The organism is Gracilibacillus oryzae (assembly GCF_009498735.1).
In the GTDB taxonomy this organism is placed as follows: Bacteria; Bacillota; Bacilli; order Bacillales; family Amphibacillaceae; genus Gracilibacillus; species Gracilibacillus oryzae.
In genome coordinates, this window is record NZ_ML762430.1 from 73,390 (window position 1) to 121,946 (window position 48,557).

Here is a 48,557-nt window from a genome sequence, read left to right on the forward strand (position 1 = left end):
GCATTTTTCGATCAACCAATCTTGAAAAAGAGAGGATGATGAGATTGTCGAAAGCAAGGTGGATACGGAAACAAAGGATGTTCTGTTGAGGGATTTTTTCCTTACTGTATACAAAAGTGTAACAAATAAAATTGCCGATGTTGTCATTAAATGAAGGAAGGAAAGTGGCATCCCTAATCACATGGAGATGCCACTTTTTATCCTTATCAATCTATCAATAGTTGATATGCCTTCCTTTCCCCATGGGTATAGCCAAAGTGAATCATTCCTCTGTAAGTAAACCCAGTCGCGAAAATTACTTTTTCCATTAGATGATTTTTAGGATAGGTATCAATGCGGATATCTTTGTAGTCAAGATTACGGGCAAGTACAATTAAGTCATGCAGCAGCATTTTTGATATGCCTTTGCCACGGTGATGCTGATCTACCGCAATACGGTGGATGGCCACGTAATGAGTGGACTCACCCTGCCACATACCATCTGTCATATTTTCGTAGGCATGATCTGGTCCTGGTATAAGCGTGCCATAACCTACAATCTTCTGATCATCCTTCAATACATAAGCAAAATCATTTTGGATATCGTTTTGGACAGTGTCAAGGTTAGGTCCATGCCCATTCTGCCACTGTGGTGATCCTTGCTCTTTTAGATAGGCAATGCCGTCATTTAATATTTTCATAATTGCTTCCGTGTCGGCTGCCCGTGCTTTTCGGGTGTATGTCGTCATTTTAATCCTCCACTAAGTGATGTGTTATTTTAGCATGCCAAACTTTGAATTATCTTGCAAGAGTTTTCATTTTAACTTGATGAGATGGTACAATTTAAAGAGCAAAACATCAAAAGCACCGCGAGTGAGAAAAGTTATGCATCCATGAAGGCATCATAACATCAAAAGTACCGTATTTATGCGAAGATATGCACTTATTAAAACAGCAAGCAGCACCAATAAAATCCTAGTCTGAGGAATAAAATTAGAATTTATTTACCTATCAAAAATCCCCCACCTCAGTCGAGATATGATAGTTAGAAGCAGTCAACCTAATAAATTCATCCATCCAACTCCATCTAAGCATAAAAAAAATCACCCACACCATCTTTTTACATTTTCCAGCCAAAAGAGCTCCGCCAAAGGTTTGATTCTTCACACTAAAGGATAAACAACCAATAAGAGAGGTGTTTAATATGACAGCAGAAGTTGTGATTATGAATAAACAAGGAATGGCGCTGGCGGCAGACAGTGCGATTACAAGTGGACGCGATGATATTAAAAAAGTGTATAACACAGCAAACAAGCTTTTCTCCTTATCAGAGGAACAGGCTGTCGGCATCATGGTATATGGTTCAGCTTCTTTTATGGAGATACCATGGGAAGTGATTATCAAAGCGTATCGCAAGTACTTAGGAACACGAACATTTTCAACACTTGATCAATATTTAAAGGACTTCCTCGATTTTCTTCGGCATGATGAGCGATTCAGCAATCCCCAAACAGAAGAAGTCATTATTTATCGGACTTTCTCCCAGTTATTAAAACAAATTGGCAGGGAAGTAGAGAGTAACATTGATCAGAAGGAAGAAGAAGTAACCGACAAAACCGTTGCCGACTTGATGGAAGACCACATTGACGAAAATCTAGCAGCTTTTCAAAAAAAAGATGGAATTATCGAAAATCTGAACTTCGATCAATTCAAAAAGAAATACTATCCAGTAGTCAATGAACTAATCGAAGAATTGATTTCTTTCCAAGTGTCGGAACATTTAGAAGAAAAAATGACCCAACTTGCCTACCATGCTGCCCGATCAGACCACTTCAGCACTGGAAGCACAGGCTTAGTGTTCGCAGGGTTTGGGGAAAATGATTTATTTCCTCGGTTATTAAATTATCGGCTGGAAGGTTTTATTCTCGGCAAATTGAAATATAAGAAAGAACTGGAAAAACAGATCAGTTATACTAATCAGCAGGCGGATGGAACAGCAGCAGTTGTCCCTTTCGCCCAAAGTGAAATGATCGATTCCTTTATGGGAGGAATTGAGCCAGATATGCAGGATGCTATTTTTAATATCATTCAAGAAGTTCTGACAGAATATCCTGCAGAGATACAAAAACATATAAAAGATGTCACATTTTCTGATAAACATGTTTCAGACATCGAGAAACTGGGTAAAGATGTATACCAGTCTATCCAAGAAGCTGTATGGGAATATAAGCAAAGTCATTATATTAACCCGCTTCTTGGTATCGTAAGATCTTTGCCAAAAGAAGACCTGGCAGATATGGCGGAAACACTGATTAATCTGACTTCATTCAAAAGAAGGGTGAGCAGAGCTACAGAATCAGTAGGCCCTCCTATTGATGTCGCCCTCATTTCTAAAGGGGACGGGTTTGTATGGAGAAAAAGGAAAAATTTTGTTAACCAGGAACTGAACGCCAGACTTTAATGGAGAAAGGGTGATATCAGTGGTGTTAAAAGAGCCAAGAGATAAAAAGCGATTTTTTAACTTATCGGAAGAAGACCAGATAGATTTTACCTTAGAAGAGAAGGAAAAAGCAGAAAAAGAAAAACTAGCAAAGAAAGTTTTTCAAGATGTTGCTAAAAAATATAATGGGAACAAAAAATAAATGTTTATCGTTAATCTATAGTGGTAAACAAGTAATGTAAGATAAATTTCCAAGGAGGTAGATTTAAATGGCTAAGAACAATAACCACAAAATGTCTCGATCTGAAGCAGGACAAAAAGGCGGCAACAAAACTGCACGTGAGCATGATCAGGAATTTTATGAAGAAATTGGACAAAAAGGCGGTAAAGCTACTTCCCGTAATCACGATCAGGAATTCTATGAAGAGATTGGCCGCAAAGGTGGAAAAAGAAGCAATGGTGGCCAAAGCAATAACAACTAAATTAAATATTAGGTCAGTTAACTGACTATGATAAAAAAGCTGCAGAGGCTAAAAAGTCTCTGCAGCTTTTTTTGTATCTACTTTGAAAATGTTTTTTTTTTGACACACATATTCGTTTTTGCTAATATGATAGCAATAAAACATATTAGTGAAAACGAATATATCAGGAGGATGAGTATGGTAACAATTGATCTGGACACAAAAGTGAAGTTTTTGCATGGATTATCGCATAAAACACGGAACCAAATCCTTGAATGTATAAAAGACAGAGAGAAAACAGTTTCTGAGATTGTAACTGATATGAAAGCAAGTCAATCTAATATCTCCCAACACCTGTCCTGTCTAAAAGATTGCGGACTTATTGTTGGCAGACAGGAAGGGAAATATATTTATTACAGTTTGCGTAACCAGCAAGTGCGTGACTTACTGTCAATGATTGATATCGTGCTGGCAGATGTTCAAAATGATATTGCTTCATGTAAAAACTTTGTCCAAGGCGGTGATTGCTGATGACAGAAAAAAGTTGTTGTTCCAATCAAAAAGAATCTCCGACTAAGAATTCACAATCTTGTTGCAGTTCACAACCTGCAGAACAGATAGCTCAATCGAGTGAAATAAGTTCATGCTGCAGCAGTACAGCAAGTAAAGAAAAAAACCAGCCTAGTGTTACTAGCTGTTGCAGTAATGAAGAGGATGATGAGGCTGCCGCCAGTAAACCAGTCCAAGGTGAAAAAAATGAATACCGCATTTATGGGAGGGACTGCCCATCTTGTGCTTTAACGATTGAAAAAGGACTAAATGGTCTCAAGGAAATACGTGAAGCAAAAGTGAGTTACAGTACAGCAAAGTTACAAGTAATTGGCGCAAATGACACTGCTTTTGACAAAGTGGAAGAAACCATCAACAAGCTTGGATTCACAGCAGAGCCATTACATCAAAGCAAAAATGTAAGAACATATCAAGTGGAAGGCATGGACTGTGGCAGCTGTGCTCAAAGTATTGAGAATCATTTTAATACACTTTCCACAGTGAAAAGTGCACATGTCAGTTTCGCTACAGGAAAAATGAAACTGGAACATGAGAATAGTGTGGAGGAGATCATCAGAGAAGTATCCAAAATAGGATATAAAGCATCATTAATTGGCGATAAAAACAAGTCTAATGAGATGGACCAGCCAAAAGGGGAATATCGCCCGATTATCTATTCTGGTATTTTAATCCTAATCGGTTTTATTGGCTCATATACCGTTTTATCACCAATTCTATCTACAATTCTTTATGCACTGGCTATTGCAATCAGTGGACACAAACCAGTAAAGAGTGCTTTTTATGCACTAAAAAGTCGTTCACTCGATATGAATGTATTGATGTCGGCCGCAGTGATTGGTGCAGCATTGATTGGTGAATGGTTTGAAGGAGCAACCGTTGTCTGGCTGTTTGCATTAGGAACAGCTCTGCAGAATCAGTCAATCGAACGAACGAGAAAATCAATTCGCAATTTAATGAATTTGGCGCCATCGGAAGCATGGATCCAAACTGGTGCAGAACTCGTGAAAAAATCTGTCGACGAAATAACCGTTGATGAAATTATTGTAGTAAAACCTGGTGACAGGATCCCGTTAGATGGTGAAATCCTGGAAGGTGAGTCAAGTGTGAATCAGGCGCCGATTACCGGTGAATCTATTCCTATTGATAAAGCAGCCGGAGATACAGTGTATGCTGGGACAATTAATGAAAGTGGTTCACTTGAGATCAAAGTTACTCATCTTGTTGAGGATACGACGATTGCCAAGATTATTCACTTAGTAGAAGAAGCACAGGAACAACGAGCTCCTACCCAGGCATTTATCGATAAATTTGCCAGCATTTACACACCGATCGTCTTTGCAGCAGCTTTAATTGTCATCATTTTCCCGCCATTAATTGGGATGGGCAGCTGGGGAGAATGGGTCTATAAAGGTCTCGCGCTGTTAGTTGTGGCATGTCCTTGTGCCCTGGTTATCTCCACACCTGTTGCGATCGTTTCTGCAATTGGAAATGCTGCGAAAAATGGTGTACTGATTAAAGGGGGTTCATTTTTAGAAAAAGCAGGTAAGATAAAAGCGATTGCGTTTGATAAAACCGGTACACTAACGGAAGGCAAACCGCAAGTAGCAGATATCAAGGCCTACACTACTTCAGAAGAAGAATTACTATCCATTGCCTTTACGCTGGAGGACTACTCGACACACCCAATCGGAAAAACGATTGTTCAGCGTGCAAAAGAAAAAGGGATTCAGGCTCAAACTGGTGACTTGTTTAAAAATATTGCTGGTAAAGGGGTTCAGGCAACAATAGCTGGACAGATCTATTATGCCGGAAATATTAAGCTTTTTGAAGAGTTGAAGGTTCCGTTGGATGATTGGAAGAAGGAATGGCTGGAGATGCAAAGCCAAGGAAAGACGATGGTCATTATTGGGACAAAATCAGAGATAATCGGTCATATTTCTGTTTCTGATTCAATCAGAAAAACAACGGTGGAAGCATTAGACGGATTAAAGCATGCAGGTATAGACCAGGTGGTTATGTTAACAGGTGATAATGAAGGCACTGCCAAAAGAATAGCGGATGAGGCAAATGTAAACCGCTATTTTGCTGAGTTATTGCCAGAAGATAAAGTGGATGCAATCAAACAGTTGCAGCAGGAAGGCTATAAAGTAGCGATGGTTGGTGACGGTATTAATGATGCTCCAGCTCTGGCAACATCAGATTTAGGAATTGCGATGGGGGGAGCTGGTACTGATACTGCAATGGAAACTGCTGATATTGTTTTAATGGCTGATAATCTGGAACAACTGCCACATACGATGAAATTAAGCAGAAAAGCCTTAGCGATAATAAAACAAAATATATGGTTCTCAATCATCATCAAACTTATTGCATTAGTTTTTATTTTTCCAGGTTGGCTGACACTATGGATGGCAGTATTAAGTGATACAGGTGCTGCAGTTCTTGTTATTTTAAATGCATTACGGCTTTTAAGAGTCAAGGGATAAAGGTGAAAAGCTGTTCATAATTATTTGGACAGCTTTTCTTTTGAAAAAAATACATAAGGGAATAAGCACATTTTATGAAAAATTCCACAAATATTTTCAAATATAAACTACTATCCCCATTGTACGACTCGATAAGTATATAGAGCTACACCAAATGAGATTGCCAGAGGAAGAATGGAGCTTTGAGAACCTAATACTAGCAGTGATAAGATCGCTAACCATCCGTAATACACTCACTTGATAAAATATGTCTAGAATATTTTGAGATTATATGATATAAAAAAGTTAAGCAATGAGCCATCAATCATCCAGAAAATTCACAGAGGTATTTAAATATATTATCTTTGGAGGAATTAAAAATGATCACAAAAGCTGTGGGAAATGAACTGGTTATGGAACGTGTTTTTGATGCACCAAAGGCTCTGTTATTTCAGGCATATTCTGATTCACAACATTTAAAGCATTGGTGGGGACCAAAAGGCTGGGACTTAACCAAATGTGAGATTGATTTCAGGAAAGATGGAATCTGGCATTATTGTATGAGATGTGTTGATGAGAGTCAGGGAGAGATGTTTGGATTCGAATCATGGGGAAAAGGCATTTATCAGGAGATTGTAGAAAATGAAAAGATTGTTTATATTGACTATTTTTCTGATGCGGAAGGTAATGAGAGTGATGAGATGCCTTCAACAAGTGGTTACTGTATTGCTCGAGGAGAACAATAGTAAGACTAAGCTAACCTCGCGCGCAATGTATGCTTCTCCAGAGGCGCTGAAAACCGTTTTGGATATGGGAGTGGAAGATGGAACAAAAGAAACATGGGATCGTTTAGAAGATTACCTTAACACGATAAAATAAAATTTTGCATAAATTCAAAAGCAATCTCTATGGGGGATTGCTTTTTTATTCTTTAAATGTACAATAATCACAGCGCCAACCGTCTGTAATACCCGAAACAAATAGGTTCTAGTAACACGGAAAAAGGAAGTGAGGGTTAAACAGACGCTAAGCATCCTGATAAGTTTCGCAAATAATCAATGGGCTACACACCTGACAATACAGATATTTTAGGGCTTTCATAAAAAAATTGTCTGAAAATATGGAACTTATGCCTGCTTTCTAACGTACAATTATTATACTGGTAAAAAGACAGGAGAATATAACTATGCAAAGAAATCAGTTCATTTTATATCTTATTGGAATATGCCTTTTTCTCATTATGTTCGGGGTAAGCACAGTATTTTCTAACCAATACCCTTTCATGATAGGTACAGGGATAATTGGATTAGTCGGCTTCTCCAGCTTGATTTTTACAACTATTTTGAATGGGAAAGGAAAGTCAGATTCTCCTGGGAGAGGCTAAACACCTAAATCTTTCACCATTTTCGAAATACTTTAAAAACGGGGGGAATGGAATGAGTAACAAGCTGTATTATATTGTAATTACTCCAATGATAATCATTGGGCTTCCCATAATATACTATTATCCCGGAAGCTATACCTATGTTTTGCTGGCATTGGTTACAGCAGCCACTTACTTTAGTGCGAAAGATACCAGGGAAAAGCTTAAGAAAGCAGAAGGGGAAGAGGAAATCAGGCAGGCGATTGTTCCCATGATTCTTATCGCCATAGTATTTATTCTGGCAATTGTTTCATTAGTCTTCTAAAAAAGTGTTGTTACATGCTTTTTAACGTTTTATTAATTAATTGATAAATCAGGTAAATCCCTAAGTACGAAGCTGTAATAAGGAAAAAAGGATTCAGGAAAAGTCCGTGAATATTTGTCATAAATACCGTGTTATTTTTGATAATCTGATAAATGTTGACAGAAGCCAGGTTTCCGAAGATTAAAAGCGATACAAGTGCTGCCAGATTGAAAACAAACGGCACCTTCTCCCACTTTTCTCCTGCCCAAAACATGATAGCAGGTAAAGCAATACTTCCGATAATAAGCAAATAACTCATAATATTCCTCCGTTTATTACTATGATCAGTCTAATAAAAGTTTACTGGAAAAAATTGGTGGATCAGGAAATCCTCACTGATCAAAATCTCACTTTTTCCGAAATACATATATCAATTTATATCCCTATTTGAATGTAATTAAACCTGTTAAAGTATAAGGGTTAAGATATGAACCAATAGTTTTGATAAGAGTCGAAAGGATGAATTCTAATGTACCTATTATTATGGATAGTTTTCGCAGGGATTGTTTTCTTTGCAACGATTCCGTTAGTTTCTAAGAAAAATAGAACAAGATGGAAGATTACACAAGCTATCATTACAACAGTATCGGTAATCCTTGCAATAATCATGATTGAATTTTTACATATAGTTCCATTGATCGGTATTGTATTCGTTGTCATTTTTAGTTTCCTCACAGATAGATCTACCTACACAAAAGTTGGACTGATCATAACAGGAGTTGTCGTCATCCTTATTGCTGCAGGAGCCTATTATGTATTCCACGATGATCCTGATTTTGTTCAAAATTATATAGACAATCACCCTGACCTTGCGTCCATCCATTTGACTGTAGATGGAGAAACAGTATTAAGCCAACAAGGTCAAGTAAAGCGGCCCCTCGCCAGTGTTGTAAAGACAATCATAGCAATAGAATATGCCAATCAGGCAGCAAAAGGTACGATCGATCCCGAGCAATCTGTACCATTAGCAGAACTGGATAAATTTTATTTAGAAAACACGGATGGTGGAGCGCACCCATCCTGGCTTGAGGAAATGAGAGCAGCAGGACATATTGTCAATGACAGTGTTCCTTTACATCAGGTTGCCAAGGGGATGATCCGTTACAGTTCCAACGCTAATACAGATTTTTTAATTGAAAAATTAGGTACTGAGTCGATTAATCTTGTAATTGAGCAATTAGAGTTAGAAAATCATGATCCCATCTATCCACTAGTATCTGCATTACTCGCATCTAATTATCTTAATGATCAACATGATGGGAATTATAGTAACTCAGAATTAGAGGAAATGCTCCGATCATTGTCGATGGACAAATACAGAGAACTAGTTTGGGAGATTCATGGCAAGTTGGAGCAAGGAGAAACTGATTTTTTCAGTCAGCCAGTTTCTGTTCCGATGGGCTTGCAGCAGGTTTGGTCTGATCGCTTACCAAATGCATCTGCAGAGGATTATGCGAAAGTAATGCAAGCCATTTCCAATAATACAGCAACTGTCCCAGGAGGAGAAGATATTCTCCGGGATGTGATGGAATGGCCAATGGAACTGCATGCTTCTAACCGGGAGAGATATGCTCATTTTGGTGCCAAGGGTGGTTCAACAGCATTTGTATTAAATCAAGCGCTTTATGTAGAAGATCACAACGGGAAAAAAATCGAGCTGATCATTTTTACAGAAGGTTTTAATTTTATTGAGCAAATTAAAATGAACAAGAATATGAATTCATTTATGAGTGAAGTAATTGATAGACATTTTTCAACTGATTGACAAAGTTAGCTAGGCATTGGAGCTGTTTTCAGGGAGTTAAATTAATGGTGGTTTATAAGGGGTATTTTTGATATTATATTGTATAAATGGAATATTGTACTAGTATAAGTTAAATTAGGTAAATGATCATTTATAAGGAGGTTCAAGATGAATAAACAGATTAAGCGATATTGGATCTTAATGGTGCCATATTGTGTAACCTTTGTTATTCTATTGTTCTATATTCCTAACAATCATACAGACCACTTTCCCCTTTTTGTCTTAATACCATTTTGGTCTATCTTACATAGTTGGAATTTCCTCGCAGAGAAGTTAAGTAATAAGGAAGAGTTGAAAAGTTAAATCAATCTAAAAAATGTCTTAACAGGAGGACTCCGTATGCAACTGCCTTATATTGTCAATAAAGTCTTAAATGAGTATCTTACTTTATTCCATCACCATTTCCCAAACACAATGGAAGGTTTCTACTTACACGGTTCCCTTGCGCTGGATGCCTATGTCGATAATGCAAGTGATATAGATTATATCATGATCACAAACCGTCCCCTTTCAGAAAAAGACGAAGCTGCATTATCAAACATCCATTCTACTATTACAGAAAAATACGAAAAGCCAGAATTGGATGGAGTATATATACAATGGAATGATTTAGGGAAACTCGACCAAAACAAAAATGATAAATATCTCTACTTTAATAGTGGAAAACTGCTTCATGGTGCCTACTTTAACTTTAATCCGATCACATGGTGGTTGATTAAAAACAAGGGCATAAACATTAGCGGAAAAGATATAAAAGCCTGTGCAATAAATATACAACAAGAGGAGTTAACTGCCTATGTCCTGGATAATATGAACACATATTGGGCAAGTTTAATTCAGAGGGCTGAGGACTCCCTCGATGAAATGGTTAAACTGCCGACAGAAAAAATTGATTTTCAAATTGAATGGACTGTTCTTGGCATCTTACGTCAGTACTATACACTGAATGAGCATGATATTATTTCTAAACTGGCTGCAGGTGAGTATGGTTTGCGGCATCTTCCAGCTGAGTGGCATCCGATTATTGAGGAAGCGATTAATATACGAAAAAGTGGTGTGAAAATCGGTTTTCGTTCAGAAAAGGAGCGGATTGAGCAGACGATAAGCTTCGCGAAATATTTAATGAAGAATTGTAATAGTTTAGTTGAGAAATAATCCATTATAGATTGTGTTAAAGAATCAAAACTACTGTGTGTCAGCAGGGTTTTGATGCTAAGAAAGCTTCATGGCGTCAAAACTCTCTTACATTAACAGAGTTATGATGCTAAGAAGGCCTCATAGCTTCAAAACTCCTTAGAGTCAACAGAGTTATGATGCTAAGACAGCCACATAGGCTCATAACTCCCGAACTTCAAGGAGGTTATAAAGTTATGGACACGTCCACAAATAAAACCAACTCCTGGAACTGAATCAAAAAAATGCAGTATCTTTTTATTCCTAGGTGGCCAATCCCAACGTTTTTTATTAAGGTGGTCTGTTATTAAAATGAGCCAATACTATGACTAAATCTCCATCCGCTCAACAAAACGAATCGGTTCATTTTCCATTTTGTGGAGGCAGTCTGCGATAATCTCAATTCCTTGCTGAATTTGTTCCTCTTCAACCTGTGAGATACACAAACGGATCATATTGCCTTTGCGAAATTCCGATAAAAACAGTCGATTCCCATCACTTACAGAAACCCCCCTGTGTTTCAGCATCGTGACTAATTGAGGAGCTTGAATTTTCTTGGGTAAATAAATAGAAAAATAAAAACCTGCAGCAGGCTCTGTAAACCGAACATTTGTAGGTAGACAGCGATTACATGCTATTCTCGCAATCTCCATCTTTCTTCGATATAATTCTTTTATTCTTTCCAAATGCCCATTAAACATCCTGCTTTTTAAGTAGATTTCCAATGCTCCTTGTGAGACCGTCGAACTGAAAAGATCGTTGCTGAATTTAAAACGCATAAATGTATTTTTCAATAACTCTGGTAAAACAACAGCTCCGATTCTTAAGCCAGGCAAGGTAATTTTGGAAAAACTCTTTACATAGATGACTTTTTCCTTCGAATCATAGGCATACATAGGGTCAGATTTGGCATTTAAATCAAGATCACTGAAAATATCATCTTCTACAATATAAACATCATATTTGTGCGCAAGTTCCACCATCTTCTTTTTTTGCGAATTTGTGTAAGTGTGACCAAGTGGATTATTCAGGGAAGGTACGGTGTAAAAGAATTTGATATCTTTATAGCGAAACATATACTCTAACTTCTCGAAATCTATGCCAGCCATCGTCCGTTCAATGCCGAATGTTTTGACATCATTTACTTTTAGTGATTCTATGACGCCAAAGTATGTCGGCTGTTCTATTAAAATGTTTGATTTCCCATTTGGAAAAGGCATGGATACCAGCAGGTTTATCACCTGTTGGGAACCTGATGTAATACATATTTTATCAGATGTAGTAAAAACTTGGCGGTCTTGCAAATGGTTTGTCAGTTCCATCCGTAATGAAGGTATACCTTGTGGATGGGAATAGGCAAAAAGCTCTCCTTTATGTAGATTGATTGCCTGATTTAAGCAATGCTGAAAATCTTCATAAGGCATTGCTGCTGGATCAGGCCCAGCTGAAAGAAAGTCAATGTGATCAATGTCTGATCCATTAACTAATGGATATCTGTCATTGACAACAAAATATCCACTTTTTGGTATTGAATAAATCAAGTGCTGTTTTTCCAGGTTTGTATATGCTTTAATGATTGTATTTTTACTACAAGCATGCTGTTCAGCGAGCTGCCTGATCGATGGCAACTTCGATCCGGATTTTAACTCACCACCAAGGATGCGCTGTTTAATTTCGTCATAAATCAAACTGTATTTTGTCTGTGTCATCCTAAATCTTCCTTTCTGTACCCATACAGATGCCTAAAATAAAGATTCCATTAGATAACTGTGATGACTATAATTCCATTATAACAAGTTTTCAGGAGGTTGATTAAATGGAATGGTACAGAGATGGATATACAATCAGTAATAATCAAGAAAGAATGGATACAGAAAGGATCTATGAGATGCTATCCCAAAGTTATTGGGCAAAAGAACGGTCAAAGGAAGTAATAATCCAAAGCATGAATCACTCGATTTGTTTTGCAGTGCTTGATGGAGAGAAACAAGTTGGCTTTGCCAGATTGATAACAGACAAAATTGTATTCTCATGGGTTTGTGATCTGATTATCCATCCAGATTATCGTGGGGAAGGGTTAGGCAAATGGCTTGTTAAGTGCATTATGGAGCACCCAGACAATCAAGTAAGAATGTTAGGTCTAGTAACAAAAGATGCTCATACCCTATATCAGAAATTTGGTTTTGCCAACAAAGAAATGATGCAGTGTAAAATCCAAAAACCTGCAAGCTGGCAAGAATGCTGAAAGACTTTTATTGTCTGTCCGAATTATATATACTAAAACTATAAACTGTGAGGAGGAAATGATCTTGCCAAAAGAAAAGTTATCACAAGAACAATTAGAAGAATTACTAACAACATTAAAAGTCCGTTTTGAAACAAACATGCATCGCCATGAAGACCTTGAGTGGGAGAAAGTCCAACATAAGCTTGAGGCAGAACCAGATAAATTATGGTCACTTAATGAAATGGAAATAACAGCTGGCGAGCCAGATGTTGTAGATTATGATCAAAGCAACGATGAATACATATTTTATGATTGTTCAGCAGAAAGTCCAAAAGGGCGCAGAAGTGTTTGTTATGATCGAGCAGCACTTGAGGCAAGAAAAAAACATAAGCCGGAAAACAGTGCAATGGATATGGCAGCTGAAATGGGCATTGAAATTTTAACAGAAGAACAATATCGCGCCTTGCAGGAACTTGAGAATTTTGACAAAAAAACATCAAGCTGGATTCAGACACCATCTGACATACGGGAACTCGGCGGAGCACTTTTCTGTGACTTTCGTTTTGGCCATGTTTTTGTCTACCACAATGGTGCGGATTCTTATTATGGTGCCAGAGGATTTCGCGGGTCGCTTAGAGTTTGATTGTTAGAAGGATTTGATTTTTTCATTCCATATTGTTTTCCCGAAGGTTTCACTGTAAAATATTCTAGTTAATATTACTCTTAAGGGATGATGGAATGAGAAAGACAGCACTTATTCTGCTGACTGTAGGAACAGTGATGACTTTACTAGTTTTTAACAATGTCATTGCAGAAAATAACAAGCATATATATGTATCAATAAACGGCAATGACCAAAATGATTGAACAAAAACAAAGCCGTTTCGCACACTAAAAAAAGCAGCATCTGAAGCAACTGCGGGAACTACTGTCTATATAAGAGAAGGCACATACAATGAAAAGTTGATTGTGGAACATAGCGGTACTGCAGCCAATCCAATTATTTTTCAGCCATATAAGGAAGAAAAAGCTGTTCTTAGCGGGACGGGCATTCAAGATGCTGAAGGAGATACCTCTCTTGTTTTGATTAATGGCAAAAATTATATAACAATAAGAGACCTTTATATAGAAGACCTGTCAACCGAATTAGCGGATGAAACAGTAGTGGGGATTTTCGTCACAGGCTCAAGCAGTTACATTACATTAGAAAATAACCATATTCAGCGCATTGCAACAAACCATCAGGAAGGCACTGCGCACGGGATCGCCATCTATGGAACAGAGCCGATGCATGAAATTAACATCTTGAATAATACTTTAGAGGATTTAAAACTAGGTTACAGTGAATCGCTTGTCTTAAATGGAAACATCGATGGATTTCTGGTGGAAGGGAATCTGGTTCGCCGTAATAACAATATCGGGATCGACCTGATCGGTTATGAAGGTATTGCCAATGACAAAAATGCGGATTATGTTCGCAATGGTGCAGTGAAAAATAATCAGGTGTATGAGATCTCCTCCTACGGCAATCTTGCTTACGGTGATGAGTACAGTGCCGGCGGAATATATGTAGATGGCGGCAAAAATATTATAATTGAGAACAATACGGTTCATAATAGTGATATAGGTATTGAAGCGACCTCTGAGCATGCAGGGAAATATGCAGAAAATATTTCCATTGTTAATAATACGATTTATAACAACCATTTTACAGGGATATCCATTGGCGGATATGATGAAGAACGTGGTGGCACGATAAATTCCACGATCGCCAACAATATTATTTATCGAAATGACACAGTAGGTTTAGATGGAGGACAATTGCTGCTGCAGCATGACACCATTGAAAATGTAATTGAGAAAAATATATTGACTGCATCAGACTCTCATATTTTTATTGCCAACTATTTTTCAACGAACCAAGACAACAGCTTAAGCAGAAATGTATTCCATCGAGAACAAGGGAAAGACGGGGTATGGGTTTGGAAAACGGAAACTTATGATTCTTTTCCTGAATTTAAAAAGGTTTCCAATAATAAGAGATCCAAATATATAGACCCAATGTTTGTGAATGAAAAAGCGTATGATTTCCGATTGAAAGAAAATTCAACTGCAAAGTTAATAGTGGAGTAGCATAAGAAAAGTTTTGCCAACAAGCTTGGTGAAACTTTTTTTACTAGCAGAGATATCAACTTGCATAACATCTTTTCCTATAAGTAATTTTCTGTACTATTTCACCAATTTCGGCACATAAAATAGAAAAAAGGGGTGAGAAAATGACTGTTCATGTTGTCCAATATGGAGAAACGCTATGGCAAATTTCCAATAATTACAGTGTTCCGATTTCTGCAATTGTCGAGGTGAATGGGTTGCTTTCATCAAGTGCTGTAATTCCAGGGCTCGCACTTTACATCCCAGACCCGGCAATTATTCAGAATAGACCTTACAGAGTGAAAGCAGGAGATACACTATGGCAGCTTGCCAATCGTTTTAACACAACAGTGAATGCCATTACAGCAGTTAATCCTGAGATAAACCCCAATCAATTATATCTTAACCAGGTACTCCAGATTCCAACACTTCTTAAGCCTCAAATAGAGACATTGGGTTTTCTGATCCCATACTCAACACAATCTGCTTTATCAGCTCTTCGGTCTTTAGCAGGCTCACTTACCTATGTGGCAATTGTTGCTTACTCTTTTACGACACAAGGCTATGCCTATGTTTTGTTAAATGATACAGAGGTCATTAGTGAAAGCAGTCGGTTAGGAGTAACCCCTCTATTAATGATTCGTAATTATACCTCGATTGGGTTTGATGCCGAATTAGCTGGGACTGTTTTTGCAAACCCCATTTACCGGAAAAATTTAATCGATAGTTTAATGCGGTTTGTGAATGAAAAAGGATATGGAGGTGTCTCGATTGATATTGAATTTATCCCTCCTGCACAAAGAAGAGAGTTTACAACATTTTTAAGTGAACTAAAAGCAGCACTTGGCCCACTGATTCTGCATGTCAATGTTCATGCCAAAACAGAAGATCTGCCAACAAACCGAATAGTAGGAGCCTACGATTATCAGGCAATTGGAGCGATCGCAGACAAGATCGCAGTTATGACAATGGATTATGGTTATCCAGGAGGACCACCAAATCCTGTGTCCCCATTATGGTGGATGTATCAAGTTGTCCGGTATGCAATAAGTCTGATTACTCCTCGGAAATTGCAGGTTGCTTTTCCTTTATACGGATATGACTGGAGAGTACGTGATAATTCCTCAACCGCTTTATCAGTTAATGGCGCCCAAAATCAGGCAATTGCTGCTAATACTGTCATTAACTTCGACCAGGCAGCAGCCTCACCATGGTATCAGTATCTATCAGGACAGGAAGAGCATATCGTGTGGTTTGAGGATATCAGAAGCTATCAGGAAAAATATTATTTAGTTGAACTTTACCAATTGTCAGGTGTAACATACTGGCAAATAAGCCTGCCAGCCCCTCAGAATTGGGCTTACTTAAATGATCGGTTTATTGTTTTATAAACCTGCAATTGTTTTTGAAAAGCTTTGTAAATCCAAAATATAAAAAAACAGAGTAACATACTTATAATAATTAATTCGTCTAATTTCTGGGTACGTGTAGCGAAAACACCTACTAACTCATAGGATATATTAATTAATTTTTAGATAGTAGGTGAAAAAAAGGTGAACCCAGAATTATGTGATTTATTAGAAAATGGAGGGGTTGTTTCTTGCTTTTTAGCTGACGAAAATGGTATCCCTCTTGACCCATTTGATCCCTCCTCAAACCTTTGTACTGAAGGAATACTGACACAAAGTAGAAAAGACGTTGACATTGTATTGCCTAATGGAGAAATAGCTGCACTCCAGAATATTAATATTCGCAAGGCTGGTTTTATTGTAGTTCAAGTAACAAATGGGATTGATACGTGTGTTTCTGAACCAATTCCTTTTTGTAAAGTAGAGAACGTGCTTTTATGTGCACCAGAAGGCACTGATATAAATTGCAGAATTACCGACTTTCGATGTTACGCTGTAGTCCACTGTCAAAATGGTTTCTATCAATCTGTTGAAATTTTCCTGGATATTTGCCAGGAGATTCAGTCAGTCACAGAAACAGTAATTGAAATTACAGGAAACTTCTGTTCCCCAAGAGAGCAGCTGATCCGTAATCGTTGCCCACTTCCAATCATGCCGCCTCAATGTGGGGAAGAGCAAGATCAAGTGGCAGATCAATTAGAGATAATAACAGAATGCGTGAAGGATAATGACTTGGTACAGCAAGAGATAATATGTGTGAATACTGAAAAAGTCTACGATTGGGTTGGCATCCAGTCCAAGCTTGAAATAAGAAGAAGTGCAGAGGATGCTCCTTTTATTTGTGATATTTGTACAATTGATTTATTTGTTTCTGCAGCAATTACTTGTGAAGGGACGATTAGCGGAACTGTTGAATGTGATGGAGAACCAGTAGAAGGAGCGACTGTTGTTCTAACCGCATCATCAGATATTGTTACTATCGTTCCAAACCCGGTAATTACAGATGCTTTTGGAAGCTTTGAAGCAACTGTAACCGTTCCAGAAGGCACAGATCCAACTGAAGTCATCATTACTGCAAGCAGTGTAGTCAATAACCAGGCTATTTCTAGCACAGCAGAAACAATTGTTAGTTGTCCTGAGGAGCCTTGTACCTTGGAATTATTCGCTGCTGGTCCTATTGAATGTAATGGCTTCATTTCTGGCAATATTACATGTGGAGATACGTCTATACCAGATGTTCCAGTTACACTTACTGCTGTTCCAGATATTATCGAATTCGATCCTAATCCTGCTATTACTGGGGAAGGCGGAAACTTCTTCTCAGGAATCACTGTTCCTGATGAAACACCATCGACACCTGTTGAAATTACAGCAACTGCAACGGTAGATGGTGAGGTTCTTTCAGATACCATTAGTGTTACAGTGTCCTGTGATCAAGCTTGTGTTTTAGTATTAGAGTCGGCAGCTGAAATCACGTGTGAAGGAGAGATTACGGGAACATTAACATGTGACGGAATACCTCAAGAAGGTGTTTTGATCAACTTCAGCAGTTTTCCTGATACGGGAACATTCGACCCTGATCCCGCAATAACGGAAGCTGACGGAACGTTTACGACGACTTTAACCATACCTGAAGGCACACCAGAAACAGCTATTTTTGTAACTGCTCAGGCAACTGTAGGTGATGAAACTGTAACAGATACAATCGGTATCCAAGTAGATTGCCCGGGAGAAGAATGTCCGTGTAAATTCCGGATAGGAATACAAGGTAACAGGGCTGAAGCAGAAGTTGATATCACAGCCAATGGTGTACCATCAACACTATCTGGTACTATTAATGTAACTGCAATTCAGTGTTTTACAGCTGCGCCAATGTGTAACCCTGCTGTAGATAACTTTAATGTTACCTTTGGAGATAATGGAAGCACAATAAACTTCACTCAAGGCCGAAGAATTGAAATCGAATGTATCGGTAACACTTTTGCAAGTGTTCGAGGAACTGCTAATGTATCAGGAAACGTTTTACCTGAAGGCGTTTATGAGGTAACCATAACATTAACAATTGGCCCGGATGATATTGGAACATGGACAGTTGATGCAACAGATACAGAAGGCAATACGTTTACTACAACATTTGAAGCAGAAATTTCACCACCGACCTTTATAGGAGAATGTGACGAAACACCTTAATTAATATATCGCTGAAAATTTACAGAAAACCAGTTTTCCTGATTTGAGGATAGCTGGTTTTTGTTTTCTTTTAATAAAATCGACTCTGAGGATATATTTTATCTACGGAGATATAAGACAAGTGTAGACTCTGCAAGTATTTAATAAAGAACATTTTCAGAAGATTATATCTCCATGGTCTGATAAAACCGACATAAACACAACATGAATAAAGTCGCTGGTAAATGTCCAATGGCGAATATAATTGCCATGAGAATAATGGCATCCTTTTTCGTTATTCGCGCCAGTAACCAGACAATCAGTGTCATACCAAATAATCGAAGCATCAATTCTTCTGTAATTCCCCCATAAAACATCGCCAGTAATCCTTGCCAACAAACACTAACAGTTGATTGGCCATCTGGAACTTCTATTAGAGGCGAAAAAACAAACAGATCAAGGAGAATAGTAATCAGGGAACCGATAAACGATAAGAGAATTCCTATTAGCATCCACTTTATCGAGATAGGGGGATTTCTTTTCATAAATCAGACCTTCCAATATTGGCACACTTAATCCTGTCAACTTTTGAAGTCGTACCCCTATTAATACCATAAAAAACAAAAAGACTGTCTGTATAATAGATTTGACAGCTCATTAATTATGTCATTTGGTAGGGAATAATCGCAACTATCCCAATACTCCCTAAAGCTATCAGAAGAAATACTAACTTTAATTTCCATTTTCTATTCATGTTAATCCTCCGTTCCTGTAATTCGCCAATAGATTAGTGAAATTATTACATGTTATTCTATATTTGCCTTATAATGTAATCATGAGAATTATTCGGGAGGAAAAAATATTGAATCATCATTTAACCACAAAACGATTACAACTACATAAAATATCTATAGCAGATGCACCAAAATTGTTTAGAATATGGTCTGATCCAGAAGTAACGCGATATATGAACATCACAAGATTCAACTCTGAAAAAGAAGCAGAGGATATGATTGCATTTTTGAATGAATTAGCAAAGCAAGAAAAAGCGATCAGATATTCTATTTTCCTGAAAGAATCAGATGAACTTATCGGTTCGTGTGGATTTAATTCTTTCGATAAAGAAAATAGCATAACTGAAATAGGTTATGACATTGCCAAAGAACATTGGGGCAATGGCTATGCACCTGAGGCTATTACTAGTTTGCTGGAGACTGCTTTTAATGTATTGGAGATCAATAGAGTAGAAGCGAAAGTAGAACCGGAAAATCTCCATTCTATCAAAGTATTAGAAAAATTAAACTTTACTTATGAAGGCAGGCTGAGACATGCAGAGAAATCGAAAGGTAGATTTGTTGATTTGAATGTATACTCTAGATTGAAATCGGACTAAACGAAAAAGAGGAAATTCAATTCCTAAAGGATCGGAGGAAATGATGAAGAACAATACGTTGACAGCTTACCATTTAGTTACAAAGCAAAAAATGACGCTTGGTCAGATTATTCACATCGATAAGAACCAACAAAACCAGTTATACCGTTTCTTTCTGGAAAAGGAACATTATAATTCTAATGGTGAAGATTTTATTCAAATCCTAAAGAACGGCTATACGAATAAAGGAATCTTTTTGGATAAGGAAAATAGTGAAGTAGCTTTGAAATATATGGATCAGACGATTCGCGCAATTAGAGAAGTGATTGTAGAAATGGTGAGACTTCAGGAATTTCCTCAATATCCGTCAAGACTCTCCTGTTTATTTGCTTCGAAAACCTATCAAGATGCTTTAAAATGGAAAGAACTATTTGATTCATATAATCGAAAGGTATTACAAATTGTTAAGCTTCAGGTGAAAGGCAGTTATTTTGAAGGTGATGCCAATCTATTGCCAAAGGAAGATGGTATTTCATTTGCTCAGAAGATGGAGCAGGCTAAAGAATATTGGAAAGGGAACAGGGAAAGTGGGTTGCTAGAGGTTTTAGTGAATGGTGAGATAAAAGTTATAGAGATTTTAGATAATGCGGATGAGTAATCTATCTCAATTTTTAATGGATTTCAGTTACACTTCAAAAAATAAAAGCATTTTAACCATCAACGTCACATGCAGGGAACCACGCTGTGAAGAATAAAAGCCGTTTAAATCTCAAATCCCCCTATAGGGAGCCATAATGTGAAGAATAAGAGCCGTTTAAACATCAAATCCCTGTACAGTTAGCCTGGGTGTGAAGAGTAAAAACTATCTAATCATCAAAACTACCCCAAACCCGCTCTCATGTGAAGATTAGGAGAATGGGAGGGTAGTATGTTCAAACTTTTCACCCTTTATCGGCGGTTCTTCCCTTCAATTGTAAGTAATGTCATTTGACTTTGATTAAATAAACGTATAGGCACAGTACTTGTTCCAAGTCCGCTGTCAATATACAAATGCTGATTTTCGGTTATTGAAAACAATCCTTTATCATACTCAGGAAACAAGCCCTGATCTGGTGCGATCATGGCTCCAACGAAAGGGATGCGAATCTGCCCGCCATGAGTATGGCCACTTAGGATTAAGTCAATATTGTCTGGATAATCTGTCTCCATCACATCTGGTGCATGGGATAGTAATATCGTATAATAACTGTCATTTAACCCTTCGGTCGCTAAATCCAGTTCATCATGTTCGGTTGATGGATCTGCCACTCCAGCTAGCTGCACATCAAACTCATGAGGCGTCTCAACTAATGTATTTTGATTATCTAGTATGTGTACATCTCGTTCTTTCAATCCATCCCAAAGCTGTTGTCTAAGCGGGTTTTCCCATTCATGATTACCAGTAACATAGTATGTATTCTCACACAATGCAACTAAGTCTTCTGCAAGCGTAAAAACATTATCAAATTTATCAGTAGTTCGACTAATCAAATCACCTGTAATTACAATAATATCAGGATTGATGTCAAAGACTTTTTCTATCAATTTATGGTCATATTCTTTATTGTGCACATCTGAAATTTGCAAGATGGTGAAAGATTGATTGTTTGCCAGTTTCTCTGTTTCTATATTCACTGTTTCCACTTTAAAAATATTAGTATCATAATATATTTTTCCAATACCTGTTATGGCGAACAATACAATTGCCATGACAATTATTTTCTTCCTCATCATTGTTCCCTCACTCATTTGTTTTCTTCTTATGCTACCATAAAATAGCATGATTGTATCAAAAAAAATTGTTCGCTAGAGGTGAAATATGAAGATAAATTATCTTGAATATGGCGATAAATCAGCTCCTGTCATCATATTTATTCATGGTGGCGGAGTGAGCGGCTGGATGTGGGATCAACAAGTTGCATATTTCAGCAGTTATCATTGTATAGTACCAGACTTGCCAGAACATGGACGAGCTGATAATAATGAGCCATTCTCGATCAGAACAAGTGCAGAAAACTTAATATCATTAATTAAGGAGAAAGCAAACGGGAAAAAAGTATATGTAATTGGATTTTCTTTAGGTGCTCAGGTACTGATTCAAATGTTAAGCATTAAACCTGATTTAGTGGAAGCTGCCATTATCAACAGCGCCTTAGTAAGACCGAACCGTGCGATGACTATGTGGATGACTCCTCTAATAAAATTGTCATATCCATTAATTAAATGGAGAAGCTTCTCCAAATTACAAGCGCGAACTTTATATATAAGTGATTCTTATTTCGAAAAATATTATAAGGAAAGCAGACAAATAAAACGGGAAACATTATTGCGCGTATTAATGGAAAATATGTCTTTTCCTATTCCAGATACCTTTTGCAAGGTCAGAGCCAGAATATTAATAACGGTAGGTCAAAAAGAAAATAACATGATGAAAAAGTCGGCAATTGATCTAGTGAAAGCAAATCCAAATTGTACTGGTATTGTTCTGGAAAACGCAGGGCATGGTGTTTCGCTTGCCAATCCCGTATTTTTCAACAATTTGGCAGAATCTTGGCTGGAAAAAAACTCCTTACCTGATGCAAAAGGACGTTTTAAGGAAATAATGCAATTATTCCATAAAAATATGGAACAAGCCGTTAGAAAGATGATGCACAATGGACAAAAGCCTAAACGACTACATTTTTACTCTTTTTGTTACATAATTAGGGCAAATGTACCTGTTTGTCCTTCACATAAATGCGCCTATCCTCATAAAATTAATTAAATAATACTACGAGGAGAGTAAATGTATGTCGAACCAGTGTATCGTATCATCTGTTGTATATGATTGGCTGACTTTTGATGAATGTATAAAAAAAACAAAATTAATTCCGGACGTAGCAAAAAAGTGTATTCTGGATGATTGTATCTGTATCAATTTCAATGTGAATTGTTTAAATAATGAACCTACCGTGATCTGGGAAGCTATTGGAATGGTAGTAAATACGGCGACTTTTTCTATTAAACATTGTGGTCCATGTGATAATCCTTATACTATACTGGTCAATGATGAAATTGTGGCATCTGTTACAAATGATTCAATCTATCAAACAGAAGTAACGAACTTGAGGAATATCTCAGTAATCCGGGAAGGGGAGTTTTACCACCTGACTAGCGCCATTAAAAAATCGGAATGTTACAAAAGCAAAATCACCTTCATCGTATGCAAGGTATCCTGATCCCACCACTGCCACTCCTGTTGCAACATAAATATCCTGCGAAGTGCCTTCTGGAACACTCCAGCCATAACATAATTGATCCATTACAAAGTCACATGATTCTTGATCATGTTTATCATAACAACATGAACAGAGATTTCCCATCTATCCTAATCCCCCCTTCCAGGAGTAAAAAAATTAAATGAACATAAGTTGCTTAGTGAGTCAGAAACATAACATTTTTCCAACTTTACAGCATTTTATGCATGTTTGAATATTATGTATGGACAAAATCTCTAAGATAATTAATTTTATTAATTTATAGGCAAAGCGGTGGAACAAAAATGGAAAGAGCAGATAATTACAGGATCATGCAGATTGCGGGGAAAAGAAAATGTCATTGATATAAATGATTGAATAAAGGGAAATAAAAATAATTACACTTTTTACCACAATTTGCTGGGATATAATGCTAAAATAATGAAAATGGAAGATGAATTAGAAAGGCAATAAATAGAGAAAGGGGGATTGTTTTGGCAAGTTTATTTTTTCTATTACCAATTCTCTCGATAATGATTGGATTAAACTTAGTTACACACGGACTTTGGGAGCTAAGGTTAGCTGAAAATAAAAATAAATATGGTAAATATATGTTTTCTGGTTTATTTCTTATTATCGTTCTGCCTGCATTGCTTTTTCTGATTGGGAATGTAATCAATAACTTTGTATAAAAAGTGGGGGACAGGTATGCTGGTTTTTACTGATCGAATGTTAAAAATTATGAGAGATTCAGAGCAACTTGCACAATCATCTGTTTCTCAAGTAGTAACGCCAGGGCATTTACTTTATGGTTGCCTTATCCAAAAGAGTGGGGCACTTGGTGAAATAAGATTGAAGTCATCAATAGAATTAGAAAAGTTAAGATCCACAGTAATTATGGCAGAACCTCATACAAAAACAACCTCTGATTATCTCAGTTGTTCTGTATCTAAAGAAGTACTTGCTGTTTTTGAAAAGGCAGCAAATTATATGAAAAACTACAATCAGATCCATTTGAACGAAGGTCACTTGTTAAAAGCACTAATAAATTCACATAAAGTCGACCATTTATTAACAGAAGAAAATAAGCAAATAATAATAAGACTGGCAACATCCTCAAGAGATATGATAACACACCTCGCCGCATACTCCTTTCCAGATATTACATCAAGATTTATAGACAAAGTCAGTAAGAAAGAAGAAACAGAGCTCATTCAGTTTATGGAAACTCACTTTTCTGGTTGGCTTGATACTATACAGTTTGCATTTCAACAAGCTGAACAAAATATATATATTGCCCGTAATGATGGTGGGAAAATCATTGGTTTTGCTGCATATGACACCTATCAGCATAAAAAAGGTTATTTTGGTCCAATGGGTGTTTTGCCAGATTGCCGGACAAAGGGAGTGGGGTATGCACTCTTACATTATTGTTTAAAGGACATGAAGGAGATCGGTTATGAATATGCGATTATTGGCGGAGCAGGCCCCCTTGAATTTTATGAAAAAGCTTGTCGTGCAGTAGTTATTCCATTAAACGAATAAATGGAGAAAGAGGATGGATAAGATATGCAGAAGGAAAAGTTAATTAGGAAATATGATAAGCAAGTAAAATTGTACGAAAAAAACCGTCATAATCCAACCCTTGCCAAATGGCGGAGAGAAATGTTGAAGGATTTGCATGGAAACGTACTGGAGGTTGGGATAGGAGCAGGGGCTAACTTAGCATATTATAATAAGCAGAATGTTCATGTTACAGGAGTAGACTTTAGTGTGGAGATGTTAAAAAGTGCAAAGAAGGCAGCTGATTATCACAATGTAAGTGCAGAGTTCTTACTAAAAGATGTAGACACATTGGATTTCGAGCCCGATTCCTTTGATTGTATTGTATCAACACTAACTCTGTGCAGTTATCAGGAACCAGTCCGGGTGTTAGGAAAATTTAACAAATGGTGCAAACAAGGCGGATCGATCCGACTGTTGGAACATGGACTTAGTTCCCATTCATTTCTATCGTTTTCTCAAAAGCTGATCGACCCATTATTTAAGAGAGTTTCTGGCTGCCATTGTGACAGAGATATCATCCAATTAGTTAATAAGACTGATATATCCATTGAACATATCGAAAGGTACTGGACTGATATGGTATATTTAGTTTGGGCGAAACCGTCCATTAAGTGAGCATAGTCGAGCTTTGCTGTTTGTTTGCTGAAATCTCCATTGAGCATAAGGCGTTATCGGAAATCTATACTTCCGCCAGTTACTTTTCGGTCATGAATAACGGTGAGCACCAGTATAACAACCGTTAATACAACATTCAATCCAAGTAAAAAACTACGATTCTTTTCCATATTTGTCCCTCCAGTTGTTAGATGCAAATAGTATGGCTTAATCGTCCTGAGTTTATGTCAATTACCAAAAGAAAATGTAGAAACTAAGATTAGAAAAAGGAGGAAGCATATTATGAAACAAACCGTTATCACACCAGTTAATTTTGCTGAGCAATTTTTCCAAAAGGATTTCAGATTGATTTATCACCAAACAGCAGGCCCATTTCAACAGTTAGTAACAGAGGAACAATTTATTGACATTGGAGAATCATTTAATGAGGAAGTGTCAGGTTACATTTTGGAAATACATACGAAGCTAGATAAAAATCTTACACATTATTTATGGCTGGATACCAACAGAAGCAAAGCTATCAGTGTTACTTTTGACAATGAACATACGATTCACTCCATTCAGCTGGCCCCTTTTCAAACACATCCAGAAACAGACAAGATATATACAAAGAATGAGTATATTATGCCAATTACAGATACATGGTTTGTTGTCTGGGGAGGAACCAATCAATTTATCAACTATCATTATGCCTACGAAGCCCAACGTTACGCCTATGACCTCGTGATTAAAATTGATGAACAATCATACCAGGGCAACCCAGGCAATGTGAAGAATTACCATGCTTTTGGAAAAGATCTCATCGCTCCAGCTGATGGACAAGTCATTATGGTTATAAATGATAAAAAAGATCATCAAATTGGGGACACAGATGAAAACCAGCCGGCAGGAAATTGTGTTGTCATTGCTCATGATAAGAATGAATATAGTATGATCGCACACATGAAACAAGGATCCATTATCGTGAACGAGGGAGATGTTGTTAAACAAGGACAAATGATTGGCAAGTGTGGGAATTCTGGTAATACGTCGGAACCACATATTCATTTCCAAGTAATGGATCATCCCAATTTCTTAGAAGGTAAGTCGATCCGTATCAGGTTTAATGATCACAGGGATCCGGTCCAGGGGGATTATGTGTCGCCAGTTCTGTAATTTGTACGAAAGTGATGATGGAAATCAAATACATTTTCTTATTTGATTTCCTGTATGCACTTAATATGGCTCAATGTGGACATGAACTTCATATACATCATGCATTTGTTTTAACTCAGTTTCGACCTCTGTCGAAATATCATGTGCTGTTTCAATATCCAAGTTGTTTTTTACCAGAACGACAATATCCACGACGGCATTATTTCCATAACTTCTTGCACGAAGATCTTTTACTCCTTTTACCCCTGTTACTTTTAAAACAGTTTCCTTATATTTGGTCAATTTATTGTCATCAAACCCGTCCGAAAGGTGATGGGTGGCTTCACGAAAAATATCCCAGGCAGTTTTACAAATAATAAATCCGACAATAAAAGCTGTGAGAGGATCCAGCCAGGACAGGTTAAACTGGGAGCCAATAATCCCTGCAGCAGCTCCAATACTTACATAAGCATCAGATAAGTTGTCTTTAGCTGCGGCCATAACCGCTTGACTTCTTATTTTTTCTGCCAGTTTTTTATTATACAAATAAACAAAATACATCACAAACGCACTAAAGACGCCAGTCCATGCAGCAATTAAATCAGGAGTTTCATGATTACCGATAAAAATGGAAGTTACTGCTTCATACAATACCTGGAGTCCAACAGTAACCATAATGAAGGATGCAATAAGGGACGCGATTGTTTCTGCTTTCCAATGGCCGTAGGGGTGGTCGCTGTCAGCGGGTTTTTGGGAGATCCTTAACCCAATTAATACGGCAATTGATGCGACGATATCGGTAGTGTTATTCCAGCCATCTGCCTGTAACGCTTCCGAACCTGTTATACTCCCAATCGTTAACTTCAGAGCTGCCAGGCAAATATAGGCAGTAATACTGAGAATTGCTCCTTTTTCTCCTAATTTCAGATTATCATATTTTTCTTTCTCCATTTCTTTTGCCTCCAGTTATAAAAATCATCATATATTATCCTAACAGATGGGGATTGAGTGGGTCTACAGCAATGTTTTTGCCTATTTCCTAAAAAATCTGGCGCTGGAAAGAAAGTTTCCCTCGTTTAAAAATAATAGAAAAAGCTAAAAATGCCAAAGTGGAATTAAAGTTTGATAACCCCACATGGAGGAAATAGTTTGATAGGAAGGGAAAGGTGATCAAAGATGGCAGAAGTCCGGACAAAAGCCAAAGATAATAATTCCTACCAACAGCAAAAAGAAGATTATGTGAACAATCGGATGAAACAGCATAATCAGTTTTACAAAAGTATTTATAAAGTGCTGTATACAATTAATGATTTTACGATTGGCGTATGGTTTTTTGCAGGTAGTATTTTATTCTACTTTGAATCCTTAAAAAAGCTAGGTGTGACACTCTTTGTAATTGGCAGTTTTCAATTTCTCATCAGACCTACGATTCGGTTAGTTCATGAAGTGAAAGCTAAAAAACATTATGGAAAAGAATATGATCAACAACAAGCCTGATTTAAGCAAAAAATCAGGTTTGTTTCTATTTTGAAACAAATCTGTCTTGTATTTCGTATAGGAAAAAAGACAAATTAGAAAAGAGAGGAAAGTGAAAATATGAAGCAATGGTGGGAGAGAAAAAAATCAAAAACAAGAAAAAGAAGGAAAAAGCAAGAGGACTATACAATAGGTGATTTTATACTTGATATCCTGGTATGGATACCTGAATTCATCATCTTTCCATTTCGAATACTATATTGGCTGTTCCGCGGGTTGGGAAGATGGATTGGTGACATATTTGATGCGATTTAGATACTCTGCTGAAAAAATATAGAATAGTCAGAATTTTACTTGAATTTCCACAATCTATCATATATACTTTTATTTAGAACAGGTGTTCGTACGGAGGGGAGTAAAAACAAATGAGACCACCATTAACGAAAAACATTTCCATACAGGATTTTCATTCCTTTTATTGGCTAAAAAAAGAGTTGCAGCAATTTTGCCGTGAATGTGGAATTAGTACTGCAGGTGCTAAATTGGAAATCGCTGCTCGAATAGTTCGGTTTATTGAAACAGGCGAAATACAAAAACCATTAAGAAGGAAAAAGACAAATAAACAATCTTGCAATGAGGAGCTTGGTTTACATACTGTTATTTCGGAAAATCACCGTTGCAGTCAGGAAGTAAGGGCATTCTTTAAATCTATTATTCCTAACTTTCATTTTTCTACCCATATTCAGACATATTTGAAACAAAATGCCGGCAAAACATATCAAGATGTGGTGGAGGAGTGGTTTGCAGAGGAACAGCGTAAAAAAGACCCTGCATATAAAAAAGAAATCGCTCCTCAATTTGAATACAACCAATTTATCAGAGATTTCTTTGCAGACCCTGAGAATAAAGGCAAAACCCGGGAAGAAGCAATCAAAGCCTGGAACATTGTGAAAAAACAACCGGGTTCTAACAAGTATGAGAGATAATAGACAACTGGTCCAGTCTAGCTTTTCTTAATAGCCCATGACTGACCGATCACACCAATAAAACCGCCAATGGCCAGGATGTAAGGAATGAAAGTTGGCATATCTTCAGGAATTCCAATTACTATATAACTTAGACCTATAATTGTTAATACACAATTTGATATAAGACCGATTAAAGCTCTTAGCCTTAAACTCATCATATCGCCTCCCATAAATTATAAAACAAAATTGTATAAAATATGCCAATTATCGTTCCATAAAATTCCTTCTACCCTATTATATCAATTCACAATATGTTAGTATAACTATATGAAAACTAAAAAGGGAGTAATCATGGCAAAACCGTTCGTAATAAGTATTTCCTCTGTTTCAGGCGGCGGAAAAACAACATTAACCAATTGGTTTGCCGAAGTGTTTCCAAATGCGACAGTGTTTTATTATGATGACTATGGATTTTCAGGAACGTCCAATTTTACCGAATGTTATATAATGGTGCGGAACCTGATCAGTGGGACCTTACCCCAATTGTTTCGGATGTAAACAAAACCGCTATGCAGAAATCGATTATGTCAGCTAGTGATTTAGTTTTAGATGGGTTACTGACTCCAGACGAATTGTCAGCCAATATAGTGGCAGAAATGGGGAAATAAAGTGAAAGAATTAGATTTTTATAATAAAGCAGGAAAAGAGATTGGATGGGATTTTAGTCAAATTCAAGTGACAATGAAAGGGGAAGCATGGAACTTCTATGAAGAAGTGACAAAACAATGTCGCGAAACAGATTCCTTATTAGATATCGGTACAGGCAGCGGGGAGAAAGTAATCAATTTAGCAGATAAATTCTATCTAATAGTCGGGATAGATCAATCCGCAAGTATGATTGAAAAAGCCCGTGAAAATCTAAAGAATGCTGAAGTGACGAATGTGAACTTTTTTCAAATGATTGCTGAAAATATAGACTTTCCTGAACGATCCTTTAGCTGTATTACCAGTCGCCATGCACCTTTTGAAGCAAATGAAGTTGTCAGGTTATTAACAGATGACGGGGTTTTCTATACACAACAAGTAAGTGAAGCAGATAAAATAAACTTGAAAGAATCGTTTGGATTAGCTGATGGTATATCAGAGACAGATGGGGAGCTCAAACAACGTTATTTAGCTGAATTGGAAAGCGCCGGTTTTACAAATATACAAGCATATGATTATAACGCTGTAGAGTATTATCAGCGTCCAGAGGATCTGCTTTTCTTATTATCTCATACACCTATAATACCGAACTTTGGCAATAATAAAAAAAACCTGGAAAAATTTAATGAATTCGTCCATCTGAATCAGACTGATCTGGGAATTCAAACAAATGAGAAACGATTCATGATCATTGCAAGGAAGTGAATAGTCTTGTTTTTACGTAATATTCAACTGCAAAGGGAGAAAGTTACCTCTTTTTCCACTTATCCTTTTTCCATTCCAGCTATACATCAATTAAATGGAATCGAATTAAACAAGCCTGTTACATTTTTTATTGGAGAAAATGGGACAGGAAAATCAACATTGCTTGAGGCTATAGCGGATAAATGTGATTTTAATACAGCTGGCGGGGGAAGAAATAACGTCTATGATGTGGATGCCTCAGAGTCTGCCTTAGGTGAATATATTCGCTTGGCGTGGTTACCAAAAGTGACAAATGGCTTTTTCTTAAGAGCAGAATCATTCTATCATTTTGCCACACACTTAGATCAAATAGAGACAGGAGCGTTGGAACCTTACCGTGCATATGGGGGCAAGTCCTTACACCATCAATCTCATGGCGAATCTTTCTTATCATTATTTCTAAACAGGTTTAATGGGGGAGCTATCTATCTTTTAGACGAGCCTGAAGCGGCTTTATCCCCAAACCGTCAGTTTACCTTTTTAAGGATATTGCATGATTTGACGAAAAAGGGAGACTGTCAGTTTATAATTGCTACACATTCACCGATTCTGTTAGGCTATCCAGATGCTACTATACTCTCGTTTGATAATGGAAAGATTGAGCAAGTGAAATATGAGGAAACTGATCATTATCGGGTGACCAAGTATTTTTTACAGCATCGGGAGAAGTTTTTGGAAGAGTTATTTGCAGAGGAGGAATAAGCGCTCATGTACATTTAATTTTTTAAAAACATTATAAAACCTCCTCTGCATCAGGAGGTTTTACTAGTCACCGGTCGCTTTTGAATTCGTCTATCCAGTTGTTATAGGAGTTCTTCTGCTCTGCATTTAGTTGCATTATTTTATTCTGTAAACGTTCCTTCGCCCAATTATAAATGGCGATATCATGCTGGTTGTTTTCCATAATTAGCTGAATTATATCTTCTGGAATTTCCTCAAGGTGTGGTCGTTTATCTGTATGATTAATATTTGGAATCTTGTTAATCTCCAGATTAAGCAGTTCCTTCAAAAAAAACATCGATTCAACATACATATCGGTTATACCAGCAAAGATAAAATATTTTTCCAGATTTTTAAGAGCTTTTTTCCTTTTGTTTGGTTTACCGCCAGTTAGATACCTTGTGGCAAGATTAACTGTACGGTAGTGGATATTGATAGATTTTTTATAAAGAGGATTGTATCTTTCTTTATACATATAAGAGACAAATTCATCTAATTCCATGTTTTTCACAATACTATGAAGCGGGTCAGCTTCATACCTTCTAATATAATAGTAAGTTGAGATAACACGATCAACAGGATCTCTTAGCATTGTAAAAAATGTGATCGGTTGTTTTGGTACTTCAAACATTCTGTTATGCCAAACAAGAAAAGTTTGTGGTTGACTTTGCAAAATCTTCCATAAGGTTTTACCACCACATTTCGGAATGTGCAACAAGCAAACATCTTTCCTTTTACCTGTCGAGTCTTGTTCAAACAAAATCAACAGGATCCCACCTCTCTGCATTAAAAGTCCTTTACTATATTAATGTTATGATTCGTTCTGCGTATTGCTTGTGCATTAGAACATACCATTTTACAAGAGGCGTTTTTTGTTTATAAGAAATGATAACCATAGCAATATTCTCATCGGCATGGTTAGCTAAATCCACACTGGAAGGAATAGGGGATGTAGTAGGATGTGTGTGATAGATGGCTTGTAAAAACTCTCCGCTTTTCTCTATTTCCTTTAAAGTTTGTTCAACAATTTTTTCACTGACAAAAAATTGTTTTTGGGATTTTCGTTCATTTTTTAATGGCCAAATGGTAATGACATGATTTTCTTTTCCTGAAAGAAGACCGCATGCTTCATAGGGAATGCATTCCATTCCGTGTTGGATCATTTCGTTGAAGATGCCTTTAGAAAACAATATCGGCCCTTCATTTAAAGTTTCATTCATTATTTTGTTTTCTTCCATAGTGATTTTGCAAATAACCAGGTCTTTCTCCAACCTGTTACTTTTTCCGGATCTGTCTCATCTGCTTGCATTTCAGGCTTCTTATCATTTTCTTGAAAGAAATGGGATTCCTGCTCTTGTTTCTGGTTGTTTTCGGTCAAAAGCTTAGCAGAACCTGGATCAATGAGAGGATCTTTACTTTCTGACATCCCATTATGTTCAAGCGGTTTTTCCTCTTTTCTTTCTTCCTGTTTAAGTGTTTCTGTATCTAAATTGTTATCTTGATGGGCAGAAACGGAAGCTGCTATATTTTTTTCATGGTTTTCTGTTGATTGTTCGCTGTTTGTTTCAATTGGTAAGGAATCTTCTTTTATTGGTTCTGTTACATTTGTTGAGAACGTATCAACATCTGAGTGTACTGTCTCTGGTTTGCTTTCAGTTGTAATATTGGATTGTTGGTATTGATCAGTTACTTCGGCTTCCTTATTTTCCTTCTTATCAGGAAAAGTCTTTGATGTTGTTTCTACATTTGTTAAATCAACTAGCTCTTGTTCCTTAGTTTCCAGCTTAATTTGTTCTGTTATATTCTTGTTCGTTGCAGACGAAACTGTATTATTTGTTGTTTGCTCCAACCTAGTATCTTCTTTTTGAAGAGGAAGTTTTTGCTCATCAATATTGACTGTTCCTTGTTCTATATTTTTTTCTGGTACGATCTTCGTTCTCTTCTTTGGTCGGTTAATAATATTTTTTCCAGCTTCAAGACGAACGGTAGAAATTGTTTTTGGATCCTTTTCAATTACACTGCCTTGAAAGTAATTTTGACTGGATGGATTGGAAGGAATTGTATTTCTTGGACGAAAGGTGTTCAACTGTTGGTTTGGCGAATTCTTTTCTTTAATATTACTGAGCATTGTTTGTATTTGCCGGTATTCCGAATTGTACGGTTTCCTTTGCCGGTTTGGAGTGACCGTATTTTTCAGCTGACTTATTTCTTTTTTCTGTGAGCTCATTTCTTGTTTTACTTTTGTTAAATCCTGTGATGTTTTGGACATTATATGATCCACTTTTGACAACAGGTCCTGGATATGATTTGTGCGTACCTCTCCTTTAATTAAGGAAACATCTTCTTTCAGCTGATTAATTGAATGATTAAGGGAACGAAATTGAGTGGTCAATTTTTGTTCCTCTTGCTCTTTATGCTTAATTTTGTCTTGATAAGATTCTTCCATCTTTATCATTTCTCCTTTTAACTTTACGAGTTTATCGTTGAGAGCTGACATTTTGCTTGAACTATCTTTCTTCAACTCAATTTCAGTGACAGCCTCTTTATATCTTTGTAAATCATCCTTTAATTTCTTAATTTCTTCCTCATTATAAAGCCTATATTGGTACATAGTTATTCACCCTTTTTATCGTACATTAATATAATATTGGTGAAACATCAAATCGTGACAAATGTGCTATGTTTTTCGTCAATGACAAACATTTATCATTACAAGTCAAATGACATATCATATTTGCATTACTGTCAGTCATGGTTGTTGTTGCGCTAGTGAGAGAGCAACTTAGTAGTATGATATTCGCCCATCTTCACAAATATCATCATAATTCCGCTCTTCAACTAAAACATTTCGTTGCATGTTGTCATAGGCTATATGGACATTAATCTTATTTGGAGGTGTTTGCATAATGCAAGCAAAGAATTTAACAGGAGGGCAGGAACTTCTGTGTATTAATACAGAGAAGGTTTATGACTGGGTTTTAAATGAAGCAAATTTTGATTTGGCATTAAACAATCTAGACTTACCACTAAACCCAGTTACTGGTGCACAGTTGGAATGTCCTGATATTGATCTTGATTCAGTAACTTGTGCCGTTGATCCTGCTGAGGTTGATCCAATTGTTGTAACAGGACGAGAAGACCAAGTATTTGTTGTTGATGGTGCAGAGGTGACATTACAGGTAGTGAACATTCGCAAGAATTTTGACGTCACAATTTTTGTTAATTTAGTACCAGCACTTGGCGGTACGAGAGTAGTTGTAGGCAATGTTCCATTTACACGTTGTGAGCAAGTAATCTTGTGTGCACCAACTGGAACTGAAATCGATGTAACTTATACTGATTTAGATTGCTTCGTATGTACAGCAAGCTGTGATCCAGGTACAACCGAAGAACTTGATGAAATTGATGTGACTGTTACAGTACGTCTTTGCCAAAGCATCAAGTCAACGTACCCAGTAACATTAGAACTAATTGCTGACTTCTGTCAGCCGCGTGATCTTTTGGCATTCCCGCCATGCCCTGCACCAACAATGCCAGCACAATGCCCAGTGGTTTTCCCTGCTAATGCGGGTAATAATGATTAAACAGCCGACATAAAATAAAGAGAGGGAACATCCTCTCTTTATTTTTTTGATAAGTAAAGAAAGTATAAACGGAGATGTCTAGCTCCGAGCGCCAGAAACTAGGCGACTTCACGAATCGCCCTACGATAAGTCATCATCGATTCGCAAGCTCACCGTGATTCCTTTATCTCAGTTGATTCGCTCCAGTCGCTACGTTTCTAAGAGGGCGCTCTGCGCTTTTCTTATTTACATGAAACAAAGAAAGAGGTGGAGAAAGTGACACTTGAACGAAAGTTAACAGAATGGACAGAAATGCAGGCAACCTATTTTAAGAGAATAGAAGAGTTACTGGAAGGAATTGAAAAGCCGTTGCAGTTGATTCCTTATTTTACTTACACTACTCAGATTTCGCATGATTCCAACAGGGAAAACTACATACTTGGTACCTTCCATATTCAGAATATTGGTGACAAACCTGTTTCCAATCCGATGATTTGTATAAAGCTTACTCCAGCAGAATTATTTGATTTCTCGGGAAAATATATTTACCCAGATACAAAACAGCCAATGCAGTTAGCAAATGCGTGGGAACGAGTAAATGAAGCAACAAATAAAGAAGAGTACTGGTTAAGACCAAGCAAAAAAACAATGATGGAAGCTAATGAGACCATATCTTTTCCGAATTTTCAAGTAAGATGGACGGCAGACTCTGCTTATAATGGCTCCATTCAAGGTTTCGTTTATGGTGATGAAATAAAAGAGGGACTTCATGCCGTTAACCAGATCAATATAAATGGAACCATTGTGGAAAGGGAGGATTTTTATGAAGAGGAGTAATCTGGCGCACCAGTTAATAGGAAAATATTTAGCAGATTATGAGAATCAGTTGGAGAAGAGCAGCACGAACGATGGCGGCAGTTTTGTTTTTTTGGATAATCAGACATTACAAATGATCCTTGCCTATTTATTTACACAAGACGGGCAGGATAAAGCATATGATACCAGTTTGGCTGAGGCAAAAATAGATCAAATGATACTTGAACAAAAACAGCAATTGGAGCAAATAATACGGAAATTAGAAGAAAAGGTGTAAAAATGAAGAGAAATTGGCTTTACCTGCCGATTGAAGTGAAAGTTAGAGAGTGTGACGCAAAGTTATTGCTTGCGTATCATGCAATTCAACAAGGCTACAATGTAATTATTGGGGACCATCCCGTGTTAGAACAAGTATGTGGAAAATATCCTCAGGGTATCTTTTTTTCTAAAGGAGGCCCGCATGGTTTTCGTCAAAGGGTGATATCAAGTGCTCTGGAAAAGAAACATTCCGTTGTGGAGTTGGATGAAGAGGGATTAATTTTTCAAAAAAAGCTTTACTTGCAGGATCGGATGCAGAAGCAAACATTACATTTAGTTGAACAGGAATATTGCTGGGGACCTCATCAATACAATACCATTCTTAGCGCATATCCAGACTTAAAGGCAAAACTTCACATTACAGGTAATCCTCGTTTTGATTTGTTGACTCCGAAGTACAGGAAACTTTATGAAGCAGATAGACTAAAGCTTAAAGCTAAATATGGTGATTTTATCCTAATCAATACGAGATTCTCCCGATACAACACCCCAAAAGGCTTGAAAGAATCCATCCATTACCAGCATATTCAAAAGCTGTATGAGCATTTTTTAAAGATGATACAACATCTTGCAAGTCTGGTTCCAGATAAAAAGATTATTATTAGACCACATCCTGGTGAGAACTTTACCAGTTATCGAAAAGCTCTTCAACAATATACCAATATCCTTGTGGTACATGAAGGAAATATTATTCCATGGCTTTATGCAGCGGAGGCTGTTATTCATCATGGTTGTACATCGGGTATGGAAGCTTATTTATTGGGACGGCCGGTAATTTCCTATATCCCATTTGAGACAATGGAGCCAAGCCTGCCTAATCAGTTTGGACAAATTGCGAGAAATTCCGATGAAATAATCAGAAACTTAGAGAAATTCATTAACAAAGAAACCCTTCCACCTGTAACAGGAAAAATGGAGGATTATGTTCAATGGTCGCCTTCCCATGATTCCTGTCAGACGATTTTATCTTTATGTAATCAAATTTCTTTATCACTACCATTGGACAGATTTTCTAAAAAAGAAGGTAGTAAAATGATTGTAAGAACAAAAAAAAGAAAGAGAAATTTCTCTTTAACAAAAGACGAAATCGTTTCTTTTTTTCAAAAAATGAATCAAGTTAATGAAACAGAGATTTTATTTGAAGTCAAGCCTGTCGCTAATCATGTATTTCATCTGTCATGTTAGCCTTTTAAACAGCAGCCGCCACCACTTCGTTTTATTTTTGTCTTTTTTTTAATTCTAGAGGTAGTCAGTGAAACAGGGGTTGCAGCATTCGTGTTATGTTGGACTTTTTGAGTTATTTCTCTTGCTTTCAAAAAGATCAGCTCCTTCCAGATTTATCTTTTATCATTGCGCTAAGAATCAGTGTCAAGACTCTCACTGCAAAGTCTCCCTTTATTATATTGCACAGAAAGTTGATTGCATGGGCAATTACAGAAAAAAGGCTAGAATAACTTAGTGGTGTTTTGGCCTGGAATAGTATAATTTGGCCGCTTTGGAACGTATTGTCTCGAGTGGGAGGAAGACTGTTGTTTTAATTGATGAATCGCCTGATTTTGGGTTTGCATTTCTTTTTTAATTGTGTTAAATTCCTCGTCTATTTGTGTTAAAAATGGTTCAAGTTTGCTGATTATTTCCTTGGTATCCAGTGCATTTACTGTATCTCGAATAAGCTGAATTTCTGATCTGATCTCTTCAATGGACTGTTGCATTTGTTCAATTTGCTGATCCATGAACATGCTCCTTTCTAAATTCACATCTGCTTTATCACAGCGCCAACCGTCTGTAACCCCCCCTTAAGATTCAAGTAACACAAAGAAAGTAAGTGGGGGATAAACAGACGCTAAGCATCCTGATAAGTTTCGCTAATGATCAGTGGGGGATATAAAAACCCCCACTGATCAAAGTCTCCCTTTATATTATTACAATCGTCCAGAAATGTGAGAAATGATACGGGATGATTAACCAATTTTGGACTTTTTACATAGGCTGATTATGTAGAGAATTAGAATGGAGGTAATGAATTTGCATAAGTCCAAAATTTCCCCTGGCAATCAGGAGTTAATTTGTATTCAGACAGATAAAGTATATGACTGGATTGTTAATGAATCGAATTTTGATTTGAATTTAGCAGGCCTTGACTTGCCGATTAATCCGGCAACAGGAGTTCCATTAGAGTGTACAGATATTTCACCTGAATCAGTTACATGTGTCATTGAACCAGATGAAGTTCTTCCAGCTGAAGTTGCGAACAGGCAAGATCAAGTTTTTCAGGCAGATGGTGAAGACATCACTTTACAACTTGTGACAATACGCAAGAATTTCAGTATAACCTTATTTGTTGATTTAATCCCAACACTTGGTGGGGCAACAGTTGAGGTGGGAACAGTGCCTTTTACCAGATGTGAACAGGTTCTGCTTTGCGCACCTGAAGGAACGGACATTTCAGTGAGATACACAGATCTTAATTGCTTTGTATGTAATGTTACATGTGATTCGGGGACAACAACAGAGGCAGATGAATTAAGTGCTATGGTGTCAGTGAGACTTTGTCAAAGCATTCAATCGACATATGAAGTAATCATTGAAATTTTGGCTGATTTTTGCCAGCCAAGAGATGCAGAAATAGCCTTACCAACTTGTCCGAAGCCAGTTATGCCTGCACAATGTCCCGTGATCTTCCCGGCAAGCTGTGAAATAAGAAATGATAAAACTTCGGATTCAATAGAAAAAGAAAAATCAGGTTACCAAACAGAAAATCATACGATGGTTGATAAAACAGTCAATAACGATTTTATGGAAGGATCAGCTTTCCCGTTTGATTTCAACTTAGGAGAGGAGTAAAAATCCTCTCTCTTTTTTTCCAGAAAATCAAAAGGGGCGTAGGTTTTAGGCTGAGGTCGTTTACTTGTTTTCAGAAAATTAATATACATATACTGTACACCGCGTAAATCTGGTAAAGAGGAACTGTGCAGATATAATAGGAATGATTTTTACTAGGATGATCGGTACAAGCATTATAACTTATTACGAGAGGGGTAATCCATGAGTACTTTTTTGAAAAACTACTGGTCGCTTTATTATGACTTTATAAAAGATTTTGAATCATTAAAATATAATGGCTATTCACTTCCATATTTATGTCATTTACCGAGATATGTTTTGCATCAGAATAGACTATTGAATGAGTTAGAGGGCGCTGATTATAGCAAGAATATAAAAAGAAACATAAACGGTCCAAAGGAATTACAAGCATTATTCAATCAATTTGTCCAATCACATGAAAAGAAGCCATTAACTAAGAATCAAGGGAAGACTGTAATCAATATGGATAAATTGTTACGATTCTCTCCAGAAACTTTAAGTAAGTTTGATCCAGCAAAGACAGTCATTTTGTCTACGATGAGTAAGAAAAAGCGGAAAAAGCCAAAGATAGTGTCAAATAAAGCTACTGTTGAACCATTAAATGGTGTAATCGTAAACCAAGCAGGAGGAAAAAAGCCAAAACCAACTCAAAAAACTGCTTCTAATATTTTGCTACCTGTTTATCCATTAGATAAATACACGAGTGATGTAAAAAAACAGGTGAAAATAATACAACAACAAGCTACGAAAATGTTTGTAAAATACAATGATCATCACATATATAAAGACCAAAATTTTCAAATATGGTTTTTACAAGCTATTTCAGATGTTATCTCATGCATAGAAATGGTGAAAAAATTCTTACAGGAAGTGAAGGTTGCTTGTATCATTGTACCTTCCACCCACAATTATAAAAGCAGAATCTTGGCAGTTGTGGCATCTGAGGCAGGAATTCCTACGATTTGCATGCAGCATGGTATCGTGTCTAGTGAATTGGGATACATTCCGAAGATAGCAACAGTGGATGCAGTATATGGTAATTTTGAAAAGGATATGTTTAAAAAAATGGATGTGCCTAAAAATTCTGTGGAAATAATTGGTCATCCGAGATTTGATCAAGCATTTAAAAAAGTATCAATTAAGACGAAATTAGATACGGGAAAGAAAAAATCAATCTTGATCGCGTTAAGAGGTGCGCAAGATGATAAGTTGTGGAGACAATTCATCACAACAATTGCAAATAATAAACTAGATTTGAATGTGTTTATTAAGAATTATCCCAGTAAAGAACCACACCCATTAACAAAGGAGTTTCCCTTTGTTCATTCAACAAAAAAATTAGAAATTTATGAACTGTTTCCACAAGTTGATGCAGTGATAACTTACTCATCAACAGTTGGCATAGAAGCGATGCTCGCTGGTAAGCAGGTTTTTATCCTGCTTGAAGATTTCAGAGATTACTCTGGGTATTATGATAAATTAGGAAATTTAGTAGTGAAAAACCCAATAGAATTAGGCAACCTGGTTACAGATTATTTTAATAATACAGAAACAAGAAGATTAGCAGAAAATCAAAGAAAGAAGTTTTTAGATTATATCTATCCTGTTCAAACATCGTCCATTGATCGTTTGAATAATTTAATAAATCGATTAACAAAGTAAGGGTGTGTACTATGAATGTATATAAAACAAATTATTGGTCATTATATATGGACTTTATCAAGGATTTTGAAAGTTTAAAATACAGAGGATTTTCTTTATCACATATCATTCATTTTCGAGGCTTAATACGAAAAAACAAAGCAATTTGGCTTGACATGAAGAATGAATCCTTTGCGAAACGCTTGGTCAATAAAGGAATGGATTCAGAGGCAGTCCAACAGCATTTTAATCATTATATTAATACACACCGAAAACCTTCAAACACAAAGCCGGGTGGGAAAGTTGCAATACACTATGACACCATACTCCGCTTCCCCGAACATACCTACAAAGATCACTTTAGTGCGCAGAATGCTATGATTGTTGCTGCCGGTAATTATAACAAGAAAAAAACGAGTAAATCCCTTTATAAACTTCCGACAAGATATTTGAATGATTATGTTATTAATATTGGCAGTAGTGTGATAGAAGTGCAAAATCAAGCAAAACTGCTATTAGCGAAATATAATAGTCACCATTTATATAGTAGTAAACAGTTTCAAAGTCTGTTGCTCATAAAAATTGCAGAAGTGATTCATTGTATTGAGCAGGTACAGAAGTTTTTTGAGCAAGAAAAAATTTCTTGCGTTATTGTTTCCACTACACATAGCTATGTCAGCAGAATTATAGCATTAAGTGGTTATGAACGAGGTATTCCAACAATATGTATGCAACATGGAATTATTGGGAGTGAATTTGGTTATATACCTAAAATCGCAACAGTTGATGCGGTATATGGTAACTATGAAGTAGACTGGTACAGAAAGAGAGGTGCCATCAAAGGATCTGCTCAAGTAATTGGCCACCCTAGGTTTGATCAGGCAATTGTACCAATTTCTCAAACGAGAAAAGAAGTATTAAAAAAACTTGGAGTAAATCCGAAAAGAAAGACAATTATGATCATTTATCGATATCATTGAAGAGGAATTAGATATAAACATTCTTATAAAGGATTACCCAGGTGATGCTGCCCATCCGTTAACGAAAATGGTACCTAGTATCAGGTCTACACAATCATTAGATTTATATGAGATATTACCATTTGTTGATTGTGTAGTTTCCTATACGTCAACAGTAGTGTTAGAAGCAATGATAGCAGGAAAAGCAGTATTTGTTTTGGACAATGAAGACATGAGCTATACTGGCTATTTTGACAGTTTGGATTTTTTAGTGCAAAAAAATCCGGAAGATCTTGCAAAATTAGTCGTTCACTACTTTAAAGATCCAAAACAGAAATCTAGAGTTCAGAAAAAAATTGATGCGTTTTTAGCGGATGCCTATCCTAACAAGATCTCATCGTCTAAGAGATTAATTCAATGTATCCAAAGCCTGACTAAAGAGTGATCATGTAAGGAATCATCTCTTTAACTAGAGGCTCAGTCAAAAGTATATTGCTGAAACTTAGGGTACAAAAGATTTTACTCACCCAAAAATCCGAATGATAGTGGAATTCGTTTAAACCTTTTTTCGCAACTATCCTTTTCCTATATAAGTTACTTGCTGCACATAATAGGGATTATGTGCAGTAAGTAATAAAAGTTAATTTTGAAGTTATGAGAGTGCAATGACGCCGCTACGTCCGATTGCTTCGCTTTCCTTGGGGACGGCCTCAGCTCGCCCTGTTCCCACAGGAGTCTCCGCAATCGGACTGCGCTTGAATGAAACTCAACAATGTTTATAGGAAGTAGCAGTTGGATTGATATGAGCTAAACGATTCTTCTGTCACAACCATTGTAGAGCAATTCTAAAGCGTAGGCCGGCCACGCAGACTCCTGTGGGACAGCGAGAGGTGAAGATCCACTTTACAAAATGCTCTTCTTTGTAAAGTTAGCAGACCGCCGAGCCCACGGAAAGCGAAGTGGCCGGACGAAGCGACATCCTTGCACACTGTAGATTTCAAAAACTACTCTAAAAATGTTACTGCACATAATCCCTATTATGTGTCATTTATTTTTTAATACATTCGTCTTTTGGGTGGACATAATAGTTATGTTCCACCCTCTTTGTTCATTTGCAGAATGTTTTTCAACACCTCTCCGTCAAAATACTTCGTTTTCACCACAGGCATAAGGGAGGTCTGCTTCCTCTAAAAATATATACCACATTATCTGCCTTTCTCTTTCTTTCTGGAAATTTTTATTATTCATTTTTGAGCTGAGTTGTTTTCATTATGTCTTAGCTTCAATTTTATTTTTTAAAAAAAGGGGCAGCCGAATGTAGGCTGAGGTCGTTAACTGTTTTTCCTATATCTAATATACATATACAGTACAAATTGAAAATCTAGCAGGAAGAAAGAGGGAGCGACTGTGTATTTTGAAGGTAAAAGAATTTTAGTAATTGGTGGTACAGGAACAATCGGTACAAGTATTATCCAGCAATTGCTGAAAGAGAACCCTGAACTGATTCGAATATTCAGTCGGGATGAATATAAGCAGCATAAAGTAAAAGAAAGATTTCATAATAATCCTAAACTTCAATTGATGATTGGTGATGTTAGAGATTATGATCGCGTGTTGCAAGCAATGGAAAGTATCGACTATGTATTCCATGTAGCTGCAATGAAGCGTGTGGAAATGTGTGAAGGTAACCCTGTAGAAGCGGTAAAAACGAATATTCTGGGTACACATCATGTCATGAAAGCAGCAACAAATCAGCATGTGAAGAAGGTTGTTTTTACAAGTACAGACAAAGCCATTTCTCCGAATAATGCTTACGGTGCGACAAAACTGATAGCAGAAAGAATGATTGCAACGAATGATCCTGAACAGCGAACGGTTATTGCAAGTGTAAGATTTGGCAATGTAATGGGATCAAGAGGTTCCGTTATTCCAATTTTTAAAGAGCAGATTGAAACAAAACAGGAAATTACCGTTACCAATCTCCACATGACAAGGTTTATGATGACACTTCAGCAAGCGACCAATTTAACGATCCATGCTCTGAAAGAAGCAAAAGGCGGCGAAGTCTTTGTATTAAAAATGCCTGTTGTAAAATTAGGCGACTTAGCAAATTTGCTAATTAATGAAGTTTGTCAGAAGCAAGAAATAGATTCATCCACTATTCAAATGAAAGTTACTGGTTTACGACCTGGGGAGAAGATGTATGAGGAATTAATGACATTGGATGAATCGCAGTTCGCATGGGAATTACCGGATATGTATATTATTCCAAGCGATAAATCATCTGTCTACCCTGATGCTGTAAGAGCTGAGCAGACATCCTACAGTTCTTCCAAACAAAAAGCTGTCAGTTACAGTGAATTAAGAGAAATATTAGTACAATCACACTTAATTTAGAGGAAGTTGAGGAGGTAATATTGAATAATTTTCAAAAAAATTACTGGTCCATGTATTTAGATTTTATTCGAGACTTTGAAGCCTTGAGTTTTCAAGGATATTCTTTACCTTACCTTTGTCATTTGCCAAGTTATATTTTGCCAAATACTTCTTTGTTGCAAAATTTGAAACGAGCGGAGTACAGCAAAAATATAAAGAATGAGATCACCTCTCAGAAGCAGTTTCAGCAGGTGTTTAATCATTTTATTCAAAATCATACGAAAAAAACGGTAAAAAAAGCACAGGGAAAAGTTGTCATCCATATGGATAAATTACTGCGTTTTCCCACTTCGGTAATTATGGGTCATTTCGACCATAAGCGGACGATCCTCTTAACAAATGGTAAGTTATCAGGTAATAAAGCAATTCCGAACGCTAACTCAGTACGAGTGAATAAGAAAGCAAGAGCGGTACCGTTAACCAATACGATTAATGTCAAACAAGTAAAAGTAAAAAATAACCATCCTACTAATTATAAAGTGAAACAGAAAATGGTTACTTTGTCTCTTGAAAGTTATGAAAAAAATATTGAAGCGAACATCTCACTAGTTCAAAAAGAAGCAATAAAGCTCTTAAATAAGTATAAAGATCATCATTTATACGGTCATAACACTTTTAGGAAATGGTTACTGAACAACCTTAAAGTTGTCATGATCCAAATTGATGCGACTAGAAGATTTTTAAAGCATATTGCCGTATCCTGTGTGATCGTTTCTACAACTCATAGTTACATTAATCGAATTCTTGCAATAGTTGCAGCAAGTAAAGGAATACCGACAATATGTATGCAACATGGCATTATTGCAAGTGAGCTCGGCTATCTGCCAAAGATTGCTGCAATAGATGCAGTTTATGGCCAATATGAAAAAGACTGGTTTATCAATAATGGTGCCCCAAAAGGATCTGTTGAGGTTATCGGCCATCCGCGTTTTGACCAAATTTCTCAGCAATCCAACGTGCCGCAACGATTGTTTCAAAGTAAGTTAGGATTAGATCCGAAAAAGAAAACGGTAATGTTCGCAGTCAGAGGGCAGGAAGATGTGGATCAATGGCGCAAATTGATACAATTTCTCTCGCAAAAGTTAGATATAAACATTGTAATCAAGAATTATCCAAGCAGATCACCACATCAATTAACGAAAGAATTCCCGAATGTATATTCAACAATGCATTATCCATTATATGATATTTTTGCCAATGTAGATGCAGTGATAGCTTATCCATCAACAGTCGGCCTTGAGGCATTGATCAGCAAGAAACCTGTCTTCATTTTAGATAAAGATGCTAATGGAAATACCAACTATTATCAGGGATTGGATGATCTAATTCACAAAAACCCAAAAATTTTGGCACATCAGGTATATCGGTATTTTTCCAGCCCTGTTGATAAAAAGCGGATAGATGCGACACATCAGACTTTTCTAGATAATGCCTATGCAACTGAAAAACGCTCGATTGACCGATTGCTTAAACTTATTCAAAGGTTAACAAGGTAGGAAGGTGGATCTGATGAACCGGTACACACAGAATTATTGGACTATTTTTCTCCATTATGTAAAAGACTTCGAATCACTTCAATATAAAGGATATGCATTATCCTATCTAATCCACTTTCCCAGTTTAATCAGAAAGCATCAGACACTGTGGAGCCAACTTGATACGGTGCATTTGACAGAAAAGTCAGTTGATGCGAAAGACGTACAGGAAACATATAATCAATATCTTCAAACACTTCAACCGAAGAAAAGTGTAAAACAGAAGCAGGGAAAAGTTGCTATTATAGCTGATCGTTTAATTCGCCTTCCCAAAAAAATATTTACTGACCACTTTCCATCGCAGCAAACGATGGTGATAATCACAAGTAATTCAGACGACAAAAGCAAACTAGAACGAGACAATGCGGCCTTTTATGAGAATATCGGTATACCATTTCAATATTTATCTGACTATAAGCAATCTGTTAAAGGTCCAAGGAATCAATTGATGCTGCAATTAAGTAACCTCTTTGAGAAATATAAAAAGCATCCTATCTATCAGGATGAAATGTTTCAAAAAATGTTTCGTGTGAAATTAGATGCAACCATCCATTTAATTGAAATGGTGGAAAAGATGGCAGATTCCAAGTCTATCAGCTGTTTTGTCATTTCCAGTCCGAATCATTATGGTCGTGTTGTCGCATTTGTGGCAGCAAAGAAAGGGATACCAACTGTCTGTCTGCAGCATGGCATTATCGGGAATGAGTTTGGCTATATACCAAAAGTTGCAACAGTTGACGCTGTATACGGGCAGTTTGAAGTAGATTGGTATCTTAGAAAAGGCGCAATAAAGAGTTCTCTCGCTATAATCGGTCATCCCCGTTTTGACCTGGCATTCTCAAAACCAACCTATTCACGCACACACTTTTCCAAACTACTTGGTATTGATCGTAAGAAAAAAACAGTACTTCTGATTGTGCGAGAGGAGCGCCACCTCATCAAATGGCAACAGCTGGTAAACAAGATTAGCAAGCATGCAGATGTAAATATCATTCTGCGAGATTTTGAGAATAATCAAGCGCACTCTTTGTTAGCTAAATATCCCTTTATCCGTTCAACAAAATCACTTGAACTATATGATATTTTGCCAAATGTGGATGCTGTTGTTTCCTATGCATCTACTGTCGCACTTGAAGCAATGTTAGTCGGCAAACCAGTCTTCATCATGCATTCTCGATTGAAAAGCTATTCAGGATATTATGATTCTCTTGCCCCATTAGTGCAAAAAGATCCAGTTATTCTTGCAAAACAAGTCATTGCCTATTTTATAAATGAGAAATATAGACAACAGGCAGATAAAGTAAGGGAGAAGTTTTTATCCTATAGCTATCCAAATAAAGCTGCATCTGGTTTGAAATTGAAAAATCTAATTCTTCGTTTAGTCAAAGAATAAGAGTAAGGAGTAGGATAAATGAGTAAGAAGAAAAAATCGGTTAAGAAACTTCATGATTACTGGGTCGAAAATAGCTCACCAGAATCTTACCTTGTTCCTCAAGAAAGAAGTAAGTTCTTGCTGGAATATGTGAAAAAGTATATGCAGCCAAATGCCAAAATCATCGAGCTTGGTTGTAATGTTGGAAGGAACTTACATGAGTTATATCAAAATGACTATAAAAATTTAACAGGAATTGAGATAAGCAAGCAGGCTGTGGAAAAAATGGGAACAACTTTCCCGGATATGGCAAACGAGATTGAAGTGGTTCATACCCCCATAGAAGATTGGATCAAACAGGTGAATACCTATCAATATGATCTTGTGTTTACGATGGCGGTCCTTGAGCATATTCATCCTGACAGTGAATGGGTATTTGAGCATATAGCTCGGATAAGCAGAGAGTACATTCTGACAATTGAAGATGAGAACTCAACAAACTGGCGACTATTCCCGCGCAATTATAAGGAAATTTTTGAAAAATATGATTTTGAACAAATCGAAGAGGCAGACTGCAAAAAAGCAAATCTGGAAAAATATCGCCTTCGCATTTTTAAAAGAACAATACGTGCATTTCCATAATAAGCTATAAAAATAATATTTCCAAGAAAGGATGACAACATTGAACATTCTTGTTACAGGTGGCGCAGGTTTTATTGGAAGGTGGGTTGTCAAAAGGCTGTTAGAAGAAAACCATCTTGTCTGGGTATTAGATGATTTATCGAATGGGAGAAAAGAGAACTTAGCAGAATTGGAGAGTCATCCGAATTTTCAAGGTTTGACTGTTGGTGATATAAAAAACAGAAAGACTCTTGCCCAATTATTCGAAAACAATTTTGAAGTATGTTACCACTTAGGTGCAAGCATTAATGTTCAAGACAGTATTGATGAGCCCGAAACAACTTTTAACAACGATGTTATCGGTACTTTTTATGTGCTTGAGCAATGTCGCGAACATAAAGTGAAGATGGTGTTTATGAGCACATGCATGGTATATGAGCGCGCACAAAATGAGAGTGGCATCAGTGAGCTGAATCCGGTCAAACCAGCTTCTCCATATGCAGGTGCTAAACTGGCGGCAGAGAATATGGCCTTATCCTATTATTATGCTTATGATTTACCTGTCACCGTTATTCGTCCATTTAACACCTATGGACCATTCCAGAAAACTGGCGGAGAAGGTGGCGTTGTCGCTATTTTTATCAAAAACAAATTAGCTGGCAAGGACCTTTCCATTTATGGTGACGGAAAGCAAACAAGAGATTTGCTTTATGTAGAAGATTGTGCGCGGTTTGTAGTGGAAGCTGGCTTTTCCGATCAAGCGAATGGAGAAATCATTAATGCTGGCTTAGGAAAAGACATTTCCATTAATGATCTGGCAAAAATGATCGCCCAGGATGACAGCCGGATAAAGCATGTTGAGCATATTCATCCACAAAGTGAAATTCCGAAATTGTTATGTGATTACTCAAAAGCCAAGCAATTATTAAATTGGGAGCCGTCCTACAGTCTGGAAGCTGGAATTCTGGCAACCGAAAAGTGGATTGCTTCAACAAAATTAATTTAAGGAAGATTCATTATGCCTAAACGAACTGATTTTTTACCATATGGGAAACAATGGCTCGATGAGGAAGATAGAAGGAAAGTACTAGATGTGTTAAATAGTGACTGGCTTACAACAGGGCCAATGATACCGGAATTTGAACAAAAGGTCGCTGAATATGTCGGTGCCAATCATGCTGTTGCCTTTTCTAGCGGGACAGCGGCATTGCACGGTGCTTGTTTCGCTGCAGAGATTGGTAATGGAGATGAAGTGATAACAACACCAATGACGTTTGCTGC

52 protein-coding genes and 3 pseudogenes are annotated in these 48,557 nt (G+C 36.9%); 43 read left to right on the forward strand and 12 right to left on the reverse strand.

Annotation, left to right across the window (positions count from 1 at the left end; genetic code table 11):
* Positions 1-206: 206 nt before the first annotated feature.
* Positions 207-728, reverse strand: a complete 522-nt coding sequence (locus F9U64_RS10770; protein ID WP_153403258.1) for a GNAT family N-acetyltransferase — start codon at positions 726-728, stop codon at positions 207-209.
* A 455-nt stretch (positions 729-1,183) separates the two neighbouring features.
* On the opposite strand from F9U64_RS10770, the gene F9U64_RS10775 reads away from it, so the two are divergent.
* From F9U64_RS10775 to F9U64_RS10805, 7 genes and pseudogenes are all read left to right on the forward strand, one after another.
* A complete protein-coding gene (locus tag F9U64_RS10775; protein WP_153403260.1) occupies positions 1,184-2,440 on the forward strand; it encodes a hypothetical protein in 1,257 nt (418 codons plus the stop codon).
* A gap of 22 nt (positions 2,441-2,462) precedes the next feature.
* A complete protein-coding gene (locus F9U64_RS10780; RefSeq protein WP_153403261.1) occupies positions 2,463-2,621 on the forward strand; it encodes a hypothetical protein in 159 nt (52 codons plus the stop codon).
* Between the two features lie 67 nt (positions 2,622-2,688).
* Complete coding sequence (locus F9U64_RS10785) at positions 2,689-2,901, forward strand: KGG domain-containing protein (RefSeq protein ID WP_153403263.1); 213 nt, start codon at positions 2,689-2,691, stop codon at positions 2,899-2,901.
* A gap of 177 nt (positions 2,902-3,078) precedes the next feature.
* Positions 3,079-3,411 carry an ArsR/SmtB family transcription factor gene (locus F9U64_RS10790; RefSeq protein WP_153403265.1) on the forward strand — a complete coding sequence of 111 codons (333 nt, stop codon included), beginning with the start codon at positions 3,079-3,081 and terminating at the stop codon, positions 3,409-3,411.
* A complete protein-coding gene (locus F9U64_RS10795; RefSeq protein ID WP_153403267.1) occupies positions 3,411-5,936 on the forward strand; it encodes a heavy metal translocating P-type ATPase in 2,526 nt (841 codons plus the stop codon). The genes F9U64_RS10790 and F9U64_RS10795 overlap by 1 nt, the downstream gene beginning before the upstream one ends.
* 359 nt (positions 5,937-6,295) lie before the next feature.
* Positions 6,296-6,794 (forward strand): annotated as a pseudogene (locus tag F9U64_RS10800) (SRPBCC domain-containing protein).
* 557 nt (positions 6,795-7,351) lie between these two features.
* Complete coding sequence (locus tag F9U64_RS10805) at positions 7,352-7,603, forward strand: hypothetical protein (RefSeq protein WP_153403269.1); 252 nt, start codon at positions 7,352-7,354, stop codon at positions 7,601-7,603.
* 10 nt (positions 7,604-7,613) lie between these two features.
* Here the strand turns inward: F9U64_RS10805 and F9U64_RS10810 are convergent, their stop codons facing one another.
* Positions 7,614-7,901 (reverse strand): transposase, encoded by a 288-nt coding sequence (locus F9U64_RS10810; RefSeq protein WP_153403270.1) that lies wholly within the window; start codon positions 7,899-7,901, stop codon positions 7,614-7,616.
* Between the two features lie 210 nt (positions 7,902-8,111).
* On the opposite strand from F9U64_RS10810, the gene F9U64_RS10815 reads away from it, so the two are divergent.
* The 3 genes from F9U64_RS10815 (at position 8,112) to F9U64_RS10825 (ending at position 10,601) form a co-directional block, all read left to right on the forward strand.
* A complete protein-coding gene (locus tag F9U64_RS10815; protein ID WP_153403272.1) occupies positions 8,112-9,407 on the forward strand; it encodes a serine hydrolase in 1,296 nt (431 codons plus the stop codon).
* A 147-nt stretch (positions 9,408-9,554) separates the two neighbouring features.
* A complete protein-coding gene (locus F9U64_RS10820; protein ID WP_153403274.1) occupies positions 9,555-9,749 on the forward strand; it encodes a hypothetical protein in 195 nt (64 codons plus the stop codon).
* Positions 9,750-9,785: 36 nt separating this feature from the next.
* Positions 9,786-10,601: an aminoglycoside adenylyltransferase domain-containing protein gene (locus F9U64_RS10825; protein ID WP_153403276.1), complete on the forward strand. Its 816-nt coding sequence runs from the start codon at positions 9,786-9,788 to the stop codon at positions 10,599-10,601.
* A gap of 347 nt (positions 10,602-10,948) precedes the next feature.
* Here the strand turns inward: F9U64_RS10825 and F9U64_RS10830 are convergent, their stop codons facing one another.
* On the reverse strand, positions 10,949-12,328 hold the full coding sequence (locus tag F9U64_RS10830; RefSeq protein ID WP_153403278.1) for an aminotransferase-like domain-containing protein: 1,380 nt from the start codon (positions 12,326-12,328) through the stop codon (positions 10,949-10,951).
* Positions 12,329-12,435: 107 nt separating this feature from the next.
* Here F9U64_RS10830 and F9U64_RS10835 point away from each other — a divergent pair, with 107 nt between their 5' ends.
* The 5 genes and pseudogenes from F9U64_RS10835 (at position 12,436) to F9U64_RS22985 (ending at position 18,596) form a co-directional block, all read left to right on the forward strand.
* Entirely contained in the window at positions 12,436-12,864 is a 429-nt protein-coding gene (locus tag F9U64_RS10835; RefSeq protein WP_153403280.1) for a GNAT family N-acetyltransferase, read from the forward strand.
* Positions 12,865-12,922: 58 nt separating this feature from the next.
* Positions 12,923-13,489, forward strand: coding sequence for a DUF4256 domain-containing protein (locus tag F9U64_RS10840; RefSeq protein ID WP_153403282.1), 567 nt, complete (start codon positions 12,923-12,925; stop codon positions 13,487-13,489).
* A 95-nt stretch (positions 13,490-13,584) separates the two neighbouring features.
* Positions 13,585-14,979 (forward strand): annotated as a pseudogene (locus F9U64_RS10845) (right-handed parallel beta-helix repeat-containing protein).
* A 143-nt stretch (positions 14,980-15,122) separates the two neighbouring features.
* Complete coding sequence (locus F9U64_RS10850) at positions 15,123-16,388, forward strand: LysM peptidoglycan-binding domain-containing protein (RefSeq protein ID WP_153403283.1); 1,266 nt, start codon at positions 15,123-15,125, stop codon at positions 16,386-16,388.
* 162 nt (positions 16,389-16,550) lie between these two features.
* On the forward strand, positions 16,551-18,596 hold the full coding sequence (locus F9U64_RS22985; protein ID WP_228275669.1) for a BMQ_0737 family morphogenetic spore coat protein: 2,046 nt from the start codon (positions 16,551-16,553) through the stop codon (positions 18,594-18,596).
* 164 nt (positions 18,597-18,760) lie between these two features.
* Here the strand turns inward: F9U64_RS22985 and F9U64_RS10860 are convergent, their stop codons facing one another.
* On the reverse strand, positions 18,761-19,120 hold the full coding sequence (locus F9U64_RS10860; protein ID WP_153403285.1) for a CPBP family glutamic-type intramembrane protease: 360 nt from the start codon (positions 19,118-19,120) through the stop codon (positions 18,761-18,763).
* 290 nt (positions 19,121-19,410) lie between these two features.
* Between F9U64_RS10860 and F9U64_RS10865 the strand changes: the two genes are divergently transcribed.
* Together F9U64_RS10865 and F9U64_RS10870 are read left to right on the forward strand one after the other, a co-directional pair.
* The gene (locus F9U64_RS10865; protein WP_407647315.1) at positions 19,411-19,968 is read left to right on the forward strand and encodes a GNAT family N-acetyltransferase; all 558 of its coding nucleotides are present in this window, start codon (positions 19,411-19,413) and stop codon (positions 19,966-19,968) included.
* 43 nt (positions 19,969-20,011) lie between these two features.
* Positions 20,012-20,605 (forward strand): DUF2441 domain-containing protein, encoded by a 594-nt coding sequence (locus F9U64_RS10870; RefSeq protein ID WP_153403289.1) that lies wholly within the window; start codon positions 20,012-20,014, stop codon positions 20,603-20,605.
* Between the two features lie 290 nt (positions 20,606-20,895).
* Here F9U64_RS10870 and F9U64_RS10875 read toward each other — a convergent pair whose 3' ends face one another.
* Positions 20,896-21,717 (reverse strand): metallophosphoesterase, encoded by an 822-nt coding sequence (locus F9U64_RS10875; protein WP_153403291.1) that lies wholly within the window; start codon positions 21,715-21,717, stop codon positions 20,896-20,898.
* Positions 21,718-21,805: 88 nt separating this feature from the next.
* Here F9U64_RS10875 and F9U64_RS10880 point away from each other — a divergent pair.
* Both F9U64_RS10880 and F9U64_RS10885 read left to right on the forward strand, forming a co-directional pair.
* Positions 21,806-22,564, forward strand: a pseudogene (locus tag F9U64_RS10880) (alpha/beta fold hydrolase); the annotation flags it as partial.
* Between the two features lie 211 nt (positions 22,565-22,775).
* A complete protein-coding gene (locus F9U64_RS10885; protein ID WP_153403295.1) occupies positions 22,776-23,204 on the forward strand; it encodes an S-Ena type endospore appendage in 429 nt (142 codons plus the stop codon).
* On the opposite strand, the gene F9U64_RS23585 is transcribed toward F9U64_RS10885, so the two are convergent.
* On the reverse strand, positions 23,103-23,348 hold the full coding sequence (locus F9U64_RS23585) for an S-Ena type endospore appendage (protein ID WP_407647316.1): 246 nt from the start codon (positions 23,346-23,348) through the stop codon (positions 23,103-23,105). The two genes, F9U64_RS10885 and F9U64_RS23585, sit on opposite strands and share 102 nt — an antisense overlap.
* 368 nt (positions 23,349-23,716) lie before the next feature.
* Here F9U64_RS23585 and F9U64_RS10890 point away from each other — a divergent pair, with 368 nt between their 5' ends.
* The 4 genes from F9U64_RS10890 to F9U64_RS10905 all read left to right on the forward strand — a co-directional run bounded on the left by F9U64_RS10890 (position 23,717) and on the right by F9U64_RS10905 (position 26,558).
* A complete protein-coding gene (locus tag F9U64_RS10890; protein ID WP_153403297.1) occupies positions 23,717-23,914 on the forward strand; it encodes a hypothetical protein in 198 nt (65 codons plus the stop codon).
* Between the two features lie 16 nt (positions 23,915-23,930).
* Complete coding sequence (locus tag F9U64_RS10895; RefSeq protein WP_228275670.1) at positions 23,931-24,767, forward strand: GNAT family N-acetyltransferase; 837 nt, start codon at positions 23,931-23,933, stop codon at positions 24,765-24,767.
* A gap of 24 nt (positions 24,768-24,791) precedes the next feature.
* Complete coding sequence (locus F9U64_RS10900; RefSeq protein WP_153403299.1) at positions 24,792-25,403, forward strand: class I SAM-dependent methyltransferase; 612 nt, start codon at positions 24,792-24,794, stop codon at positions 25,401-25,403.
* A 282-nt stretch (positions 25,404-25,685) separates the two neighbouring features.
* Positions 25,686-26,558 carry a M23 family metallopeptidase gene (locus F9U64_RS10905; RefSeq protein WP_153403301.1) on the forward strand — a complete coding sequence of 291 codons (873 nt, stop codon included), beginning with the start codon at positions 25,686-25,688 and terminating at the stop codon, positions 26,556-26,558.
* A gap of 60 nt (positions 26,559-26,618) precedes the next feature.
* On the opposite strand, the gene F9U64_RS10910 is transcribed toward F9U64_RS10905, so the two are convergent.
* Positions 26,619-27,488 carry a cation diffusion facilitator family transporter gene (locus F9U64_RS10910; protein ID WP_153403303.1) on the reverse strand — a complete coding sequence of 290 codons (870 nt, stop codon included), beginning with the start codon at positions 27,486-27,488 and terminating at the stop codon, positions 26,619-26,621.
* 225 nt (positions 27,489-27,713) lie between these two features.
* Between F9U64_RS10910 and F9U64_RS10915 the strand changes: the two genes are divergently transcribed.
* The 3 genes from F9U64_RS10915 (at position 27,714) to F9U64_RS10925 (ending at position 28,999) form a co-directional block, all read left to right on the forward strand.
* Positions 27,714-28,034 (forward strand): YrhK family protein, encoded by a 321-nt coding sequence (locus F9U64_RS10915; protein WP_153403305.1) that lies wholly within the window; start codon positions 27,714-27,716, stop codon positions 28,032-28,034.
* A gap of 99 nt (positions 28,035-28,133) precedes the next feature.
* Positions 28,134-28,328, forward strand: coding sequence for a hypothetical protein (locus F9U64_RS10920; RefSeq protein ID WP_153403307.1), 195 nt, complete (start codon positions 28,134-28,136; stop codon positions 28,326-28,328).
* A gap of 110 nt (positions 28,329-28,438) precedes the next feature.
* Positions 28,439-28,999, forward strand: a complete 561-nt coding sequence (locus tag F9U64_RS10925) for a DUF6434 domain-containing protein (RefSeq protein WP_153403309.1) — start codon at positions 28,439-28,441, stop codon at positions 28,997-28,999.
* 17 nt (positions 29,000-29,016) lie between these two features.
* Here the strand turns inward: F9U64_RS10925 and F9U64_RS10930 are convergent, their stop codons facing one another.
* The gene (locus F9U64_RS10930) at positions 29,017-29,196 is read right to left on the reverse strand and encodes a hypothetical protein (protein WP_153403311.1); all 180 of its coding nucleotides are present in this window, start codon (positions 29,194-29,196) and stop codon (positions 29,017-29,019) included.
* Positions 29,197-29,332: 136 nt separating this feature from the next.
* Here F9U64_RS10930 and F9U64_RS10935 point away from each other — a divergent pair, with 136 nt between their 5' ends.
* The 3 genes from F9U64_RS10935 to F9U64_RS10945 all read left to right on the forward strand — a co-directional run bounded on the left by F9U64_RS10935 (position 29,333) and on the right by F9U64_RS10945 (position 31,132).
* A complete protein-coding gene (locus tag F9U64_RS10935; protein ID WP_153403313.1) occupies positions 29,333-29,539 on the forward strand; it encodes a nucleoside/nucleotide kinase family protein in 207 nt (68 codons plus the stop codon).
* A gap of 111 nt (positions 29,540-29,650) precedes the next feature.
* Positions 29,651-30,391 carry a class I SAM-dependent methyltransferase gene (locus F9U64_RS10940; protein ID WP_153403315.1) on the forward strand — a complete coding sequence of 247 codons (741 nt, stop codon included), beginning with the start codon at positions 29,651-29,653 and terminating at the stop codon, positions 30,389-30,391.
* Positions 30,392-30,397: 6 nt separating this feature from the next.
* On the forward strand, positions 30,398-31,132 hold the full coding sequence (locus tag F9U64_RS10945; protein WP_153403317.1) for an AAA family ATPase: 735 nt from the start codon (positions 30,398-30,400) through the stop codon (positions 31,130-31,132).
* A gap of 67 nt (positions 31,133-31,199) precedes the next feature.
* Here the strand turns inward: F9U64_RS10945 and F9U64_RS10950 are convergent, their stop codons facing one another.
* From F9U64_RS10950 to F9U64_RS10960, 3 genes are read right to left on the reverse strand one after another with little or no spacing between them, the layout of a single operon-like run.
* Complete coding sequence (locus tag F9U64_RS10950; protein WP_194287338.1) at positions 31,200-31,916, reverse strand: sulfotransferase family 2 domain-containing protein; 717 nt, start codon at positions 31,914-31,916, stop codon at positions 31,200-31,202.
* 34 nt (positions 31,917-31,950) lie between these two features.
* Positions 31,951-32,370, reverse strand: a complete 420-nt coding sequence (locus F9U64_RS10955; RefSeq protein ID WP_194287339.1) for a M67 family metallopeptidase — start codon at positions 32,368-32,370, stop codon at positions 31,951-31,953.
* Complete coding sequence (locus tag F9U64_RS10960) at positions 32,370-33,761, reverse strand: hypothetical protein (protein ID WP_153403323.1); 1,392 nt, start codon at positions 33,759-33,761, stop codon at positions 32,370-32,372. Before F9U64_RS10960 ends, F9U64_RS10955 begins: the two co-directional genes overlap by 1 nt.
* A 295-nt stretch (positions 33,762-34,056) precedes the next feature.
* Between F9U64_RS10960 and F9U64_RS10965 the strand changes: the two genes are divergently transcribed.
* The 4 genes from F9U64_RS10965 to F9U64_RS10980 all read left to right on the forward strand — a co-directional run bounded on the left by F9U64_RS10965 (position 34,057) and on the right by F9U64_RS10980 (position 37,032).
* Positions 34,057-34,734 (forward strand): BMQ_0737 family morphogenetic spore coat protein, encoded by a 678-nt coding sequence (locus F9U64_RS10965; protein ID WP_153403325.1) that lies wholly within the window; start codon positions 34,057-34,059, stop codon positions 34,732-34,734.
* A gap of 255 nt (positions 34,735-34,989) precedes the next feature.
* Positions 34,990-35,550, forward strand: coding sequence for a hypothetical protein (locus F9U64_RS10970; RefSeq protein WP_153403327.1), 561 nt, complete (start codon positions 34,990-34,992; stop codon positions 35,548-35,550).
* Positions 35,537-35,806, forward strand: coding sequence for a hypothetical protein (locus F9U64_RS10975; protein WP_153403328.1), 270 nt, complete (start codon positions 35,537-35,539; stop codon positions 35,804-35,806). The genes F9U64_RS10970 and F9U64_RS10975 overlap by 14 nt, the downstream gene beginning before the upstream one ends.
* A gap of 2 nt (positions 35,807-35,808) precedes the next feature.
* Positions 35,809-37,032, forward strand: a complete 1,224-nt coding sequence (locus F9U64_RS10980; protein ID WP_153403330.1) for a surface carbohydrate biosynthesis protein — start codon at positions 35,809-35,811, stop codon at positions 37,030-37,032.
* 260 nt (positions 37,033-37,292) lie between these two features.
* Here the strand turns inward: F9U64_RS10980 and F9U64_RS10985 are convergent, their stop codons facing one another.
* Positions 37,293-37,580, reverse strand: coding sequence for a hypothetical protein (locus F9U64_RS10985; protein WP_153403332.1), 288 nt, complete (start codon positions 37,578-37,580; stop codon positions 37,293-37,295).
* 292 nt (positions 37,581-37,872) lie between these two features.
* Here F9U64_RS10985 and F9U64_RS10990 point away from each other — a divergent pair, with 292 nt between their 5' ends.
* From F9U64_RS10990 to F9U64_RS22990, 10 genes are all read left to right on the forward strand, one after another.
* Positions 37,873-38,691, forward strand: coding sequence for a BMQ_0737 family morphogenetic spore coat protein (locus F9U64_RS10990; RefSeq protein ID WP_228275671.1), 819 nt, complete (start codon positions 37,873-37,875; stop codon positions 38,689-38,691).
* Positions 38,692-38,892: 201 nt separating this feature from the next.
* The gene (locus tag F9U64_RS10995; RefSeq protein WP_153403334.1) at positions 38,893-40,374 is read left to right on the forward strand and encodes a hypothetical protein; all 1,482 of its coding nucleotides are present in this window, start codon (positions 38,893-38,895) and stop codon (positions 40,372-40,374) included.
* Between the two features lie 11 nt (positions 40,375-40,385).
* Positions 40,386-41,333 (forward strand): hypothetical protein, encoded by a 948-nt coding sequence (locus F9U64_RS11000; protein ID WP_153403336.1) that lies wholly within the window; start codon positions 40,386-40,388, stop codon positions 41,331-41,333.
* Positions 41,334-41,502: 169 nt separating this feature from the next.
* Positions 41,503-41,757 (forward strand): hypothetical protein, encoded by a 255-nt coding sequence (locus F9U64_RS11005; RefSeq protein WP_153403338.1) that lies wholly within the window; start codon positions 41,503-41,505, stop codon positions 41,755-41,757.
* 962 nt (positions 41,758-42,719) lie between these two features.
* Positions 42,720-43,709: an SDR family NAD(P)-dependent oxidoreductase gene (locus F9U64_RS11010; protein ID WP_153403340.1), complete on the forward strand. Its 990-nt coding sequence runs from the start codon at positions 42,720-42,722 to the stop codon at positions 43,707-43,709.
* A gap of 20 nt (positions 43,710-43,729) precedes the next feature.
* Positions 43,730-45,244: a hypothetical protein gene (locus F9U64_RS11015; RefSeq protein ID WP_153403342.1), complete on the forward strand. Its 1,515-nt coding sequence runs from the start codon at positions 43,730-43,732 to the stop codon at positions 45,242-45,244.
* Between the two features lie 13 nt (positions 45,245-45,257).
* Complete coding sequence (locus F9U64_RS11020) at positions 45,258-46,676, forward strand: glycosyltransferase family protein (RefSeq protein ID WP_153403343.1); 1,419 nt, start codon at positions 45,258-45,260, stop codon at positions 46,674-46,676.
* Between the two features lie 18 nt (positions 46,677-46,694).
* Positions 46,695-47,297: a class I SAM-dependent methyltransferase gene (locus F9U64_RS11025; protein ID WP_153403346.1), complete on the forward strand. Its 603-nt coding sequence runs from the start codon at positions 46,695-46,697 to the stop codon at positions 47,295-47,297.
* A gap of 40 nt (positions 47,298-47,337) precedes the next feature.
* Entirely contained in the window at positions 47,338-48,282 is a 945-nt protein-coding gene (locus F9U64_RS11030; RefSeq protein ID WP_153403348.1) for a dTDP-glucose 4,6-dehydratase, read from the forward strand.
* 12 nt (positions 48,283-48,294) lie between these two features.
* Positions 48,295-48,557: aminotransferase class I/II-fold pyridoxal phosphate-dependent enzyme (locus F9U64_RS22990; protein WP_228275672.1), on the forward strand; the 263-nt coding region annotated here is incomplete at its 3' end.

Bases quoted from the DNA above. Each gene is read 5' to 3' on its own strand.
- F9U64_RS10925 (WP_153403309.1), top strand. From the start codon at position 28,439: ATGAGACCACCATTAACGAAAAACATTTCCATACAGGATTTTCATTCC.
- F9U64_RS10835 (WP_153403280.1), top strand. From the start codon at position 12,436: ATGGAATGGTACAGAGATGGATATACAATCAGTAATAATCAAGAAAGA.
- F9U64_RS10995 (WP_153403334.1), top strand. From the start codon at position 38,893: ATGAGTACTTTTTTGAAAAACTACTGGTCGCTTTATTATGACTTTATA.
- F9U64_RS10815 (WP_153403272.1), top strand. From the start codon at position 8,112: ATGTACCTATTATTATGGATAGTTTTCGCAGGGATTGTTTTCTTTGCA.
- F9U64_RS10920 (WP_153403307.1), top strand. From the start codon at position 28,134: ATGAAGCAATGGTGGGAGAGAAAAAAATCAAAAACAAGAAAAAGAAGG.
- F9U64_RS10805 (WP_153403269.1), top strand. From the start codon at position 7,352: ATGAGTAACAAGCTGTATTATATTGTAATTACTCCAATGATAATCATT.
- F9U64_RS10960 (WP_153403323.1), bottom strand. From the start codon at position 33,761: ATGTACCAATATAGGCTTTATAATGAGGAAGAAATTAAGAAATTAAAG.
- F9U64_RS10915 (WP_153403305.1), top strand. From the start codon at position 27,714: ATGGCAGAAGTCCGGACAAAAGCCAAAGATAATAATTCCTACCAACAG.
- F9U64_RS10905 (WP_153403301.1), top strand. From the start codon at position 25,686: ATGAAACAAACCGTTATCACACCAGTTAATTTTGCTGAGCAATTTTTC.
- F9U64_RS11005 (WP_153403338.1), top strand. From the start codon at position 41,503: ATGATAGCAGGAAAAGCAGTATTTGTTTTGGACAATGAAGACATGAGC.
- F9U64_RS10895 (WP_228275670.1), top strand. From the start codon at position 23,931: ATGCTGGTTTTTACTGATCGAATGTTAAAAATTATGAGAGATTCAGAG.
- F9U64_RS10870 (WP_153403289.1), top strand. From the start codon at position 20,012: ATGAAGAACAATACGTTGACAGCTTACCATTTAGTTACAAAGCAAAAA.
- F9U64_RS10930 (WP_153403311.1), bottom strand. From the start codon at position 29,196: ATGAGTTTAAGGCTAAGAGCTTTAATCGGTCTTATATCAAATTGTGTA.
- F9U64_RS10770 (WP_153403258.1), bottom strand. From the start codon at position 728: ATGACGACATACACCCGAAAAGCACGGGCAGCCGACACGGAAGCAATT.
- F9U64_RS10975 (WP_153403328.1), top strand. From the start codon at position 35,537: ATGAAGAGGAGTAATCTGGCGCACCAGTTAATAGGAAAATATTTAGCA.
- F9U64_RS10885 (WP_153403295.1), top strand. From the start codon at position 22,776: ATGTCGAACCAGTGTATCGTATCATCTGTTGTATATGATTGGCTGACT.
- F9U64_RS10980 (WP_153403330.1), top strand. From the start codon at position 35,809: ATGAAGAGAAATTGGCTTTACCTGCCGATTGAAGTGAAAGTTAGAGAG.
- F9U64_RS23585 (WP_407647316.1), bottom strand. From the start codon at position 23,348: ATGGGAAATCTCTGTTCATGTTGTTATGATAAACATGATCAAGAATCA.
- F9U64_RS11025 (WP_153403346.1), top strand. From the start codon at position 46,695: ATGAGTAAGAAGAAAAAATCGGTTAAGAAACTTCATGATTACTGGGTC.
- F9U64_RS11000 (WP_153403336.1), top strand. From the start codon at position 40,386: ATGAATGTATATAAAACAAATTATTGGTCATTATATATGGACTTTATC.
- F9U64_RS10860 (WP_153403285.1), bottom strand. From the start codon at position 19,120: ATGAAAAGAAATCCCCCTATCTCGATAAAGTGGATGCTAATAGGAATT.
- F9U64_RS10840 (WP_153403282.1), top strand. From the start codon at position 12,923: ATGATCTTGCCAAAAGAAAAGTTATCACAAGAACAATTAGAAGAATTA.
- F9U64_RS10775 (WP_153403260.1), top strand. From the start codon at position 1,184: ATGACAGCAGAAGTTGTGATTATGAATAAACAAGGAATGGCGCTGGCG.
- F9U64_RS10910 (WP_153403303.1), bottom strand. From the start codon at position 27,488: ATGGAGAAAGAAAAATATGATAATCTGAAATTAGGAGAAAAAGGAGCA.
- F9U64_RS10965 (WP_153403325.1), top strand. From the start codon at position 34,057: ATGCAAGCAAAGAATTTAACAGGAGGGCAGGAACTTCTGTGTATTAAT.
- F9U64_RS10865 (WP_407647315.1), top strand. From the start codon at position 19,411: ATGAGAATTATTCGGGAGGAAAAAATATTGAATCATCATTTAACCACA.
- F9U64_RS10985 (WP_153403332.1), bottom strand. From the start codon at position 37,580: ATGGATCAGCAAATTGAACAAATGCAACAGTCCATTGAAGAGATCAGA.
- F9U64_RS10790 (WP_153403265.1), top strand. From the start codon at position 3,079: ATGGTAACAATTGATCTGGACACAAAAGTGAAGTTTTTGCATGGATTA.
- F9U64_RS10825 (WP_153403276.1), top strand. From the start codon at position 9,786: ATGCAACTGCCTTATATTGTCAATAAAGTCTTAAATGAGTATCTTACT.
- F9U64_RS10955 (WP_194287339.1), bottom strand. From the start codon at position 32,370: ATGAATGAAACTTTAAATGAAGGGCCGATATTGTTTTCTAAAGGCATC.
- F9U64_RS10820 (WP_153403274.1), top strand. From the start codon at position 9,555: ATGAATAAACAGATTAAGCGATATTGGATCTTAATGGTGCCATATTGT.
- F9U64_RS10850 (WP_153403283.1), top strand. From the start codon at position 15,123: ATGACTGTTCATGTTGTCCAATATGGAGAAACGCTATGGCAAATTTCC.
- F9U64_RS10810 (WP_153403270.1), bottom strand. From the start codon at position 7,901: ATGAGTTATTTGCTTATTATCGGAAGTATTGCTTTACCTGCTATCATG.
- F9U64_RS10830 (WP_153403278.1), bottom strand. From the start codon at position 12,328: ATGACACAGACAAAATACAGTTTGATTTATGACGAAATTAAACAGCGC.
- F9U64_RS10875 (WP_153403291.1), bottom strand. From the start codon at position 21,717: ATGAGGAAGAAAATAATTGTCATGGCAATTGTATTGTTCGCCATAACA.
- F9U64_RS10935 (WP_153403313.1), top strand. From the start codon at position 29,333: ATGGCAAAACCGTTCGTAATAAGTATTTCCTCTGTTTCAGGCGGCGGA.
- F9U64_RS10785 (WP_153403263.1), top strand. From the start codon at position 2,689: ATGGCTAAGAACAATAACCACAAAATGTCTCGATCTGAAGCAGGACAA.
- F9U64_RS10795 (WP_153403267.1), top strand. From the start codon at position 3,411: ATGACAGAAAAAAGTTGTTGTTCCAATCAAAAAGAATCTCCGACTAAG.
- F9U64_RS11020 (WP_153403343.1), top strand. From the start codon at position 45,258: ATGAACCGGTACACACAGAATTATTGGACTATTTTTCTCCATTATGTA.
- F9U64_RS10900 (WP_153403299.1), top strand. From the start codon at position 24,792: ATGCAGAAGGAAAAGTTAATTAGGAAATATGATAAGCAAGTAAAATTG.